The organism is Pseudomonas sp. TE3-3-F2023 (assembly GCF_036784815.1).
GTDB classification, from domain to species: domain Bacteria; phylum Pseudomonadota; class Gammaproteobacteria; order Pseudomonadales; family Pseudomonadaceae; genus Aquipseudomonas; species Aquipseudomonas pudica.
Map to the genome: position 1 here is coordinate 172,437 of NZ_CP145113.1, position 56,572 is coordinate 229,008.

Genomic DNA, 56,572 nt, shown 5'->3' on the forward strand with positions numbered 1-56,572 from the left:
GCCCATGCCCAGCCATTGGGCGCGTTCGACACTTGGCGCCAGGCGCTGCCGATCACATTGCTGGACGTGGTGAAACCCGCCGATGCGTGAAGAGACCCGCGAACAGCCCGCTCCCCTGCGCAGCGGCCTGACCACCGGTAGCTGCGCCACTGCCACCAGCCTGGCGGCAGCACGCTTGCTGCTGGGCGGCGAGAGCAGCGACGCAGTCAGCATTACCCTGCCCAAGGGCAAGGTGGTGCAGATGCGCCTGGAGTTCTGCCGCCTCACCAGCCAAGGTGCCGAAGCGGGCACACTCAAGGACGCCGGCGACGACCCGGACGTGACCCATGGCGCACTGCTCTATAGCCAGGTGCGCCTGCTGGCCGAACCGGGTATCCGTTTTGTCGCCGGCACCGGCGTCGGCACCGTGACCCGCCCGGGGCTGGTGCTGGCGGTGGGTGAGCCGGCCATCAACCCGGTGCCACGGCGCATGATCAGTGAACACCTGCAACGCCTGGCGGACGAATGCAGCTACGCCGGCGGCTTCGAGGTCACGGTCAATGTGCAGGGCGGCGAGCAACTGGCCCTGAAAACCATGAACCCGCGTCTGGGCATCCTCGGAGGGTTGTCGATCCTCGGCACCAGCGGCATCGTGCGGCCGTTTTCCTGCGCGGCCTACATCGCCTCGATCCACCAGGGCATCGACGTCGCCCATACCAACGGCTACACGCATATCGCCGCATGCACCGGCAACGCCAGCGAAGACACCATGCGCCGCGTCTATGGCCTGCCGGAAATAGCCCTGATCGAAATGGGCGACTTCGTCGGTGCCGTGCTCAAGCACCTGCGCAAGGTGCCAGTACCACGCCTGACCCTGTGCGGCGGTTTCGGCAAGATCAGCAAATTGGCTGCCGGGCACATGGACCTGCACAGCCGCCACTCCAGCATCGACCTGCCGCAACTGGCCGGCTGGGCAGCGGACATCGGCGCCGACGAGGCGCTGCAGGCATCGATCATTACTGCCAACACCAGCCAGCAGGCCCTGGCACTGGCCCATGCAGCCGGCATCCCCTTGGGTGACGCGGTGTGCGGCCACGCCCTGGCGTTTGCCCGCAGCGTGGTGCCGGCGCAGGTGCAGGTGGAGGTGTTCGCCATCGATCGCCAGGGTGGCATCGTCGGCCGGGCAGGCGTGCAATGAACGCGCGCATCCTGCTGCTGGGCGGTGTCACTGAAGCCCTGGCCATAGCTCGCCGCCTGGGCCCACAGCACGTCTACAGCCTGGCGGGCATTGGCCGGGTGCCGCAGGACCTGCAATGCCAGGTTCGGGTCGGCGGATTTGGCGGTGCCGAAGGGTTGGCCAACTACCTGCACGAGGCAGGCATCACGTTGCTGATCGATGCCACCCATCCCTACGCCGCGCAGATCAGCCGCAATGCCGCCAACGCCTCACGCCTGGCCGGTATCCCGTGCTGGGCCTTGCGCCGCCCGGCCTGGCAATCACAAGCCGGGGACGACTGGCGCGAGGTCGAGGACTGGGCAGGGTTGATCGAGGCACTCAAGCCGTTTCGCAGGCCATTGTTCACGCTGGGGCGTGAGCCGCTGCAACATCTGGGCGAGATACCGTCGGAGCAGTTCTGGACCTTGCGTGCGCTGGAGGCATGCCCTGGCAATGATCGCTGCGAAGTGATTGGCGCGCGCGGGCCGTTCCATATCGAGGATGAGCGGGCGTTGTTCCAGCGCCGCAAGATCGATGTGCTGATCAGCAAGAACAGCGGCAGCGTGGCGACCGAACCGAAGCTGGAAGTGGCGCGGGAGCTGGGGATACCCGTGCTGATCCTGAAGCGACCGGCGTTGCCGGATGTGGACCGGGCATTCGACTCGCCAGCCGACCTGGCTGCGGCACTCGACCTGCGCGGATAACAGATTCCGTAAACGCACCGCAGATCCCTGTGGGAGCGGGTTTACCCGCGAAGAAATCATCGCGGTGCATGGCACCGGCTTCGCCGGTGTTCGCGGGTGAACCCGCTCCTACAGGTGACGCGGCAACTTTCATGTATTTGCACAAGGCAGTTGCTCCTACAGCCATTTCGGACTTTTCCTTCAAACCATGAAGTGGCCTTGTGCCGCACTGCTGCCGTAAACTCGGCACTCTCCCCCGGAAGGCACTACCCATATGGAAATGCAATGGTGGATCTGGCTGGTCTTCGGCATCGCGCTGATCCTGCTCGAACTGGTCCTGCCGACGTTCTTCATCCTCTGGTTCGGCATCGGCGCCGTGCTGGTGTCGCTCATTTCACTGGCCGCCCCCAGCCTGCAACTGGACATGCAGGTGCTGCTGTGGGTGCTGATGTCGTCAGTCACCACGGCACTGTGGTTCAAGCTGTTCCGGCGCAAGCAACCAGACGTACGCTGGACCGCCGAAAGCGTGATCGGTGAAGTAGGGCTGCTGACTGCTGGCGTGTCGGAGTTCCAGAAAGGCCGTGTGCGCTTCCAGAAGCCCATCCTCGGCAACGAGGAGTGGACCTGCGTCGCCAACAGCGAGATCGCGGCCGGCGAGCGGGTACGCCTGACCGCCATCGAAGGCAACACCGCCCGGGTCACCCGAGCCTGAATCCGCACTAAAAGGAATTTCGCATCATGACCAGCCTCATCGTCGTCGTCGCCATCGCCCTGTTCGTCCTGATAACCGTGTTCAAGGGGGTGCGCATCGTGCCCCAGGGCGAGGAATGGGTCGTCGAGCGCCTGGGCCGCTACCAAAGCACGCTCAAGCCCGGCCTGAACATCGTCATCCCGTACATGGACGTGGTCGCGTACCGCCTGCCGACCAAGGACATCATCCTCGATGTGCAGCAGCAGGAAATCATCACCCGGGATAACGCGGTGATCGTCGCCAACGCCCTGTGCTTTGCCAAGGTGGTCGACCCGCAGAAGGCCTCCTATGGCGTGCAGGACTTCTCGTTCGCCGTCACCAGCCTGACCATGACCTCGCTGCGCGCCATCGTCGGCGCCATGGACCTGGACGAAGCGCTGTCCAGCCGCGAGCAGATCAAGGCGCGTCTGCGCGAGGCGATGTCCGAGCAGACCGAAGACTGGGGCGTGACCGTACGCTCGGTGGAAATCCAGGACATCAAGCCCTCGGAGAACATGCAATTGGCCATGGAGCGCCAGGCGGCAGCAGAGCGTGAGCGCAAGGCCGACGTGACCCGTGCCGAAGGGGCCAAGCAGGCTGCGATCCTGGAAGCAGAAGCACGCTTGCAGGCAGCCAGGCTGGATGCCGAAGCGCAGATCAGCCTGGCCGAGGCCTCGGCGCGGGCGATTTCGCTGGTCAAGGACGCGGTCGGCAACGAGACCGTACCGGCGATGTACCTGCTGGGCGAGCGCTATGTGGGGGCGATGGAAAACCTGGCGGGCAGCAGCAATGCCAAGGTGGTGGTGCTGCCGGCGGACCTGCAGGAGACCGTGCGTGGGCTGATGGGCCGCAACAAGGCTTGAGGGTACCTTTGCCTTCAGCGCCGACAAGCCAGCCCCCACAGGTTTACCACAGGCTTTGAAATCTGTGCGTTCCCTGTGGGAGCTGGCTTGCCGGCGATTGGGCTGCAGAGCAGCCCCTCGAAGGGCCCGGCCTGCGTCACTTCACCGCACCCCGCCATTTTTACCTATACTCCGCCTTACAATACCCACCACGATTCCTGACCGGATCTCTCCATGCCCCCACGTCGGCACATCGCCTGGATAGCCTGCCTTGCAGTGCTGTTCAACCTGCTGGCCATGCCGCTGTCTTCCGCCGCGCCCAAGGGCCCGGCCGAGCAGCTGCTGTGGGGGGCCTTCTGTTCCAGCATGGCCAACAAGGCCAAGGTCGACGTCCAGGCCCTGGCCAAGATCGACCTCGGCCCGCAAAGCGACGAAAGCGCCAGCATTATGAATTGCTGGTGCTGCTTCGGTGCGGCGCCACTGCTGGCCCTGCCCGGCTATCCGCCGCAGCTGCACAACCCGCCGACACTGCTGGCCGGGCCGCTGCCGCCACCTGCCGACTACCACGCCACGCCGCGCCAACTCTGGCCGGCGCTCAACCCCCGTGCCTCTCCGCTGGCCTGAGTTCATCACGCTGTCTGCCTGAACCTGAACAGAAACGGAGATTCACCATGCTCAAGCACGCCCTCGTCATGGCCGCCCTGCTGCTGCCCGGCGCCTATGCCAATGCCCACGAATACAGCGTGGGTGACCTGCACATCGCCCACCCCTGGTCACTGCAGCTGCCACCCAACGCCCCCAACGTCGCGGCGTATTTCGTGGTGCACAACAATGGCCAGGCCGACGACCGCCTGCTCGGTGTCGACAGCCCCATCAGCGATGACGCACAACTGCATGAGCATGCCATGAGCGCCAGCGGTGCCATGAAGATGCAGCAGGTGCCCAGCGTGGTGGTGCCCGCAGGCAAGGACCTGACCTTCGCCCCCAGCGCCTACCATGTGATGCTGATGCAGCCCAAGGACCGCAGCCTGCTCAGCGACGGCAAGCGCTTCCCGTTGACCCTGCACTTCGAAAAGGCCGGCGATATCACCGTCGATGTGGCAGTGCAGAAGCAGGCGCCGACGGACCAGCCGCAAGCCCACGAACACACGCACTGATCACCCGCTGAAAGGCACTCGCCATGAGCCTGCCGCGCAACAGCATCAGCCGTTCCACCCGCCCTGACCGCAGGCGCGCCGGTGGCGGATGGCTGAGCCTGTTCGCCATGTGGATGATCTTCATCGGCCCGCTGATTTCCCAGTCGATGCCGATGGACCACCACGCCGGCATGAGCATGCCGATGGACATGCCGATGGCAACCGCCCATCAGCATGGCGGCAACCCCCATCACGGCCAGGCTGGCGATGGCCAGTTGCATGTGATGTGGGAAAAGTGCGGTTACTGCAGCCTGCTGTTCAACTGCCCGGCCCTGCCCCAGGCCCTCAGCCCGCTCAGTGCAGGCAACGTCGTATCCACCACTCACCTGTTCGCACCCACGCGCCAGGGGCATGCCCGGCAGGCTGTATTCCCCGGCGCGCGCAGCCGCGCCCCACCTTCCTCGATCAACGTCTGAACCCACATTTTTTTGCGCACGGAGCCAGGAGGCTTCGCGCTGACTCATGACTGATCGACTGGAATCATTATGTCCGGCTGCACCCCTGTTTTTGCCTTGTCCCTGCGTGGGACCATCGCCGCCGTGTGCGGCTCACTGCTCGCGCCCGTGGCCCTGGCCGCCGACCCAGGCCATGAAGGCCATGCACACGACGCCTCCGAGCTGAGCCCGACGGTGATCACCGCCGTGGCCCCGAGCTCGCCGCTGACCGTGGTCACCAACCCGAAAGACCCGCGCCAGCCGGTGCCGGCCAGCGATGGCGCCGACTACCTGAAGACCATCCCCGGCTTCTCGGCCATCCGCGCCGGCGGCACCAACGGCGACCCGGTACTGCGCGGCATGTTCGGCTCGCGCCTGAACATCCTCACCAATGGCGGCATGATGCTGGGCGCCTGCCCCAACCGCATGGATGCCCCCACCTCGTACATTTCGCCGGAAACCTACGACCGCCTGACCGTCATCAAAGGCCCGCAAAGCGTGATCTGGGGGCCGGGCGGCTCGGCGGGAACCATCCTCTTCGAGCGCGAGCCGGAGAAGTTCGGCACCCTCGGCAGCCGGGTCAATGCCAGTCTGTTGGCCGGCTCCAACGGCCGCTTCGACAAGGTGCTGGACACTGCCGCCGGCAACAACCAGGCCTACGCCCGCTTCGTCGGCAACCAGTCGCGCTCGGACGACTACCACGATGGCAGTGACAACACCGTGCCGTCACGCTGGGACAAATGGAACGGCGATGTCGCCCTCGGCTGGACCCCCGACCAGGACACCCTGCTGGAACTCACCGCCGGCAAGGGCGACGGTGAGGCTCGCTATGCCGGGCGTGGCATGGACGGCTCGCAGTTCAAGCGCGAAAGCCTGGGTCTGCGTTTCGAAAAATCCAACCTCGGCGAGGTGCTCGACAAGGTCGAGGCGCAGGTCTACTACAACTACGCCGACCACGTGATGGACAACTACAGCCTGCGCACGCCTTCGGGCAGCGGCATGATGGGCATGCCGATGGTCAGCAACGTCGACCGCCGCACCATGGGCGCACGCATCAAGGCCACCTGGCGCTGGGCCGATGTGCAACTGATCGGCGGCATCGACGCGCAGACCAACGAACATCGCAAGCGCGGCGGCATGGGTGTGGACGCGCACAAGGGCCAGGCCTGGACCAAGGACGCCGACTTCCACAACTACGGTGCCTTCGGCGAGCTGACCTGGTACGTCAGTGGTGAGGACCGCATGATTACCGGTGCCCGCCTGGACCGCGCCTCGGCCCGCGACTTCCGTGCGACCAGCGCCACCAACGGCGACACCCGCGCCGACACCCTGCCCAGCGGCTTCGTCCGCTACGAGCACGACCTGGCAGCCATCCCGGCCACCACGTACATCGGCCTTGGTCATGCCCAGCGTTTCCCCGACTACTGGGAGCTGTTCTCGCCCAAGCTGGCCCCACCCGGTGCGGCCAATGCTTTCGACGGTATCAAGCCAGAGAAGACCACCCAGCTCGACTTCGGTATCCAGTACCGCGACGAGCGCATTGAAGCGTGGGTGTCTGGCTACATCGGGCAGATCCGCGACTACATCCTGTTCGACTACCAGGGGATGAGCTCCCAGGCTCGCAACATCGACGCCCGCATCATGGGCGGCGAACTGGGCGCGGCCTACCAGCTGACGGAAAACTGGAAGGCGGACGCCACGCTGGCCTACGCCTGGGGCAAGAACAGCAGTGACGGCACAGCACTACCGCAAATGCCGCCTCTGGAAAGCCGCCTGGGCCTGACTTACAGCCGCGATGCATGGAGCGTCGGTGCACTGTGGCGGTTGGTGGCGGCGCAGAACCGCATCGCCGAGAACCAGGGCAACGTGGTCGGCAAGGACTACGACAACAGCGCCGGCTTCGGCGTGTTCTCGCTCAATGGCGCCTACAAGGTAAGCAACCACCTCAAGCTCAGCGCAGGGGTCGACAACCTGTTCGACAAGACCTACGCCGAGCACTTGAACCTGGCCGGGAACGCCGGGTTCGGCTACCCGGCTACCGATCCACAGCCGGTCAACGAGCCAGGCAGGACCTTCTGGACCAAGGTCGACTTCAGCTTCTGACAACAACAACGGGCGCGGCGCAGGTCGCGCCCCTCTGCTGGTCAAACAGGAGGTTCCCATGAGAGGAACACGCATCAATTTCTACAACCTGGCCTGGCGTTGGCACTTCTATGCGGGGCTGTTCGTGGCCCCGTTCATGATTCTGCTGGCAATCACCGGGATCATCTACCTGTTCAAGCCGCAGCTCGACCCGTTGCTGTACCGCGAGCTGATGGTGGTCGACGCCGGCCACCACCGCCAGGGCGCGGACACGATGCTGGCCGAAGTGCGCAAGGCCTACCCCAAGGGCCACGTTGGCCAGTACCTGCCGCCGCTGGACGCCGAACGCAGCGCGCAATTCGTGGTGCATGATGCCGGGCGCGAACTGAACGTATTCGTCGACCCCTACAGCGGCAAAGTCCTCGGCGAACAGGATGGCAAGCAGAACCTCCAGGCCATCGCCCGCGCTCTGCATGGCGAACTGATGGTCGGCACGGTTGGTGACCGCCTGGTGGAGCTGGCCGCGGGCTGGGGCATCGTGCTGGTGGTATCGGGCCTGTACTTGTGGTGGCCACGCGGGCGCAATGGCGCTGGCGTGCTGTGGCCACGGCTATCGGCACGCGGCCGACTGTTCTGGCGCGACCTGCATGCGGTGACCGGTTTCTGGGGCTCGGCCTTGTTGCTGCTGATGCTGGTCAGCGGCATGACCTGGACCGGCCTGTGGGGCAAGCAGTACGCCGACTTGTGGAACCGCTTTCCGGCGGCCATGTGGAACGACGTGCCCAAGTCGGACCAGCAGGCGGGTGAACTCAACAGCGCACACCGCCAGACCGTGCCCTGGGCGATGGAAAACACGCCGATGCCGCAGTCTGGTGCACACGCCGAACATGCGGGGCATCACATGATGTCAAGCGCGCCGGCAGCGCCACAGATAAGCCTGCAGCAGGTCGAAGACATCGCTACCGCGCGCCAGGTCGAACCGGGTTACAGCATTACCGCGCCGACCACGGCCGATGGCGTGTTCACCATCGCCGTATTCGCCGACGACCCGCGCAACGACGCCACCCTGCATGTCGACCAGTACACCGGCAAGGTGTTGGCCGATGTGCGCTGGCACGACTACAGCCCGGTCGCCCGTGCCACCGAGCTGGGTGTGATGCTGCATGAAGGCAAGATGTTCGGTGCGCTCAACCAGATCATCATCCTGCTGGTGTGCCTGATGATCTTGCTGGGTTCGGTGAGCGGGCTGGTGATGTGGTGGAAGCGCAGGCCGGCCGGCGGGCTGGGTGTGCCGCCGCTGCGCCATGACCTGCCGCGCTGGAAGGTAGCGGTGGGGGTGATGCTGGTGCTGGGGTTGATGTTCCCGCTGGTGGGGGTGTCGATGGTGGTGATGTGGCTGGTGGATAGCCTGGTGGTCAGGCGCGGCCGGGGGCTGGCCAGCGCTTGAGTCTTAGCCTGTACCGGCCTCTTCGCGGGCTTGCCCGCTCCCACAGGGTCACCACAGATTTCGAGGCCTGTGGTGTACCTGTGGGAGCGGGCAAGCCCGCGAAGAGGCCGGCACAGGCACAACACTGCTACCCAAAAGTCGAGTCGATCTGTCGCGCCCCGAACTGGAACGCGCGTGTTAGCCTAACCGGCTACCTCTGACAAGACGACCGACCGTCCAAGGGAATGAGCCTATGACGCAAACCTCACCCACAGCGCCAGATGAACAGCATCTGCAGCGCAACCTGACCAACCGCCACATCCAGCTGATCGCCATCGGCGGCGCGATCGGTACCGGCCTGTTCATGGGCTCGGGCAAGACCATCAGCCTGGCCGGGCCGTCGATCATCTTCGTCTACATGATCATCGGCTTCATGCTGTTCTTCGTCATGCGCGCCATGGGCGAACTGCTGCTGTCGAACCTCAACTACAAGTCGTTCATCGACTTCTCCGCCGACCTGCTCGGCCCCTGGGCAGGCTACTTCACCGGCTGGACCTACTGGTTCTGCTGGGTAGTCACTGGTATCGCCGACGTGGTCGCGATCGCGGCCTATACGCAGTTCTGGTTCCCTGAACTGCCGCAGTGGATACCGGCGCTGACCTGCGTAGGGCTGCTGCTGTCGCTGAACCTGGTGACGGTGAAGATGTTCGGTGAAATGGAGTTCTGGTTTGCCCTGATCAAGATCGTCGCCATCATCGGCCTGGTCGTCACCGGTCTGTACATGGTCATCACCGGCTTCACCTCGCCCAGCGGGCGCACCGCGCAACTGGCCAACCTGTGGAATGACGGCGGCATGTTCCCCAATGGCCTGATGGGCTTCTTCGCCGGTTTCCAGATCGCCGTGTTCGCCTTCGTCGGCATCGAGCTGGTGGGCACAACCGCCGCCGAAGCGAAGAACCCGGAGCGCACCCTGCCACGGGCGATCAACTCGATCCCGGTACGGATCATCGTGTTCTACGTGCTGGCGCTGATCGCGATCATGGCCGTGACGCCATGGCGCGACGTGGTGCCAGGCAAGAGCCCGTTCGTGGAACTGTTCGTGCTGGCCGGCCTACCGGCAGCGGCGAGCATCATCAACTTCGTGGTGCTGACTTCGGCGGCTTCGTCGGCCAACAGCGGCGTGTTCTCCACCAGCCGCATGCTCTACGGCCTGAGCCAGGAGGGTGACGCACCCAAGGCCTTCGAGAAACTGTCGAGCCGCTCGGTACCAGCCAACGGCCTGTACTTCTCCTGCACCTGCCTGCTGCTGGGCGCAGTGCTGATCTACCTGGTGCCGAACGTGGTCGAGGCGTTCACCCTGGTCACCACCGTTTCGGCGGTGCTGTTCATGTTCGTCTGGACATTGATCCTGCTGTCGTACCTGAAGTACCGCAAGCACCGCGCGGCACTGCATCAGGCCTCGAAGTACAAGATGCCGGGCGGGCGCTTCATGTGCTACGTGTGCCTGGTGTTCTTTGCCTTCATTCTGGTTTTGCTGAGCCTGGAGGACGATACCCGTGCGGCATTGCTGGTGACGCCGATCTGGTTCGTGCTGCTGGCGGTGACCTATCAGGGGGTGCGCAGCAAGCGCCATCCACGCACGGCAGTGCGTAACGGCTGATGACCCTGGGGGCTGCTCTGCAGCCCTTTCGCCGGCAAGCCAGGCTCCCACCTCGACCGCATCGACTTCAAGTCATGCGCTATCAACTGTCTTGTGTTGCCTGTACTGGCCTCATCGCCGGCAGGGCAGCTCCCACAGGGACAGCGCATGGCTCGAGGCCGATGCGCTCGGTGTGGGAGCTGGCTTGCCGGCGATGGGCCGCACAGCGGCACCAATCCTGTGCACACAAATCCATCAGGCACCAACCTGGATCCAACCAACGCCCCAACACCTCGCACAACCCCTCTATTGCGCACCTTCCGCCGTTAGGCACACCCCTTGCAACCCCCTCCCCGCTTGCCCAACACATAAAAACTCAGCGGAGAGAGCACATGAAGCGACGCAGTCTGATCAAGGCCTTCACCCTTAGCGCATCGATTGCCGCAATGGGCCTGAGCTGGAGCATCCAGGCCGCCGAAACCATCAAGGTCGGCATCCTGCATTCGCTGTCGGGGACCATGGCCATTTCCGAGACTTCGCTCAAGGACATGGCGCTGATGACCATCGAGCAGATCAACGCCAAGGGCGGCGTGAACGGCAAGCTGCTCGAGCCGGTGGTGGTCGACCCGGCCTCCAACTGGCCGCTGTTCGCAGAAAAGAGTCGCCAGCTGCTGACCCAGGACAAGGTGGCAGTGGTGTTCGGTTGCTGGACCTCGGTATCGCGCAAGTCGGTACTGCCGGTGTTCGAGGAACTGAACGGCCTTCTGTTCTACCCGGTGCAGTACGAGGGTGAAGAGATGTCGCCGAACGTGTTCTACACCGGCGCCGCGCCCAACCAGCAAGCCATCCCGGCCGTGGAGTACCTGATGAGCGAGGACGGCGGCAGCGCCAAGCGCTTCTTCCTGCTGGGCACCGACTACGTCTACCCGCGCACCACCAACAAGATCCTGCGTGCCTTCCTGCACAGCAAGGGCGTGGCCGACAAGGACATCGAAGAGGTGTACACGCCGTTCGGCCACAGCGATTACCAGACCATCGTCGCCAACATCAAGAAGTTCTCCGCCGGTGGCAAGACCGCGGTCATCTCCACGGTCAACGGCGACTCCAACGTGCCGTTCTACAAGGAGCTGGCCAACCAGGGCCTGAAGGCCACCGACGTGCCGGTGGTGGCGTTCTCGGTGGGCGAAGAAGAACTGCGCGGCATCGACACCAAGCCGCTGGTGGGCCATCTGGCGGCGTGGAACTACTTCGAGTCGGTGGATAACCCGGTCAACCAGAAATTCGTCGCCGACTGGAAGGCCTACGCCAAGGCCAAGGGCCTGCCAGGCGCCGACAAGGCGGTGACCAACGACCCGATGGAGGCGACCTATGTGGGCATACACATGTGGGCGCAGGCAGTGGAGAAAGCCAAGTCCACCGATGTCGACAAGGTACGCGAAGCACTGGCCGGGCAAAGCTTCAAGGCGCCATCCGGCTTCACCCTGACCATGGACAAGACCAACCACCACCTGCACAAGCCGGTGATGATCGGCGAGATCCAGGATGACGGGCAGTTCAGTGTGGTGTGGGAAACCGAGCAACCGCTGCGGGCGCAGCCATGGAGCCCGTTCATTCCCGGCAACGACAAGCGCCCTGATTACGCCGTGAAAGGTAACTGAGTGCACTGGGGCTGCTTTGCAGCCCAATCGCCGGCAAGCCAGCTCCCACAAGAAAAAGCACCCTCCTCAAGGCCTGTGGATGACCTGCGGGAGCTGGCTTGCCGGCGATGAATCCAACGCCGATTTCCAGGATTACCCGCATGCTCAGACTGCTGCTCACCCTGCTCCTGCTGATGCCCTTGGCAACCCAGGCCAGCGAGGGCGAATTCTTCCTCACCGCCAAGCCCGCCGAGCAGGCCCAACTGCTCGAAAGCTGGGCGGCGCAACCCGATTCCGCACGCCTGCCGCTGCTGGAGAACCTGCGCCAAGGCCGCATCGCCGCTGAAGACACGCGCAAGGTGCGCCTGAACAACCGCCTGCGCGGCCTGATCGACAATGCCCTGGCCAGCCACCAGTTGCTCAGCCACAACAGCGCCATCCGCCTGGCCGCCGCCCAGCAACTGCAAAAGAGCGCGCAACCTGCGCAAATGGCCTTCCTCGACCGGCGCTTTGCCCTCGAAGTGGACCCCGCCGTGCACGCCGCCCTCGGCTTGGCCCTGGCCAACCTGCAACTGGGCGCCAGCGAACCGGCAGTACGCCTGGCCGCCGTTCGCCTGCTCGGCGAAACCGGTGACCCGCTGGCCCGCACCCGCCTCGAAGCCTTGCTGCAACCCAACGCGGAAACCGACCCGGGCGTGCGCACCGCCGCCGAAACCAGCCTGGCCCAGGTGCAGCGCAAGCTGCTGGCGGGCGAACTGCTCGGCCAGGCCTTCAGCGGCCTGTCGCTGGGCTCGATCCTGCTGCTGGCAGCACTTGGCCTGGCCATCACCTTCGGCCTGCTCGGGGTGATCAACATGGCCCACGGCGAAATGCTGATGCTCGGCGCCTACAGCACCTACATGGTCCAGGTACTGCTGCAGCGCTACGCCCCCGGCGCCATCGAGTTCTACCCGCTGATCGCCCTGCCAGTGGCGTTCGCCATCAGTGCCGGGGTCGGCATGGCATTGGAGCGCACGGTAATCCGCCACCTGTACGGTCGCCCACTGGAAACCCTGCTGGCGACCTGGGGCATCAGCCTGATCCTGATCCAGGCCATCCGCCTGCTGTTCGGCGCGCAGAACGTCGAAGTCAGCAACCCGGCCTGGCTGTCGGGGGGCATCCAGTTGCTGCCCAACCTGGTGCTGCCATACAACCGCCTGGTGATCATCGGCTTCGCCCTGGCCGTGGTACTGCTCACCTGGCTGCTGCTCAACCGCACACGGCTGGGCCTGAACGTGCGTGCGGTCACCCAGAACCGCAACATGGCCGCCTGCTGCGGCGTGTCCACCGGGCGCGTCGACATGCTCGCCTTCGGCCTCGGCTCGGGCATCGCCGGGCTTGGTGGCGTGGCCCTGAGCCAGGTCGGCAACGTCGGCCCGGACCTGGGCCAGAGCTACATCATCGACTCGTTCCTGGTGGTGGTGCTCGGCGGCGTCGGCCAGTTGGCCGGCAGCCTGTGGGCAGCCTTCGGCCTTGGCATCGCCAACAAGCTGCTGGAGCCGCAGATCGGCGCCGTGCTCGGCAAGATCCTCATCCTTGCGTTGATCATTCTGTTCATCCAGAAGCGCCCGCAAGGCCTGTTCGCCCTCAAGGGACGGGTAATCGACTGATGAACCAGCCACTGCTTGTCACCGCTACGCAAAAGGCCGGGCCACGCCTGACCCTGGCCATCGGCGCCGTCGTCGTCCTGCTGCTGGTGGCCCTGCCGCTGCTGTCGCTGCTGCCGGCGGACCATGCCCTGCAAGTGTCGGCCTACACCCTGACCCTGATCGGCAAGATCCTCTGCTACGCCATCGTCGCCCTGGCCCTGGACCTGGTCTGGGGCTACGCCGGGCTGCTGTCGCTGGGCCACGGGCTGTTCTTCGCCCTTGGTGGCTACGCCATGGGCATGTACCTGATGCGCCAGGCCGCCGGTGACGGCCTGCCAGGGTTCATGACCTTTCTGTCGTGGAGCGAGCTGCCGTGGTACTGGGCTGGCACCCAGCATTTTGCCTGGGCCCTGTGCCTGGTGGTGCTGGCGCCCGGGCTGCTGGCGCTGGTGTTCGGCTGGTTCGCCTTCCGCTCGCGGATCAAGGGCGTGTACTTCTCGATCATGACCCAGGCGCTGACCTTCGCCGGCATGTTGCTGTTCTTCCGCAACGAAACCGGCTTTGGCGGCAACAACGGCTTTACCAGCTTCCGCACTATCCTTGGCTTCGACATTGCTGCCCAAGGCACCCGCGCGGTGCTGTTCCTGCTCACCGTCGGCCTGCTGCTGGCCAGCCTGTACCTGTGCAGGTGCCTGACCCGCAGCAAGTTCGGCCGCCTGCTCACCGCCGTGCGCGACGCCGAGAACCGCCTGATGTTCTGTGGGTATGACCCACGCGGTTTCAAGCTGCTGGTGTGGGTGCTGAGCGCCGTACTGTGCGGCCTGGCCGGTGCGCTGTACGTACCGCAGGTGGGCATCATCAACCCCAGCGAGATGTCGCCGACCAACTCCATCGAAGCCGCCGTGTGGGTGGCCCTGGGCGGGCGCGGCACCTTGCTCGGCCCGTTGCTCGGCGCCGGCCTGGTCAATGGCATGAAAAGCTGGTTCACCGTGGCCTTCCCGGAGTTCTGGCTGTTCTTCCTCGGCGCATTGTTCATCCTCGTCACCCTGTACCTGCCCAAGGGCGTGGTCGGCCTGTTGAAGAAAAGGAGCCAGCCATGAGAGGCGTACCCCCGGTACACCCCGAATTCATGCTCGAACCGGTGTTCGACAACCTAGGCGCCGGCCGCGACGCCATCGGCCTGGGCCACAGCCGCAAGGCCGGCCTGGACACCCGCCATGGCACAGTGCTGAGCCTGGAAGACATCAGCGTCAGCTTCGATGGCTTCAAGGCGCTGAACGCGCTGAACCTGTACATCGGCGTGGGCGAGCTGCGTTGCATCATCGGCCCCAACGGGGCCGGCAAGACCACGATGATGGATGTGATCACCGGCAAGACCCGGCCTGACAGCGGTACGGCCTATTTCGGTGACACCCTCGACCTGACCCGCATGAGCGAATACCAGATCGCCCAGGCCGGCATAGGCCGCAAGTTCCAGAAGCCCACGGTGTTCGAGGCGCTGACGGTGTTCGAAAACCTGGAACTGGCGCTGAAGGCCGACAAGTCGGTATGGGCCAGCCTGGCAGCGCGCTTGGGCGGTGAGCAGCGCCAGCGCATCGAGGAAGTGCTGGGCATTTTGCGCCTGCTGCCACTGGCCCAGCGCCAGGCAGGGTTGCTGTCGCATGGGCAGAAGCAGTTCCTGGAGATCGGCATGCTGCTGGTGCAGGAGCCGCAACTGCTGTTGCTGGACGAGCCGGTCGCGGGCATGACCGATGCCGAGACCGAGTTCACGGCCGAACTGTTCAAGGGGCTGGCTGGCAAGCATTCGCTGATGGTGGTGGAGCATGACATGGGGTTCGTTGGCAGCATTGCCGACCATGTGACCGTGCTGCACCAGGGCAGCGTGCTGGCGGAAGGGTCGCTGGAGCAGGTGCAGGCGGATGAGCGGGTGGTCGAGGTGTATCTGGGCCGCTAGACATGGATACCTGTGCCGGCCTCTTCGCGGGTAAACCCGCTCCCACAGGTACGGCACAGGCCTGAAGAGCTGCGCGATCCTTGTGGGGGCGGGTTTACCCGCGAAAGGGCCGGCACAGGCAAAGCAGATTTCCCAGGAACCACACATGCTGAAAATCGACACCCTGCACCAGTACTACGGCGGCAGCCACATCCTCCGGGGCCTGTCCTTCGAAGCCAAGGTCGGCGAAGTCACCTGCCTGCTGGGCCGCAACGGCGTGGGCAAGACCACCCTGCTGCGCTGCCTGATGGGCCTGGTCCCGGCCCGCGACGGCAGCATCGAATGGGAAGGCAAGCCGATCACCAGCCTCAAGCCCCAGCAACGGGTCCACGCCGGCATCGCCTACGTGCCCCAAGGCCGCGAGATCTTCCCGCGCCTCACCGTCGAGGAAAACCTGCTGATGGGCCTTTCGCGCTTCCCCGCCCGTGAAGCTCGCGAGGTACCGCCCTTCATCTACGAACTGTTCCCGGTGCTGGAGCAGATGAAACAACGCCGAGGCGGTGACCTGTCCGGCGGCCAGCAGCAACAGCTGGCCATCGGCCGCGCACTGGCCAGCCGCCCGCGCCTGCTGATCCTCGACGAGCCCACCGAGGGTATCCAGCCTTCGGTGATCAAGGAGATTGGCGCAGTCATCCGCCGCCTGGCCGAGCGCGGCGACATGGCCATCCTGCTGGTGGAACAGTTCTACGACTTCGCCGAGGAACTGGCCGACCAGTACCTGGTGATGGCGCGTGGCGAGATCATCCAGCGGGGCCGCGGCGAAAACATGCAGGCCGAAGGTGTGCGCGGGCTGGTAACCATTTAATCTGCAAGCAACTACCCTGCGAGACACTGTCATGAGTCATGAAATCCGCGACGCCCTGCCTTCCGACGTGCCGGGCATCCTCGACATCTACAACGACGCGGTGCGCAACACCACGGCGATCTGGAATGAAACCCCGGTGGACCTGGCCAACCGCCAGGCCTGGTTCGATGCACGGGCGCAGCAGGGCTACCCGATCCTGGTAGCGGTGGATGAGAGCGGGGTGCTGGGCTATGCGTCGTTTGGCGACTGGCGGCCATTCGAGGGCTTTCGCAACACCGTGGAACATTCGGTTTATGTCCGTGGCGATCAGCGTGGCAAGGGGCTGGGGCCGGTGCTGATGGCGGCGCTGGTCGAGCGTGCACGGGCCTGTGGCAAGCATGTGATGGTGGCGGCTATCGAGAGCGGCAACGCAGCGTCGGTGCGCCTGCACGAGCGCCTGGGCTTCGTGGTGACCGGGCAGATGCCGCAGGTGGGGGTGAAGTTTGGCCGGTGGCTGGATTTGACCTTCATGCAGCTGGTGCTGAACCCCGGGGCAGAACCAAGCTGAGAAACCAGGCCTCACAAGTTCCCTGTAGGAGCGGCCTTGTGTCGCGATGGGCTGCGCAGCAGCCCCAGATCTTTGCTTCATCTCAAGATTGCCGGGGCTGCTGCGCAGCCCATCGCGACACAAGGCCGCTCCTACAGGGGTTAGCCGCAACGGCCTACATCTGGGTAAACCTGCCCAACCGCTGCCTCAGCATGTTGTTCTCGCTGCGCAACTGCTGCACTTCCTGCAGCAGCTCCAGCGCCAGCGCCACCCCTTCCCACTCCAGTTCCAGCTCCTGATGCAGCTTCGCCGCACGTTTGGCCAACAACGGCGCCTGATCGTCGAACAACCAGTCCTCCGGCGTTCGGCCGGAAGGTTCGACAATGCCGTGCTCGACGATTTCGATCACGCAGTCAGCCGTGATATCGGCCTCCTGACACAAGGTACGCATGTCCAGTTGAACGATCAGGGTGCTGCTCATGATCACTTACTCCATTGTGTCCTCGGGTTGAACGCAGCCTTCTCGGAAAGCTTGGCCCACAATTCGCGGGCAGCCTCATCGGATGCTGGCGGCATGACCACCTTCAGTTGCGCGTAAAGGTTGCCGCGCTCGCCACTCTTGTTGGCCAGGCCCTTGCCCGGTACGCGCAGGCGCTGGCCGCTCTGGCTGTCGGGGCGGATGGTGAGGTTGATCTTGCCGTCCAGGGTCGGCACGGCCACCTTGGTGCCCAGTGCTGCCTCCCACGGTGCCAGCGGCACAGTGATGATCAGGTCATGACCTTCGACATCGAACAGCGGGTGCGGTGCCATGCGAATGGTCAGGAACAGGTCGCCATTGGCTCCGCCACCACTGCCCGGCGCGCCCTGGCCCTTGAGGCGGATGCGCTCGCCATCGGTCACCCCGGCCGGGATCTTCACGTTCAGGGTTTTGGTAGTGAAGCCGGTGCGCTGGCCCATGCCGTTGGTCTGCGGCACCTGGAAGCTGATCTGCTTGGACTCCTTGCTCAGGGTCTCTTCAAGGAATACCGCCAGTTCTAGCTCCACGTCCTGCCCCCGCCTACCGGCGCTGCGTTGCTGCTGCCGGGCACCACCGAATGGGTTGCCACCTCGGCCACCAAAGATCGAGCTGAAAAAGTCGGAAAAATCACCGCCTTCGAAACCACCGCCACCACCGCGGCTTTCCCAGCCCGGTGGTGCCTGGAACGGTCGGCCATGCTGGCCGCCGTACTTGCGGATTTCGTCGAATTCGGCACGCTTCTGCGCGTCGCCCAGCACTTCGTAGGCCTCGTTGGCCTCCTTGAATTTTTCCTCGGCGTCGCGCTCCTTGCTGACATCGGGGTGATACTTGCGCGCCAGCTTGCGGTACGCGGCCTTGATCGCCTTGTCGTCCGCCGTGGGCTCTACGCCGAGTATCTTGTAATAGTCTTTGAAGTCCATCTATGGATCACCAATGTGAATGTGCGTGTTGCAAAAGAAGATAGGGGTCAAGCATAGCCTTTCAAGACCGCCTTGGGTTTGCTCCATGGCAGACGACCGGTCTTGATTCTGTAGCCAACTGGCATACACTGCGCGGCCGTTTTGCCTCCGGAAGCTCATTTCCCATGTCTGACGTATCCCCGGCCCGCGCCCTGGGCATCGACTTTGGCACCTCCAACTCCACGGTCGGCTGGCACCGCCCCGGCGCCGAGTCGCTGATTGCCCTGGAAGACGGCAAGATCACCTTGCCCTCGGTGGTGTTCTTCAACATCGAGGAGCGTCGCCCGGTATATGGTCGCCTGGCATTGCAGGAGTACCTGGAAGGCTACGAAGGCCGCCTGATGCGTTCGCTGAAAAGCCTGCTGGGCTCCAAGCTGATCAAGCATGACACCAGCGTGCTGGGCAGCGCCCTGCCGTTCAAGGACCTGCTGGGCATGTTCATCGGCGAGCTTAAAAAACGCGCCGAGGCCGCTGCCGGGCGTGAGTTCGAGCAGGTGGTGCTGGGCCGCCCGGTGTTCTTCGTCGACGAAGACCCGGCCGCCGACCAGGAGGCCGAGGACACTCTGGCCGAAGTGGCGCGCAAGATCGGCTTCAAGGATGTGTCGTTCCAGTACGAGCCGATTGCCGCGGCCTTCGACTACGAGTCGAGCATCAGCCGCGAAGAGCTGGTGCTGATCGTCGACATTGGCGGTGGTACCTCGGACTTCACCCTGATCCGCCTGTCCCCCGAGCGCCACTTGGTCGCCGAGCGCCAGAGCGACATCCTCGCCACCGGCGGTGTGCACATTGGCGGTACCGACTTCGACAAGCAGCTGAGCCTGCAGGGCGTGATGCCGTTGTTCGGCTATGGCAGCCGCATGAAGAGCGGTGCGCTGATGCCGACCAGCTATCACCTCAACCTCGCCACCTGGCACACCATCAACGCCCTGTACTCGCAGAAGTCGCAGCTGGCGCTGGGCAGCATGCGCTATGACATCGAGGACACGCTGGGCATCGACCGCCTGTTCAAGCTGATCGAAGAGCGTGCCGGGCACTGGTTGGCGATGGAAGTTGAGGCCAGCAAGATAGAGCTGACCGAGCAGCAGAGCCGCCACGTCGACCTCGGCCGCATCGAGCGCGAGCTGGGCGTGGACCTGTCACGGGCGCTGTTCGAAGGGGCTATCGAAGGGTTGCTGGAGCGAGTGCGTGGTAGCGTCAGCGAACTGCTGGCCAAGGCTGGCGTCAGCCAGACCCAGGTCGATACGGTGTTCTTCACCGGTGGTTCCAGCGGGATTCCGGCGCTGCGCAACAGCGTGTCGGCGATGCTGCCGAATGCGCGGCATGTGGAAGGCAACATCTTTGGCAGCATTGGTAGCGGGCTGGCCATCGAGGCGCGCAAGCGCTACGGCGTAGCCTGAGCCATCCCTTTCACCTGTGCCGGCCTCTTCGCGGGTAAACCCGCTCCCACAGGGTCCCCGCAAGCCTTGAGAGAAGTGGCGTACCTGTGGGAGCGGGTTTACCCGCGAAGAGGCCGGTACTGGTCAATAAAGAATCAGACCAGTTCGGCCCGCTTCAGCTCACTCTTCAGGTAGGCATAGTAGATCGGCCCCGCCACCACTCCCGGCAGCCCGAACGCCGCTTCGAACACCAGCATCGCCAGCAGCAGTTCCCACGACTTGGCACTGATCTGCCCGCCCACGATCCGCGCGTTGAGGAAATATTCGACCTTGTGGATAACGATCAGGTAACCCAGCGCCGCCGCCGCCACCCAGACCGACAGCGACAGGCCGACGATGGTGATCAGGGTGTTCGACATCAGGTTGCCGATCACCGGCAGCAGGCCCAGCAGGAAGGTCAGCACGATCAGCGTCTTGGTCAGTGGCAAGTGCACGTCGAACATCGGCAGTACCACGGCCAGGAAGATGCCGGTGAAGGTGGTGTTGAGCAGCGAAATCTTGATCTGCGCGAAGACGATGTTGCGAAACGCCTGCACCAGCAGGCTCAGGCGCTCGAACAGCGCCGCCGCCAGCGGCTTGCGCCGGGAGATGTCGGGGATGCGCTGCAAGGCGACGATGGCGCCGAGTATCATGCCGATCAACAGGGTGACGAACATGTGCGCCATGCCCTTGCCCACCAGCTGCAGGTCGCTCAAGTGGCTCTTGATCCAGTCACCGATGGCCACCTTGAACTCCGCCGCACTGGCCGGCAGGTAGCCTTCGATGAACGGCGGCAGCTGGCTACGGGCGCGCTCCACCAGGGCCATGAACTTGTCCAGCGAGGCCCCGGGGTTTTCCGCCTCGTGCAGCAAAAAGCTGAAAGCACCGGCAAACAGCAGGGTCAGGGTGCTGACCACCAGCGTGCCGAGCAGCGCTACAGCCAGCCAACGGGCGCGCTGCCCGGCAATCAACGGCTGCAGCCGCGGCGTGAGCATGTTTACCAGCTCGAACACCAGCAGGCCGGCCAGCAGGCTCGGCAGCAATTTCAGGGGCAACGCCAGCAACAGGCCGGCAAACACGATGATCCAGCTGGCCAGGGTGACCTGGCGGGGGGTGAAGGTCATACAGCCTCAACGGCAGACAACGGGAAAGACCCGCAGTCTGCCAGCCTTACGTCTGCAGGCATAGGCGCAGGTCATTTCTTCTTCAGGCAGTCGCTCATGAACGCTTTGCGCTCGTCACCCTTCAGGGCCTTGGTGGTGGCGTCGGCGTTGCAGGTTTTCATCTTCTCTTGCTGGGTTTGCGGCACATCCTTCTTCAGGCAGGTGCTCATGAAAGCTTTGCGCTCATCGCCCTTGAGGGCCTTGGCGGTGGCGTCGGCGTTGCAGGTTTTCATCTTTTCCTGCTGCGCGGTATTGGCAGCGAAGCCTTGGGCACTGAACAACACCGCCAATACCAGTAAGGGGATTTGCAGCACTTTCATGGAGTAGTCTCCTTGGCTCCGTGCCCGATGCACGGGGGTCGAGCTGAGTGTAGCCAAGAATTCTCAACGCCCTGCCCGTGCCTGGCGGCGGTATTGCTCGGGCGTGCACCGGGCCTGGCGCTGGAACATGGCGATAAACGCCGAGGCGCTGCTGTAACCCAGGTCAAAGGCGATGGCCTGGATCGGCTGGCCGGCCTCCAGCGCTTCGATGGCGCGCAGAAAGCGCAGGCGCAGGCGCCATTCGCCAAAACTGATGCCCAGTTCACGCAGGAACTGGCGGGCCAGGGTACGTTCGCTTACATGCACACGGGCGGCCCAGTCGGCCAGCGGACGGTTGTCGCCTGGCTCGGCACCAAGGCCATCGAGCACCTGTCGCAAGCCTTCGCTGTGGGCAAACGGCAGGTAGCAGGCCTGGGTGGGAGCCAGCAGCAACTGGTCGAGCAGCACTTGCACCAGGCGCTGGTCGCGCTCGCCCTCGGCCACCCGCAGGTCGCGCCGGGCAAAGTCGGCGAGGATGGCCTTGAGGATGTCGCTGATCATCAGGCTGCACGGTTGCTTCGGCAGTGCGGCGCACAGGCTGCGGTCCAGGTAGACCGAACGGTAGACGATGGCCTGCGGGTTGTAGCAGCCATGCTCGGTGTCGGGTGGCACCCACACGGCGTATTGCGGTGGGGACAGGAAGTGCTGGCCGGCGACCTCCAGGTGCATCACGCCGTGGGCGGTGTAATTGAGCTGGCCCCAGGCGTGGCGATGCAAGGCGCTATGGGTGTCGGCACCGAACTCGTCGTGGCGGAAGTACACCGGGGCCGGGAGCCGGGTGAACTGAGGAATGTCGAGGTATTTGCGCGGCATGCTGTCTGCTTTGCGGGGTGGGTTGTCTGGATAGGAGTATAGGCTTGTTGACAGACAGTTGATAATGGCTGCCATCGGGGCCTGCTGCGCAGGCCATCGCGACACAAGGCCGCTCCTACAGGAACCCGCGTTGCCTTCCGGGCCTGTGCGATACCTGTAGGAGCGGCCTTGTGTCGCGATGGGCTGCAAAGCAGCCCCAATCAGTCCAAAACGAGTAAGCCGCTACATGAACTACCTGTTCCCCCTGACCGCCATCCTGATATGGGCCGGCAACACCGTGGTCACCAAGATGTCCGCTGGGGCCATTCACCCCGCCGAGATCGGCCTCTACCGCTGGCTGCTGGCCGCGCTGTTGTTCACGCCGTTCCTGCTGCCCACCGTGTGGCGCAATCGCGCGGCCATTCGCCCGCACCTGGGCAAGGTTTTCGTGCTGGGCGTGCTGGGCATGGCGATGTACCAGAGCCTGGCCTACTTCGCTGCCGGCATCACCAGCGCCACCAACATGGGCATCATTCTTTCGCTGATGCCACTGATGTCACTGGCACTGTCCATCGCCTGGCTGGGCCAGCGCCTGAGCTACGGCGCCTTGCTGGGCGCGCTGGTGTCATTTTTCGGCGTGCTTGAAGTGGTCAGTGCCGGCCACCCCGCCAACCTTCTGCAACAAGGCCTGAACAGCGGCGACTTGCTGATGCTGGTGGCCACGCTGGCCTACGCGCTGTACAGCTTCCTGCTGAAGAAATGGCAGCTGCGCCTGCCGCCGATGCAGCTGCTGTACCTGCAGGTGCTGGTAGCCATCGTCGTGCTGTTGCCGCTGTTCCTGCTGTCGGACAAGACTGGCCTGAACAGCCGCAACATCGGCCTGGTGCTGTACGCCTGTGTACTGGCCTCGATGATCGCGCCCCTGGTGTGGATGCAAGCCGTCCACCGCCTGGGGCCCAGCCGCACCACGCTGTTCTTCAACCTGCTGCCGCTTGTCACGGCACTGATCGCCGCCGTGGTGCTCGACGAGCAGCTGGCCCGCTATCACCTGGTCGGCGGCCTGCTGACCCTGGCGGGCGTGGTGCTGGCCGAGCGCTGGACCACACCGATTCGTCGCTAGAGCCCTGCCGCCTTGAGCCGGGCGGCATGTTCGGTGAACAGCCGCACCGGTTCGGCACCCTTGCCCACCGCACCAAGCGACTGGTTGACGATATCCAGGTGGTCGAGCGGGTAATCGTCGCCAATCACCTGCCCCAGGTGCGAACTGAAGCGCCCGACCATGCCGTCGCAATGGCCCTTTTCCTTGACGAAGCTGCGTGCGAACAGGCGGCAGAAGTGGCTACTGCCGTCGAAACGGTTGCGCCGCTGGTCGGTCAGGCCGGGCTGCAAGGTGCCGGACCAGGAGTAATAGCGCACGCCATCGACCTCATAGGCCCCTTCCCCGCCCCAGGAATCTGGCAACCCCTGTGGATAAGCCTGGTTGAACAGCGCCACCCCGGCGCTGGTCAAAGATTGGTGCGAGGCGTGTACATCCACCGGCAGCGGGTCGCGGCGCCAGCCGGTTTCCAGCCACACCAGCAGCACGGCCAAGCCATGCAGCACAGCCTTCAGGATGCGCCCCTGTGGGGAATCGCCCGGTGCCGTACGCTCCAGGTAGTCGGCCAGCTCCGAGCCATGGTTGGGCCCCGCCACCGAAGTGACCGAAGCCACCCGCCCGGGCCGCCTGGCAGCCGCATAGCGCGCGCTCAGGGCGCCCTGGCTGTGGCCGATGAGGTTGACCTTTTCCGCTCCGGTACGCAGGCAGATGTCTTCGATGATCGCCAGCAACTGCTCGCCGCGCACCTCGCTGGAATGCAGCGGCGAAACCTGCACCGGGAACACCTGCGCCCCGCCCTTGCGCAGGGCCGGTACGATGCCGAACCAGTAGGGGTAGAGCACTACCCGGACAAAACCGAGCATGCCCGGCACCAGCACCAACGGGTATCGCGTGGCCAATTCCTGCTGCATTGCCCCAGCCCCTTTCCGTGGACGACCGGCCAACACTACAGCGGCATTGATGACCATCGCAATCGAACTCCCGGCGCGCGCTGCGGTTCCAAACCACACAGACCCTTTGCAAGGAGCGGGACCATGTACAAGCAGACCCTGGCAATCCTTCTGGCAAGCGCCACCCTCGCCGCCTGCGGCAGCCGCCCGGAAAACCCGGTGGACTACGTCACCTACCGCGACGAGCCGCTGGTCAAGCAGGTGGAAAAAGGCATGACCATGCAGAAAGTCATCGCCATCGGCGGCAGCCCGTCCAACGTGATCGACCTTCCCCATGGCGGCACCTGCAACGACTACATCCTCAACCACGATGGCCACCAGCAGCCCTACTACGTGCGTTTCGATGCCACCGGCCATGTCGACGCCAAGGGCTTCAAGACTTGCAAACAACGCGAAGAAGACAGCGACGCCGTCCACGGCGCCTAAGCCTTCCAGGCCATACCCATGACCACCCTGATGTTCCAGGAGATGAACATGAATGCGACTGAATTGACCGATGTGCAAACCCTGCGCGAACGTGCCCGCCAGCATGTCGAGCAAGGTGCGGTGACCGAGGGCTACGATGCTGATCGCCAACAGATCCTGCGCCTGCTCAATGATTCACTGGCCACCGAGCTGGTCTGCGTGCTGCGCTACAAGCGTCATTACTTCATGGCCAGCGGCATCAAGGCCAGCGTGGCTGCCGACGAATTCCTCGAGCATGCCAACCAGGAAGCCGAGCACGCCGACAAGCTTGCCGAACGGATCGTGCAGTTAGGTGGAGAGCCGGATTTCAACCCGGACAACCTGAGCCAGCGGTCTCATGCCCAATATGTGGCGGGCACTTCATTGAAGGAGATGGTGCTGGAAGACCTGGTGGCGGAGCGGATCGCCATCGATAGCTATCGCGAGATCATTCAGTACATTGGAGATAAAGATCCGACTACGCGGCGGATTTTTGAAGACATCCTCGCGCAGGAAGAAGAGCACGCGGACGATATGTCCGACCTGTTGCAAGGCTTGTAATTGCTGGGGGCGCTTTGCGCCCCATTCGCCGGCAAGCCGGCTCCCACAGGTATTGCACGAGCCTTGAGGTCTGTGGAGTCCCTGTGGGAGCTGGCTTGCCGGCGATTGGGCTGCGAAGCGGCCCTCTGCTATTTCCGCTCCTTCACCACCGCCGGCGCCTTGCCCGCCTTCATCTGCTGCAGCAGCGGCGTGCACTGGTTGGGATCATCCCCACTGCTAGGCGCAATCAGCGCCAGCAACCCCGCCGCCGGCCCGGCCACCACGCCCAACGCCACCATCCCCGCCCCGCGCAACGCCAGCGGCACCGCCTGCACCCCGGCACTGGGCTTGGCGAACGCCCCGCGTACATACAGCGGCGAGCGCAGCGAGAACAGCCGCAACCCTTTCGATTCAGGGGTAATTTTAAGGTCCAGCTGCTCCGTGGCGAAATTGGCCGTGCCGTTGATGTAGATGATCGCGTTCTCGGTATCGAAGATGAACAGGCGCGTGGTCGCCAGGCCATCCTTGATACCCACGTCAGCCGCTGCACAGTTGATTTTCACATCCTCATCGCCAAACAGCTTGCCGACCACATAGTTGCCCACGTTCAGCCCGGCAATCTCCATCAGGCTGCGGCTGATGGCACCATCGTTGATCAGCATGCGCAGGTCGCCATTGGCCGTGCCCAGCAAGGCGGCCACCGAGTTACCCCGGCCGGTGATATCGGCATCACCGTTCAACTCACCGAAGCTTGTCTGCATCGGCGCGAAGGAGGGGAACAACTGCTTGAGCTTGAAGCCCCGCGCCGTCAGCCGGGCACGCCCCTGCAACGGAACATTGCGGCCATCCAGACGGATCCTGGAAGCCAGGTTGCCACCAGCCACGCCAAAACGCAGAGGCTCCAGGCGCAGCAGGCCGTCTTCCAGGATCACATGGGCCGACAGGTCGTTGAACGGAAGTTGCGCGCTGTGCACGATGCGCTTGCCAGCGAAGGTGACGTCGGCGTCCATCGCGCGCCAGCGCTCGGTGCGGAACTCTTCCACCGGCAGCACCTTGCCCGCCGGCTGCTTGCTGGCACCCCCGCGGGCCTTCTGCTCGGCATTGGAGTCGGCGCCGATCAGCGGCGCCAGGTCCTTGAACAGCAACTGGTTGGACACCAGGTTGCCGGACAGCTTGGGGCGGGGCTGGCTGGCAACGAAGGCCAGGTCGCCATGGATATCGCTGTCACCGATCGTGCCGTTGAAGCCCTGGTAGTTGAAAGTCGCCCCCTGCGCCGCGTGCAGGTTGGCGCTGAGGTGGCCGTCGGTGGAATAGGCCGGGGTGTCGGGCAAGGTCACGCCGGTCAACGGGTAGAGGTTGCCCAGGCTGGCCCCGGACAGGCGCAGGCGCAGGTCGAGGGCGCCGAGGTTGCGCGGGTCGGTCAGGGTACCGGCGAGCACCACGTGGGTGTCTGCGATACGCACGTCAGCCTGCAGCGGGAACGGCTGGCTGGCGTCCTGCAGGGCCAGCAGGCCACCGATCTTGCCGGTACCGGACACCGGCTGGCCTTTGTAGCGGCCCTGGGCCTTGAGCCCGAAGGCGTAGTCCTGCGCGGCACCGGTCCTCTCGGCGCTGGCCTTGCCGACGATATCGCTGAACGGGACAGGCTTGCCCAGCGGGTCGATCTGCACCTTCATGCTGGTTTTCAGGGTTTGGTCATCGAAGCTGACATTGCCCTGGTCGAAGCCGATGGCGCCAATGTCCAGCTGCCATTTGGAAGGTTCTGCGTTTTCATCCTTGGGGCCGAAGTCGAAGACCCAGTTGGCGCGGCCATCGGCCAGGCGGGTAAGGCTGGCGGTAGGCTTGGTCAGGTCGATGCGCGGGATGCTGATCTGCTGGAACAGCAGCGGCAGCGGCGCCAGGCGGAACGCCACGCGCTCCAGGCCGACCATCTTCGGTTCCTTGAGCCACTCGGGGTTGCCCAGAGTCAGGTCTTCGGCGATGAAGTGCGGCCAGGGCACCCAGGCACGCCAGCCCCCCTCCTCTGGTTCGGTGCGCCAGTCCACGGCAAGGTTGCCATTGATCGCGAAAGGCCGCTGCAGGGCCTCGGAGACTTTCTCGTTGAGCAGGGGCTTGACGCGGTTCCAGTCGAAGGTAGCGATCACCACCACCAGGATCGCCAGCAGGGTCAGCAGGCTGGTGAAGGTCCAGACGAGGATTCTGGCGGGACGCGTCATTGCGTGATTCTCCTTGCGGTATGGCACAGAACAGGTGCAGCGGTGGCACTCAATATCTCGGACTGATGAAAACCCGTGGGGTTTTATCGATGGCGCCATGATAGCGAGTTTTTCCTGGCCTTTTGCTCAGCAATTCGTTGCGCCAGGACATACGTGTTACCCGCAAGCATCGCTATCAAATTGCCACTTTACGGCCTGAAAGGTGCTTTCTAGAGCAGCTTTACACCTCTATCAATACGGTCGATTGTTACCATTACCCGTATGAACTTCTCTCTGGCGTTACCCGGCGTAGCATTGGCTCCGTACCCACTTTCCAGCCCCCGAGAGGAGCACCGAAATCATGAAACGCCATCTGCTGACCCTGACCCTGTCCATCCTGGCCGCCAACGCTTTTGCCCTGCCAGCCGACGAGCAACACCTGACCGCCGAATCGCGCTCCAGCGCTGCCGAAATCGCCCAGCCGCTGAAAACCGTTGCCGAAGGTGGTGCTGATCGCCTGATCGAACGCAGTGGCCGTGTCGCCGAAGGTGGATCTGACCGCCTGATCGAACGTAGTGGCCGTGTCGCCGAAGGTGGCTCCGACCGCCTGATCGAACGCAGTGGCCGTGTCGCCGAAGGTGGCTCCGACCGCCTGATCGAACGCAGTGGCCGTGTTGCCGAAGGTGGCTCCGACCGCCTGATCGAACGTAGTGGCCGTGTTGCCGAAGGTGGCTCCGACCGCCTGATCGAACGTAGTGGCCGTGTTGCCGAAGGTGGCTCCGACCGCCTGATCGAACGCAGTGGCCGTGTTGCCGAAGGTGGCTCCGACCGCCTGATCGAACGCAGTGGCCGCGTTGCCGAAGGTGGCTCCGACCGCCTGATCGAACGCAGTGGCCGCGTTGCCGAAGGTGGTTCTGATCGCTTGGTTGAACTCAGCCGTGTGAGCTGATCACCATGGCCGAAAAGAACAACCTCTGTCACAACGCCTGCTCCCCTCCATGCCCGGTCCATTGACCGGGCTTTGTTTTTTTAACTAGAGTGCCCAGCCTTACCGCCACAGAAGCCCGCACCATGCTGCCGCGCGCCGAACAGAAGCAACAGACCCGCCAGGCCCTGCTCGATGCCGCCTGCCAGCTCATGGAGAGTGGCCGTGGTTTCGGCAGTATCAGCCTGCGCGAAGTGGCGAAGACGGCCGGCATCGTACCCACCGGCTTCTACCGGCATTTTTCCGACATGGACGCCTTGGGCCTGGCCCTGGTTGCCGAGGTCGACACTACCTTCCGCCAGACCATCCGCCTGGTGCGCCAGAATGAATTCGAACTGGGCGGCATCACCGACGCCTCGGTGCGCATCTTCCTCGACGTGGTCGCCGCCCACCGCGCACAGTTCCTGTTCCTCGCCCGTGAGCAGTACGGCGGTTCGCAGGCCGTACGCCAGGCCATTGCCCGCCTGCGCCAGGACATCAGCGACGACCTGGCCACCGACCTGGCGCGGATGAAGCGCTGGCAGCATCTGGACAGCGCCGCGCTGGCGGTGATGGCCGACCTGGTAGTAAAGACCGTGTTCGCCACCCTGCCAGAGCTTATCGACAGCCCCGAAGCGGGTTATCCACAGGCGTTGACGCCGCAGGAAAAGATCACCCAGCAGTTGCGCTTCATCTTCGTGGGGGCGCGACATTGGCAGGGGCTCGGCAACCCGAGCTGATTGATAGCCTGTACTGGCCTCTTCGCGGCGGTTCGACGCATCGATGAACCCGCTCCCACAGGTACGGCACCGAACCTGAGGGCAGGCCGGCACAGGCTACCCACAACCCAGTTCTGCTACCATGGCGCCCTGCCCGACAGCGACGAGCGCCGAAATGTCCGACCCCCGCCCCACCCTGCCCGAACTGGCCCGCTTCAACCAGCACTTCGCCGAACGCATCGTGCCGTTGTGGCAAGGCCCGGGCTGGAACGCCGACATGGCCCTGCCCTACGAGGCCCTGGACGCCCAGCACCAACCATTGCCGGTGCAGCGCTACCGGGCCATGGCCTGCGCACGTCAGCTTTACCTGTTCAGCAGCCGCATCGGGCAACCGGGCGCAGCCGAGCGAGCGGCCGCCTTGTTCCGCTCGCTGCAGAAGCACTTCCACGACGCCGAACACGGCGGCTGGTTCTACAGCATCGACGCCCACGGCAAACCGCTGGACCGGCGAAAGGATCTCTACACTCACGCCTTCATCGTGTTTGCCTGTGCGCATTACTGGGGCAAGGTGCGTGAAAACCTGGTGGAGTCCACGCTGAACGCCGCGCTGGACATCATCGACCAGCAGTTCGCCCGCGACGATGGCCTGTACGAAGCCAGCCTCGCTGAAGACTGGGCAGACCTTGCCAGCGGCCCGCTGCAAAACCCGCAGATGCACCTGGCCGAAGCCTTCCTGCAGGTGCTGGCGGTGCGTGACGACGAGCATACCCGGCAGTCGCTGCTACAACTGTGCGAGGCGCTGCAGGCACACTTCATCGAACCGGCCCACGGCCTGATGCTGGAAAAGCCACTCGGTACTGTGGATAACTGGTTCGAGCCGGGGCACCAGTTCGAGTGGTTCTACCTGCTGCATACCTCTCCGCTGCTGCGTGATACGCCGCTGCATGCGTCCATCGACCGGGCCTTCGGCTACGCCGAGCAGCATGGTGTGAAGGATGCCGCTGTGCTGGCGATGCTGGATGTGAATGGTCAGGTACTCGACGCCACCCAGCGGATCTGGGCGCAGGCGGAATACCTGCGGGCGCTGGTGTTGCGGACTGGGGGCGAAGCGAAGCTGGCCGGGCAGTTGCAGGCGCTGGAAGCGCAGTTCCTGCGTGAGGCGGGCTGGTATGAGTGCCGGGATGGCGAGGGGGCGGTGAGTCGGCATGATATGCCTTCTACTACGCCCTATCATTTGGCGACTTGCCTGGAAGGATTGCAGCGCCTGGGCTGACGTATTCGCGGGCACGCCCGCTCCCACAGGTACTGCACACCACTTGAGATGTGCACTTATCCTGTAGGAGCGGCCTTGTGTCGCGAAAGGGCTGCAAAGCAGCCCCGGCAATTTGTTTATCTGCCCTGAAACCTAGCCCTTGGTGGAGCGGTCGATCGAGAACCCTGCCCAGTCCTGGCTCACCGGCATCAGCTCGAGGCTGTTGATGTTGATATGCGCCGGCTGGTTGAGGATCCAGAAGATGGTCTCGGCAATGTCCTGCGGCTGGATCGGCTCGGCACCAGCGTAGGTCGCGTCGTATTTGGCCTGGTCACCGCCGAAACGCACCAGCGAAAACTCGCTCTCGCAAAGGCCCGGCTCGATGTTGCTCACCCGCACCCCCGTACCCCGCAGGTCGCAGCGCAGGCTCAACGAGAACTGGCCGACGAAGGCCTTGGTGCCGCCGTACACGTTGCTGCCCGGGTACGGGTAGTTGCCCGCCACCGAACCTACGTTGAGGATCGACGCCCCACGGCCATGGGCGATAAGCCGTGGCAGCAGCAGGCGGGTGGTGTACATCAGGCCCTTGATGTTGGTGTCGACCATGGTTTCCCAGTCGTCCAGGCTGCAGTTCTGTGCCGCGTCCACACCCAGCGCCAAGCCTGCGTTGTTGACCAGGCCGCGCAGCTTGTCGAAGCCGGCCGGCAGGTTGGCGATGGCCTGCTCCATGGCCTTGCGGTCACGTACATCGAGCACCAGACCATGTACTTCGGTCTTGGCCGATAGTTCGGCGCACAGGGCATCCAGGCGCTCCTTGCGGCGGCCAGTGAGCACCAGCTTCCAGCCGGCTTCGGCGAAGCGGCGGGCTGTGGCCTCGCCGAAGCCGGAAGTCGCGCCAGTGATGAATACGGTGGACGTCATGCTCTGTTCCTCACGGTAGGTTGTCATCGGCAGGCTTGCAGCATGCCCGCGCCGGGCGCTTGCAGCAACCCGCCTACAGCACTGTTCATTTTTTGATCATATTCGCCAAAGCCCCGCAGCAGAGGGCTCGGCAGCAGCTATGCGCATGTTATCCACAAGACTTTCCCCACGGATTGGGGGCAACTTGTCGACGGTGCGGAACCCTTTCAGCGACTCATGGTCGGTGGATATCTTTTCGATGCTGGCGCAAGGCTTCCAAGCATGCAGCCTGCAGCGGTCTGTCCAAGGTTTCTTCACAGGTTTATCCACAGGCTTTGCACGGGCCTTGGAATGAATGCAGAGCTTTGAAAAACCTGGAAAAACAATCCACAAGGCGCCTGTGATCAAAAAATGATCATGAAGCTGCAGGGCTTGGCATCAAAGGGCTTGAGCGAGATGCCACCATGTTTTCCACAGGCGGTTCCACATTATCCGTGGAAAAGATCGGGCCTGTGGAAACAAGGGCTTGAGATGGGGTGGTGATGCGTGAACGGAGAGGCGTGGTAGAAGTTGTCCACATCGAGAATGGGGCTGCTTTGCAGCCCATCGCCGGCAAGCCAGCTCCCACAGGGACCACACAGGCCCTGAGGGCAGCGCAGTACCTGTGGGAGCTGGCTTGCCGGCGAAAAGGGCCGCAAAGCGGCCCCCGAATGCAACTCAATGCCCGCCGAGATAGGCGTTACGCACTTCCTCGTTGACCAACAGCTCCTGCCCCGTGCCGCTCATGCGAATTTGTCCGTTGACCATCACATAAGCCCGGTCCGACAGTTTCAGCGCATGGTTGGCGTTCTGCTCTACCAGAAAGATGGTCATCCCGGTCTTGGCCAGCTCACGCAAGGTCGAGAAGATCTGCTTGACCACGATCGGCGCCAGCCCCAGTGATGGCTCATCCAGCAGCAGCAGCTTTGGCCGGCTCATCAGCGCGCGGGCAATCGCCAGCATCTGCTGCTCGCCACCAGACATGGTCATGGCCCTCTGGTTACGCCGTTCTTTCAGGCGCGGAAACAGCTCGTACATGCGCTGCATGTCTTCGTCGGCATGCTTGTCGCCGATGGGGATGGTGCCCATCATCAGGTTTTCCTCGACGGTCATGTCGGGGAACACCCGGCGCCCTTCCGGCGACTGAGCGATGCCGTTGGAAGCGATGTAGTGCGACGACTTGCGAGTGATGTCGGTGCCACGGTACACGATATGCCCCGAGGCCGCCCGCGGCTGGCCGAAGATCGACATCAGCAGGGTCGACTTGCCGGCACCGTTGGCACCGATCAGGCTGACCGTCTCGCCCTCGTTGATGTGCATCGAGACCTTTTTCAGCGCCTGGATCGGGCCGTAGAACACGTCCAGGTCCTTCAGTTCGAGAATGGGTGCACTCATACCAGTTCCTCTTCATCGGCACCCAGGTAGGCGGCGATCACCGTCGGGTTGTGGCGGATATCCTGCGGCGCGCCTTCGGCAATAACGTTGCCGTGGTCGAGCACCACGATATGGTCGGAAATGCTCATGACCATGCCCATGTCGTGTTCGATCAGCACCACGGTGATGTCATGCTCGTCGCGCAGCACACGGATCATGCGGCTGAGTGCCTCGGTTTCCTGCGGGTTCAGGCCAGCCGCTGGTTCGTCCAGGCAGATGATCTTCGGCCGCGTGCACATGGCCCGGGCGATTTCCAGGCGGCGCTGCTGGCCGTACGAAAGCTCGCCAGCAAGTCGGTTGGCGCAATCGACCAGATCGACCACTTCCAGCCAGTAGAATGCGTGGTCCAGCGCGTCGCTCTCGGCCTTGCGGTAGGCCTTGGTATTGAGCACCCCGGCCAGCAGGTTGCGGTTGACCCACATATGCTGGGCCACCAGCAGGTTCTCCACCACCGACATTTCCTTGAACAGGCGAATGTTCTGGAAGGTGCGTGCCAGGCCGGCGCGGTTGACCAGGTGGGTACCGCCGAACATCTTGTAGTACATGCGGTTGGCAAAGCGCGCCGGGGAGACGAAGTCTGCCGCCTGGAAGCGCTCGCCGAGCAGCTGGATGACATTGGTGTGGCTGCCGCGCACGTTCAGCTCGATGCGCCCGCCACTGGCCTTGTAGAACCCGGTCAGGCAGTTGAACACAGTGGTCTTGCCCGCACCGTTAGGGCCGATAAGTGCAAAGATCTGGTTGCGCCGGACCTTCAGGCTGACATCGCTGAGCGCCTTGATGCCACCGAACTGCATCATCAGGTTGTCGACCGAGAGAATGATATCGTCGCTCATGGCGCCACTCCTTTACGCGGGGTCACACCGGTACGGCTGATGCGGATCAGCCCACGCGGTCGCCAGATCATCATCAGCACCATCAGCACACCGAACAGCAGCACGCGGTATTCGGAGAAGCTGCGCAGCAACTCGGGCGCCACGGTCAGCACGAAGGCCGCGATCACCACGCCCACGGTCGAGCCCATGCCACCGAGCACGACGATGGCGAGGATCAGCGCTGACTCGAAGAAGGTGAACGACGACGGGTTGACGAAGCCTTGGTAGGTGGCAAAGAACACCCCGGCCAGGCCGGCGGTGGAAGCACCCAGAGTAAACGCCGAAAGCTTGACCAGCACGTGGTTCAGGCCCATCGAGCGGCAGGCGATCTCGTCTTCGCGTAGCGCTTCCCAGGCACGGCCGACCGGCATGCGGGTCAGGCGGTGCTTGATGTACAGCACTGCCAGCACGACGATGAACAGCACCGCGTAGATGAACACGAACTTGAGGTTGGCGTTGTAATCGAAGCCGAAGAACTCGTGGATCGGTACCCCGCCGTCCTTGGCCCGGCGGCCGAACTCCAGGCCGAAGAAGGTGGGCGCCGGTGCCGGCATGCCGTTCGGGCCGCCGGTGAACGACAACCAGTTGTTCAGCACCAGGCGGATGATCTCGCCAAAGCCCAAGGTCACGATCGCCAGGTAGTCGCCGTGCATTCGCAGCACCGGGAAGCCGAGTATGCACCCCGCCAGCGCCGCTGCGATGGCGGCCAGTGGCAGCACGCTCCAGAAGCCCAGGCCAAGGTATTGGTAACCCAGCGCCAGGCCGTACGCGCCGATGGCATAGAACGCCACGTAGCCCAGGTCGAGCAGGCCGGCCAGGCCGACCACGATGTTCAGCCCCAGGCCCAGCAGCACGTAGATCAGGCCGAGGATGACCACGGTCAGCAGGTACTTGTTGGCGAAGATCGGGAAGACGATGGCAATCACCACCAGCGCAGGGATGATATAGCGCAGCCGCGATACGTAGTTCGGCGCGCGCACATGCACGCCCGAGCCGCCGCTTTCGAAGCCTTGGAGCATGCGCGAGCCGGCGGCAGTCTGCAGATACAGGCTGAGCAGGAAGCGCCCCAGCATCACCCCGCCGACCAGCCAGGCCACACGCCGCGGCTCGGCATTGAAGGTGTAGCCGTCGAGCACCACGCCGACGACAGGGCCAAACACGATGAGTGCCAGCAGGCCGGCGACGATGGTCTCCAGCAGGCTGCGTTTGATATCGAAACCTTTGGTTTCAGGAACAGAGGCAGTTTTGGCAATGGACATGTTCACACCTTAGCCACGAGCGGGCGGCCCAGCAGGCCTTGCGGGCGGAAGATAAGGATCATCACCAGCAGCGAGAAGCTGAACACGTCCTTGTAGTCGGAGTTGATCAGGCCAGAGAACAGCGACTCGGAAATGCCCAGGATGATCCCGCCGAGCATGGCGCCAGGCAGCGAGCCGATACCACCGAGCACCGCGGCGGTGAACGCCTTGATGCCGATGATGAAGCCGGCGTAGAAGTCGAAGGTGCCGTAGTTCATGGTGATCAGCACGCCGGCCAGGGCGGCCATCACCGCACCGATGACGAATACGTAGGAGATCACCCGGTCGGTGTTGATGCCCAGGATCGAGGCCATCTTGCGGTCTTGCTGGGTGGCACGGCACATGCGGCCGAGCTTGGTGTACTTGATCACGTAGGTGAGCAGGCCCATGCCAACGAAGGCTGCCACCAGAATGAAAATCTTGGTGTAGGTAAGTTGCACGAAGCCGGTACCCACTTCGACACGCCAGGCGCCTTCCAGCAGGGTTGGCACGCCTTGCTGGCGGGCGCCCTGGCTGATCTGCGCGTAGTTCTGCAGGATCAGCGAGATGCCGATGGCACTGATCAGCGGTGCCAGACGGGTGGAGTTGCGCAGGGGTTTGTAGGCGATGCGTTCGATGGTGAAGCCGTACACACCGGTGACGACGATGGTGAACAACAGGGTGCCCAGCATCAACAGGGGAAACGACTCGATACCGAAGTAAGCCAGCAATGCCAGGCTGATCGCCGCGAGGTACGCGGAAATCATATACACCTCGCCGTGCGCGAAGTTGATCATGCCGATAATGCCATAGACCATTGTGTAGCCGATGGCGATCAGGCCATAGACCGACCCGAGGGTCAGACCGTTGACCAGTTGCTGCAGGAAAATACCATCCATAACGCAATCTCACCTGATTGAGATTGCACGAGCGCCGACCACGGCGGGCCTGGGACAGGCGGCCCTCGCAGCGCAGTACTGTGCAGATCTACGGATAAAGACAGGTACCGCTGGGCTTTGGCCCGGGGGCTGACGCGCCCGGGCCGTGGGCCGTTGTTATTTTTGTTTTTCCAGCTGGTGGTACTTGCCTTGGGCATCCCACTGGTAGACCACGTAGTCGGACACGGTCAGGTCACCCTTCGAGTCCCACTTTTTCTCGCCCATGACGGTCTGCACCGGGTTGGCCTTGAGCCACTTGGCAGCGTCCTCGCCCTTGTTCGACTTGGCGCCGTTGAACGCTGCAGCCAGGGCCTGCAGCGAGGCATAGGCGTACAGGGTGTAGCCTTCAGGTTCGGTACCGGCCTTGCGGAACTCCTCCACCACCGCCTTGCTGTCCGGCAGCAGGCGCGGGTCGGCACCGAAGGTCATGTACACGCCATCGACGTACTGTGCGCCGCCGGCGGTGGACACCAGTTCATCGGTGACGATGCCGTCATCGGACATGAACTTGACGTCCTTCAGGCCCTGTTCGCGCAGCTGGCGCACCAGCGGGCCGGCTTCCGGGTGCAGGCCACCGAAGTAGACCACGTCGGCACCGGTGGAGCGGATCTTGGTGACCACGGCGCTGAAGTCCTTCTCGCCGCGGGTCAGGCCTTCGTACAGCACCGGCTTGACGCCGCGTTTCTCCAGCTGTGCCTTGGTCGCGTCGGCCAGGCCCTGGCCGTAGGTGTCCTTGTCGTGCAGTACCGCGACTTTCTTGCCCTTGAGCACGTCGACGATGTAGTCGCCGGCGACGATGCCCTGTTGGTCGTCACGGCCGCACATGCGGAACATGGCGCCCAGGCCGCGCTCGGTGACCTGTGGGTTGGTGGAACCTGGGGTGATGGCGATGACGCCAGCCTCGTCATATACCTCGGAGGCCGGGATGGTGTTGGAGGAACAGAAGTGGCCGACCACGCCGATCACCTTGTCCTGGTCGACCAGGCGGTTGGCCACGGCCACGGCCTGCTTCGGCTCGCAGGCGTCATCGCCCTTGACCAGGACGATTTTCTCGCCGTTCACGCCACCGGCGGCGTTGATCTTGTCGGCCGCTGCCTGCGCACCTTTCATGTACTGCTCGCCAAACGCTGCGTTAGCCCCGGTCATCGGGCCCGCTACACCGATCTTGACGTCGGCCTGAACATACGAAGAAACACCCAGTGCCGTAGCTACGGCCAGAGCCAGGAAACCTTTCTTGTAAAACGTCTGCGACATGAGGTGGTGCTCCTAGAGTTTTTTTTTGGTTGGCACTACAACTTCTCAGCCCAGTGCTCCGAGCAAGGGCCGTGCCATAGGTTTTGTCTTACGGGAAAACACACTGTGCAGGTTGCTGGCAGGCGACCGACGGCCTTTTCTTTATTGAGCGTGCAACCGTCTGCCACGCGGCGGGCGCCACCACACGTACAGACAAGGAGCAACCATCGAGTGCCATCATTGCAACCCTGGCAAGTGTTAACGTGCAACCGCGCTGTAACAGCGGACGTCACCGAACTGCACACAGCTGGTGCGCGACTGCTACAGGCGGCACCGTTTCAAGGCTAGCTGGTGCACGAAAAAACACCTCTGTTTTGGCAGTTCCGGCCCTATCGCCGGCAAAGCCGGCTCCACAGGAACACTGCGAATTCCGGCCCTGTGGGTTACTTGTGGGAGCTGGCTTGCCGGCGATAGGGCCGCAACAGGCACAACAAGGCCGAAAAGGCTGGCACAATGTCCGCCATTCGCCGCTTCCGGAGCCCCATTGATGAGCGAGAGCGCATTCGCCGAGCGCATCGTGCACAACCTGCTCGACACCGACTTCTACAAACTCACCATGATGCAGGGCGTACTGCACAACTACCCGGACGCCGACGTCGAATGGGAATTCCGCTGCCGCAACGGCGAGGATCTGCGCCCCTACCTCGGCGAGATCCGCAACCAGCTCGAACTGCTCAGCGACCTCACCCTGGATGACGGCCAGTTGGCCTTCCTGGAACGCATCAGCTTCCTCAAGCCTGACTTCCTGCGCTTTCTGCGCCTGTTCCGCTTCAACCTGCGCTACGTACGCCTGGGGATAGAAAACGGCCAGCTGTTCCTGCGCCTGAAAGGCCCGTGGCTGCATGTGATCCTGTTCGAAGTGCCGCTGCTGGCGATCATCAGTGAAGTGCGCAACCGCCACCTGCACCCGCGCATGCGCCTGGCCGAGGCCCGCGACCAGCTGTACCGCAAGTTCGACTGGCTGCGCGCGCATGCCAGCGACGATGAACTGGCCGAACTGCAGGTGGCCGACTTCGGCACCCGCCGACGCTTTTCCAGCCGCGTGCAGGAAGAAGTGGTGCGCGTGCTGCGCGACGATTTCCCGGGGCGCTTCGTCGGCACCAGCAACGTCGACCTGGCATGGAAACTGGATATCAAGCCTCTGGGCACCATGGCCCATGAATGGATCATGGCCCACCAGCAACTCGGCCCGCGACTGATCGATAGCCAGATCGCCGCGCTGGACTGCTGGGTGCGCGAGTATCGCGGCCTGCTTGGCATCGCCCTGACCGATTGCATCACCATGGATGCCTTCCTCGGCGATTTCGATCTGTACTTCGCCAAGCTGTTCGACGGCCTGCGCCACGACTCGGGCGAACCGGTGGCCTGGGCGGAAAAGGCCATTGCCCATTACCAGAAACTGGGTATCGACCCGATGACCAAGACCCTGGTTTTTTCCGACGGTCTCAACCTGACCCGCTCGCTGGAAATCTTCCGAGCCCTGCGCGGTCGCATCAACGTCAGCTTCGGCATCGGCACCAACCTGACCTGTGATATCCCAGGTGTGGCCCCGATGAGCATCGTGCTTAAAATGACCGACTGCAACGGCGCGCCGGTAGCGAAGATCTCGGACGAAGCCGCCAAGACCCAATGCCGCGACGAGAACTTCGTCGCCTACATGCGCCATGTATTCAAAGTCCCCAGCAAGGAGTAACCCATGCAAGCGGTTCAGCAAGAGATTGCCCAGGCGCTGAAGGTACAGCCGCCGTTCGCCGACGCCGCCGCGCTCGAGGCCGAAGTAGCCCGGCGCGTGGCGTTCATAAAGGATTGCCTGGCCAACGCCCGGCTCAAGACCCTGGTGCTGGGCATCAGCGGCGGCGTCGACTCGCTGACCGCCGCACTGCTCGCCCAACGTGCCATCAACGAGCTGCGCGCCGAAACCGGCGACAAGGCCTACACCTTCATCGCTGTACGCCTGCCTTACCAGGTCCAGCATGACGAGCATGACGCCCAGGCGTGCCTGGAAGTGATCAAGGCCGACGAAGTGCACACTGTGGATATCGCCCCGGCAGTACGGGCGCTGGCGGCTGAAGTGGTGGAGTTGAAGAACGGCTCGCCGACGCTGGTGGACTTCGTGGTCGGCAACGTCAAGGCACGTACCCGCATGGTCGCCCAATACACCATCGCTGGTGCCCGCGCGGGCCTGGTGATCGGTACCGACCACGCCGCCGAGGCGGTGATGGGCTTCTTTACCAAGTTCGGTGATGGTGCCTGCGACCTGGCACCGCTGAGCGGGCTGGTGAAGAACCAGGTGCGGGCGATTGCGCGCAGCTTCGGTGCGCCGGAGTCACTGGTGGAAAAGGTGCCGACTGCAGACCTGGAAGACCTGGCGCCGGGCAAGCCGGACGAAGCCTCCCATGGCGTGACCTACCAGCAGATCGATGCCTTCCTGCATGGGCAGCCGGTTGATCAGGAAGCGTTCGATATCATCGTCGCTACCTACCGCAAGACCCAGCACAAGCGCGAGCTGCCGTTCGCCCCTTGATCAGGCTGTAGAAAGACCTGTGGGAGCGGGGTCATCGGGGCGCCGAACCCACTCCCACAGGATTCACCGTCAGCCTTTGATTACTTGACGACGACCTTGCCCTTCATCATCGAGATGTGGCCCGGGAAGGTGCAGAAGAAGCTGTAGTCGCCACCGGCTTCCAGCTTGGAAGCGTCGAACTTCACCTCGGTCTCCTTCTCAGGAGCGCCAATCATCTTGGTGTGGGCGATGATCGCGGCGTTGTCAGCCTTGATGTAGTCCTTTTCCAGACCCTGGCTCATGCCTTCGGTAGCAATGCCCTGCATATCGGCAGTCTTGCTGATCACCAGGTTGTGGCCCATGACGTTCTTCGGCAGGTTGCCGGAGTGGGTCAGTTTGACGGTGAATTCTTTGCAGCTCTTGTCGACGGTGATTTCCTTGGTGTTGTAGGACATCTGGTCGGTGGAGTCGACAGTCACCGAGCACTCGGCTGCGAAGACAGAGGCGCTGGCGAGGGTCAGCAGGGATACCGCTACAGCTTTCGCAAACATCATGAATCTCCTTGGCAGGGTTTTATCAATTGCGAGACTGCCTGAAACCGTTCAGCCCCTTGCTGATATGGGTCAAGGGGCTGTCAAGAGGCCAGCCAGTAGAATTGTTCAATGGATTGTATACAACCAATTCAAGGGCACATCATGCCCTTTTATTGGACGATGGGACAACCTCTCATTTAGGAGCAATACGAAATGACCCTTGGAAGCCTGATGAACAGCCTGCTGGCGGCCTACGCCCATGGAGCCACCGGCGCCATCTGCGAATTCTCCCGGCCGGAGTGAAACCGGCCTTGGAACTGTAGGACATGGGCCTTACCCTGTCAGCCTGAGTGACTGGAGATGAGCAATGCCCGTACGTTCCGTTTGTGTGTTCTGCGGCGCCAGCATTGGTGCCAACCCCGCCTACCGTGAAGCGGCCATATCACTGGGCCAAGCGATTGCCCGTCGCGGCCTGACACTGGTCTATGGCGGCGGTGCAGTCGGCCTGATGGGCACCGTCGCCGACGCGGCCATGGCGGCCGGTGGCGAAGTGATCGGGATCATCCCAGAGAGCCTGATGAATGCCGAAATCGGCCACAAGGGCCTCAGCCGCCTGGAAGTGGTCGACGGCATGCACGCGCGCAAGGCACGCATGGCCGAGCTGAGCGATGCATTCATCGCCCTGCCCGGAGGGCTGGGTACGCTGGAGGAGTTGTTCGAGGTATGGACCTGGGGGCAATTGGGCTATCACGCCAAGCCGCTGGGGTTGCTGGATGTTAACGGCTTCTACGAGAAGCTGGGCGGGTTCCTCGACCATATCGTCGAAGAAGGTTTCGTGCGGCCGCAGCATCGGGCGATGTTGCTGCTCGGGCAGCAGCCGGATGAGCTGCTGGACGGCATGGACAAATTTGTCGCGCCGGTGGCGCCGAAGTGGGTCGACAGGAAGCCTGACTAAACCTGCAACAGGGGCTGCTTTGCAGCCCAATCGCCGGCAAGCCAGCTCCCACAAGTACAGTGCAAGCCTCGGGGTTTGTACAATTCCTGTGGGAGCTGGCTTGCCGGCGATTGGGCCGCAAAGCGGCCCCCGAAATCAGCGCGGGATCACTGGCTGACGCGGCTTCTTGTTGCCTTTGCCACCCTTGGCCGCTTCCTTGCGCTCCTTGGCCGCCTGCTGGTTACGCGCGAACGCTTCAGCCTTGGCTTTTTCACGCTTGTCCCAAGGCTTGCTGCCATCACTGCCACGCGGCGGCAGGCCGGTGTGCTGGGTAAGGACCTTCTGCTCCTTGCCCACCTTGTGGCTACCTGCCGGGGTCGAGTTCTTGCGGCGTGCACTCTGGTAGGTATCGGTCTGCGGCTGGTGCAGCGGGATCAGCTGGTGCTTGCCCGGCCCGATCAGGTCGGCGCGGCCCATGCGCTGCAGTGCCTCACGCAGCATCGGCCAGCCCTTCGGGTCGTGGTAACGCAAGAACGCCTTGTGCAGACGGCGCTGCTCCTCGCTCTTGACGATCTCCACGCCTTCGCTCTTGTAGGTCACCTTGCGCAGCGGGTTCTTGCCCGAGTGGTACATGGCCGTGGCCGAGGCCATCGGCGACGGGTAGAACGCCTGCACCTGGTCGGCACGGAAGCCGTTGCCCTTCAGCCACAGGGCCAGGTTCATCATGTCTTCATCGGTGGTGCCCGGGTGCGCGGCAATGAAGTACGGGATCAGGTACTGTTCCTTGCCCGCCTCTTTCGAGAACTTCTCGAACATGCGCTTGAAGCGGTCATAGGTGCCGATACCCGGCTTCATCATCTTGTCCAGCGGGCCACGCTCGGTATGCTCCGGGGCAATCTTCAGGTAACCGCCGACGTGGTGGGTGACCAGCTCCTTGACGTACTCCGGCGACTCCACCGCCAGGTCGTAACGCAGGCCCGAGGCAATCAGGATCTTCTTCACACCCGGCAGGGCGCGAGCCTTGCGGTACAGTTCGATCAGCGAGCTGTGGTCGGTGTTGAGGTTTTCGCAGATGCCCGGGAACACGCAAGACGGTTTGCGGCAGTGCTTCTCGATGTCATGGCTCTTGCAGGCGATGCGGTACATGTTGGCAGTCGGGCCGCCAAGGTCGGAAACCACGCCGGTGAAGCCCGGCACCTTGTCACGCATCTCTTCGATTTCATGCAGGATCGACTCGTGCGAGCGGTTCTGGATGATGCGGCCTTCGTGCTCGGTGATCGAGCAGAAGGTGCAGCCACCGAAGCAGCCACGCATGATGTTCACCGAGAAGCGGATCATCTCGTAGGCCGGGATGCGTTCCTTGCCGTAGGCCGGGTGCGGCACACGGGCATAGGGCATGCCGAACACGTAGTCCATTTCCTCGGTGCTCATGGGGATGGGTGGCGGGTTGAACCACACATCCACTTCGCCATGCTTCTGCACCAGGGCGCGGGCGTTGCCCGGGTTGGTCTCCAGATGCAACACCCGGTTGGCATGGGCATAGAGTACCGGGTCGTTACGCACCTTCTCGAACGACGGCAGGCGGATCACCGACTTTTCCCGGGTCATGCTCGGGCTGTCGAGGATCTGCACGACCTTGGCTTCGTTCGGGTCCTCTTGGTCGCCCTTGGCCTGCTCGATGGCACAGGCCTGGGTGTCCTGAGTGTTCACGTACGGGTTGATGATCTTGTCGACGCGGCCCGGGCGGTCGATGCGGGTCGAATCGATCTCGTACCAGCCCTGAGGCGTGTCGCGACGCACGAAAGCAGTGCCGCGCACATCGGTGATGGTCTCGATCTTCTCGCCGTTGGACAGGCGCTGGGCCACCTCGACCACCGCGCGTTCGGCGTTGCCGAATAGCAGGATGTCGGCGCTGGCGTCGATCAGGATCGAGTGGCGGACCTTGTCCTGCCAGTAGTCGTAATGGGCGATGCGGCGCAGCGAAGCCTCGATGCCGCCGAGCACGATCGGCACGTGCTTGTAGGCTTCCTTGCAACGCTGGCTGTACACCAGGCTGGCGCGGTCCGGGCGCCTGCCGGCAAGGCCACCAGGGGTGTAGGCGTCGTCGGAACGGATTTTCTTGTCCGCGGTATAGCGGTTGATCATCGAGTCCATGTTGCCCGCAGCCACGCCGAAGAACAGGTTCGGCTCGCCGAGTTTCATGAAGTCGTCTTTCGACTGCCAGTTCGGCTGGGCAATGATGCCCACGCGGAAGCCCTGGGCCTCCAGCAGGCGGCCGATGATGGCCATGCCGAACGACGGGTGGTCGACGTAGGCATCACCGGTCACGATGATGATGTCGCAGGAATCCCAGCCGAGCAGATCCATCTCCTCCCTGCTCATCGGCAGGAAAGGTGCTGGCCCGAAGCATTCGGCCCAGTACTTGGGATAGTCGTAGAGTGGTTTGGCTGCTTGCATGTCAGTGACCGGTTCTGGTGTGCAGGGAAATCGCGGGCGCGGAATATAGCACAAATTTTGACCAAATCCGACGATGGTTGTCGGATTCATGGGTTGCCCGTACCGGTCTCATCGCCGGCAAGCAAACGCCTCCAGGAGCTCCACCGGCCTCAAGGCAGTGGTCTCCTGTGGGAACTGGCTTGCCGGCGATGAGGCCGGTGGCTTATTCGTCGTCGTCGAAGTTGTACATGCCCGGCGCAAGGTTCTCGAAGCGGGTGTACTTGCCGATGAACGCCAGGCGCACGAAGCCGATGGGGCCGTTACGCTGTTTACCGATGATGATTTCCGCCACGCCCTTGTGCTCGGTCTCGGGGTGGTACACCTCGTCTCGGTACACGAACATGATCACGTCGGCGTCCTGCTCGATCGCACCAGATTCACGCAAGTCGGAGTTCACAGGGCGTTTGTTCGGGCGCTGTTCCAGGGAGCGGTTCAGCTGCGACAGGGCGATGACCGGGCAGTTGAACTCCTTGGCCAGGGCCTTGAGCGAGCGGGAGATCTCGGAAATCTCGTTGGTCCGGTTGTCACCGGCCGAACCCGGAATCTGCATCAGCTGCAGGTAGTCGACCATGATCATGGCGATTTCGCCGTGCTCACGGGCCAGGCGGCGGGTACGCGCACGCATTTCCGAGGGGCTGATGCCGGCGGTATCGTCGATGAACAGCTTGCGGTCGTTGAGCAGGTTCACCGCCGAGGTCAGGCGCGGCCAGTCGTCGTCGTCCAGCTGGCCGGAACGCACCTTGGTCTGGTCGATACGGCCCAGGGACGAGAGCATACGCATGATCAGCGATTCACCTGGCATCTCGAGGGAGAACACCAGCACCGCCTTGTCGGTACGCAGTACGGCGTTTTCCACCAGGTTCATGGCGAAGGTGGTCTTGCCCATCGACGGTCGGCCGGCAACGATGATCAGGTCTGCCGGCTGCAGGCCGCTGGTCTTCTCGTCGAGGTCGGTAAAGCCTGTGGATACGCCGGTGATGTCGCTGTCGGAGTTGAACAGCGTGTCGATGCGGTCGATGGCCATGGTCAACAGTTCGTTGACCCCCACCGGGCCGCCGGTCTTCGGCCGCGCCTCGGCGATCTGGAAGATCTGCCGCTCGGCGTCGTCGAGAATCTCTTCGGCGTTGCGCCCTTGGGGGTTGAACGCGTTGTCGGCGATATCGGTACTGATGCTGATCAGCTGACGCAGGGTGGCGCGCTCGCGAATGATCGCGGCGTAGGCCTTGATGTTGGCTACCGACGGGGTGTTCTTGGCCAACTCTGCCAAGTACGCCAAGCCACCGACTTGCGAAGAAAGGCCTTCCTTGTCCAACTGCTCGTGAAGGGTCACCACGTCGAATGGCTGGTTGGCGTCGGCCAACTTGTGCACGGCACGGAAAATCAGGCGGTGGTCATGCCGGTAGAAGTCGCCATCCGACACCTGGTCCAGTACCCGCTCCCAGGCGTTGTTGTCCAGCATCAGGCCACCGAGCACGGCCTGTTCGGCCTCGATGGAATGCGGCGGCACCTTCAGGGCTGCAGTTTGCAGGTCAAGCTGTTCGGAGGTGGTGATCTCGTTCATGGCCACGAAAGAATTCTGGAGGATGAAAAAGACAAAGGGCACGGCCTGTCGAAAACAGGACCGTGCCCGATGTTAACCGCCTGACCCACAAGGAGCCAGCCAGTCAGCGCAGCTTAGGCAGCTACGACGACCACGCGTACGGTGGCTTCAACGTCGCTGTGCAGGTGCACGGCTACGTCGTATTCGCCAACCTGACGGATGGTGCCGTTCGGCAGACGAACTTCAGCCTTGGCCACTTCAACGCCGGAGGCGGTCAGGGCGTCAGCGATGTCGTGGGTGCCGATCGAACCGAACAGCTTGCCTTCGTCGCCAGCGGTGGCAGTGATGGTCACTTCCAGCTCGGCCAGTTGGGCAGCGCGGCTTTCAGCCGAAGCTTTCTTGTCAGCAGCTGCTTTTTCCAGCTCGGCGCGACGCTCTTCGAACGCAGCCAGGTTGGCGGCGTTGGCAACGGTGGCCTTGCCGAATGGCAGCAGGAAGTTACGGCCGTAACCAGCCTTAACCTTTACTTTGTCGCCCAGGTTGCCCAGGTTAGCGACTTTTTCCAGCAGGATCAGTTCCATTTGGTAAAACCTCTTAACTTTTAACCTTCACCGTTCGCGGAGTCATTCCCCTTGGGGGACTTGCGACCGCGAAAATCAATCAGGCTGTCGACAATGGCCAAAACCACCAGCAACGGATAAATCAGCTGCATGATCAGCGGCAACGTCACGTACATGCCCACCAGCCAGAAACCGGCCAGTCGCCCCTGTGCCACCAGCCCGTGCATCAAGGCGATGCCGGCCAGCACCAGTACCAGGCTCGAGGCCGATGCCAGGACGATGAACTGCGGCCCGATGAACGGGGCCACCACCATCACTGCCACCAAGACCGCCATGGTCTGTTTCGGCAACTTCAGGGCGCGAAACTCGCGACCGAAGCCTCCAGGGTTGTACAACGCTGCCTGCCAGTAGCGCGCCAGCACCAGGGCCAGCACACTGAACAATTGCACCGTCACTGCTGTGGAAGCGACCAGCACAGGGCGGATCAGCTCACCGGAGAGCACCGGCTGCCCCTCGATTTTCGGCATGGCTTCGGCAAACGCCTTGGCCAGCACATCGAAGGTTTGCGCCAACGCCAGATCGAGCACGAGGCTGAAAGCCACGGCGAACACGGCACTGACCAGCAACACCCGGCTCCAGGGATGCTCGGCGCGCAACAGCGCAGCCAAGCCCAGGGCACCAGCGATCACCAGAAAGGTGATGGGATCGCCCATGACCCACACGGCCAGCCCGGCCAGCAGGCCGCCGGCGATGACCGTTGTAGCATCCTTGAACCCACGCCGCAGCAGCACAAGGCTGCCGGCAGCGGCACTCAACCAGAACAGCAGCGGCAGTACCGCGCTGATGACCACCACCAGGGTGGCCTGCACACGACCGCGCATGATGAAACTTGCTAACGCTCGCATGCTAATCCCTTACTGCTTGTCGACGACCCGGTCTCAGCGGCCGTGGCTGTCGGTGTAGGGCAGCAGGGCCAGGAAGCGGGCGCGCTTGATAGCGGTAGCCAGCTGACGCTGATAACGAGCTTTGGTACCGGTGATACGGCTTGGAACGATCTTGCCGGTTTCGGATACGTAAGCTTTCAGGGTGTTGAGATCTTTGAAGTCGATCTCTTTCACGTCTTCAGCAGTGAAGCGGCAGAATTTACGACGACGGAAGAAACGTGCCATTTAATAGGCTCCTCTAAAGGTCCGTGGATTACTCGTCAGCGTTATCGCTGGAGTCGCTGTCATTGCTGTCGTCGCCGTCGGCGGATTCAGCATGCTCAGGACGCTCACGACGCTCACGGCGCTCGCTGCGGTTTTCTTCAGCCTTCAGCATCTCGGACTGGCCGGTAACGGCTTCGTCGCGACGGATGACCAGGTTACGGATAACGGCATCGTTGTAGCGGAAGTTGTCTTCCAGCTCGGCCAGGGCCTTGCCGGTGCACTCAACGTTCAGCATCACGTAGTGAGCCTTGTGAACATTGTTGATTGCGTAGGCCAGTTGACGACGGCCCCAGTCTTCCAGGCGGTGGATCTTGCCACCATCTTCTTCGATCAGCTTGGTGTAACGCTCAACCATGCCGCCGACTTGCTCGCTCTGGTCCGGGTGAACCAGGAAGATGATTTCGTAATGACGCATGAATGCTCCTTACGGGTTAGTAGTCTGCCAGCGAATCTGGTCAGACAAGGAGTGAATGACACTGTATGTCTTGCACGGAGGGGAGGCACATGAGCGCCTGCCAGCTCGGCAAGGGGCGCAATTGTAGAGAAGGCGAGGCGTACAAGCAAGGTGATTGGTGAATATTTGAACAGCCGGAAGCACTTTATTCCTGCACTGGCCCTATCGCCGGCAAGCCAGCGCCCACAGGTGCTGAACCCTGTGGCGCACCTGTGGGAGCTGGCTTGCCGGCGATAGGGCCGGTACAGGCCGAAGATCAGCGCTTGGCCTGACGCTGACGCACAGCCTCGAACAGGCACACGCCCGTCGCCACCGACACGTTCAGGCTGCTGACACTACCGCCCATCGGCAACTTCACCAGGAAATCGCAATGTTCGCGTGTCAGCCGGCGCATGCCCTTGCCTTCCGCGCCCATGATCATCACCAGCGGCCCGGTCAGGTCCTGCTGGTAGATTTCCTGCTCGGCCTCGCCGGCGGTACCTACCACCCACAGGCCACGCTGCTGCAGTTTTTCCAGGGTGCGCGCCAGGTTGGTCACAGCCACCAGCGGGATCACCTCCGCAGCGCCACAGGCCACCTTGCGCACGACCGGCGTCAGGGTTGCGGACTTGTCCTTTGGCACCACCACTGCCGTGGCACCGGCGGCATCGGCGGTACGCAGGCAGGCGCCAAGGTTGTGCGGGTCGGTGACACCGTCCAGCACCAGGATCAGCGGTGGTGTTTCGGTGCGCTCGAGCAACTCCTCGAGCATCAACTCGCCCCAGACCTGGCTCGGGCTCACCTCGGCGACCACACCCTGATGCACGCCCTCTACCCAGGCGTCCATCTCACGGCGTTCGGCCTGGCCGACCGCCACGCGATGTTCCGCGGCCAGCGCCAGCAGCGCCTGCAAGCGAGGCTCGCTGCGCCCTTCCGACAGCCAGATCTGCTTGACCCGCTTCGGATGGTGCTGCAGCAATGCCTGCACGGCGTGCACGCCGTAGATCTTTTCCAGCTGACTCATGACTTGCTCTTGCTCTTGCGTAGCGCGCCGGACTTCGACGGGCCTTTACGGTGCTTGGTCGGCTTGCCGGAAGCCTTGCCACCCTTGTCCGACTTGCTGCTGGCATGGCCGCCACTGCGCGCCTCGCTCATCAGCGCCTTCTTCATTTCGCGGCTCTTGCGCACTTCGGCGTTACGCTGCACGGCGTCTTTCGGGAAGTACGCCTCGGCGGTCTCGCTCTTGCGGCTGCGCGGCTTCGGCGTGGCCTTGGCCTCGACCGGGGCTTGCTCGGCGTGGCTGGCAGCCGGTGCGGCGCCACGCTGCTTGCGGCCGATCGGGGCGGCGAGGGTCTTTTCCGACACCTCGAAGTCGATCTTGCGCTCGTCCAGATCGACGCGCATGACCTTGACCTCGATCGTGTCGCCCAGGCGGAAGCTGCGACCGGTACGCTCGCCAGACAGGCGGTGGTGCACCGGATCGAAGTGGTAGTAGTCGCCCGGCAGCGCACTGACGTGCACCAGACCTTCTACGTAGATGTCGGTCAGCTCGACGAACAGGCCGAAGCCGGTCACAGCGGTGATCACACCCGGGAAGGTCTCGCCCACGCGATCCTTCATGAATTCGCACTTGAGCCAGTTGACCACGTCACGGGTGGCTTCATCGGCCCGACGCTCGGTCATCGAGCACTGCTCGCCGAGCTGCTCGAGGGTGTTTTCGTCGTACGGGTAGATACGCGCCTTGGGGATGCTCATGGCGCCAGCACGCTTGACGTGCGGGGTATCTACCTTGGAGCGGATGATGCTGCGGATGGCGCGGTGCACCAGCAGGTCCGGGTAACGACGGATCGGCGAGGTGAAGTGGGTATAAGCCTCGTAGTTCAGGCCGAAGTGGCCGTTGTTCTCGGTGCTGTACACCGCCTGGCTCAGCGAACGCAGCATAACGGTCTGGATCAGGTGGAAGTCCGGGCGCCCGGCGATGCTCGCAAGCAGTGCCTGGTAGTCTTTCGGCGACGGGTCCTTGCCCTTGTGCAGGCTCAGGCCCAGTTCGCCCAGGAACGCGCGCAGCTTTTCCAGGCGCTCCGGCGGCGGGCCGTCGTGCACGCGGTACAGGGCCGGCACACCATGCTTCTGCAGGAATTCGGCGGTGGCCACGTTGGCCGCCAGCATGCATTCCTCGATCAGCTTGTGGGCGTCGTTGCGCACGGTCGGGCGAATTTCCGCGATCTTGCGCTCGTCACCGAAGATGATGCGGGTTTCCTGGGTCTCGAAGTCGATCGCGCCGCGTGTGTGACGGGCCTCCAGCAGCACCTTGTACAGGTTGTACAGGTTCTTCAGGTCCGGGACGACTGCCTTGTACTCCTCGCGCAGCGCCTTGCCCTCACGGGTACGGGAATGCTCGAGCATGCTGCTGACCTTGTTATAGGTCAGGCGGGCGTGGGAGTGGATGACGCCTTCGTAGAACTGGTAGTCGACCATCTGGCCGGCTTTGTTCATGGTCATTTCGCAGACCATGGCCAGGCGATCGACATGCGGGTTCAGCGAGCACAGGCCGTTGGACAGCTCTTCGGGGAGCATAGGCACCACACGCTCGGGGAAGTACACCGAGTTGCCGCGCTGCTGGGCCTCGACGTCCAGGGCCGAACCCAGGCGCACGTAGCTGGACACGTCGGCAATGGCCACATACAGGCGCCAGCCACCGGAGAACAGGCGCAGCTTGCCCAACGGCTCGCAATAGACAGCATCGTCGAAGTCGCGGGCGTCCTCGCCGTCAATGGTGACGAACGGCAGGTGGCGCAAGTCGACGCGCTTCTCCTTGTCCTTCTCTTCGACTTCAGAGCGGAACTTGCGCGCTTCCTTGATCACGTCTTTGGGCCAGACGTGCGGGATATCGTAGCTGCGCAGGGCAACGTCGATTTCCATGCCCGGCGCCATATAGTTGCCGATGACCTCTACCACATCGCCTTGCGGCTGGAAGCGCGGGGTGGGCCAGTGGGTGATCTTGATCTCGACGAACTGGCCGATCTTGGCACCGCCGTTGCGCCCGGCGGTGACCAGCACTTCCTGCTGGATCTTCGGGTTGTCCGGGGTCACGTAGCCGATGCCGCCTTCTTCGAAGTAACGGCCGACCACACTTTCGTGGGCACGGGAGATGATTTCGACCAGCACGCCTTCGCGGCGACCACGGCGGTCGACGCCAGAGACCCGGGCCAGGCCGCGGTCGCCGTCGAACACCAGGCGCATCTGCGACGGGCTGAGGAACAGGTCTTCGCTGCCATCGTCCGGAATAAGGAAGCCGAAGCCATCGCGGTGACCGGAAACGCGGCCGCAGATCAGGTCCAGCTTGTCTACCGGGGCATAGGTGCCGCGCCGGGTATAGATAAGCTGGCCATCGCGCTCCATGGCGCGCAGGCGGCGGCGCAGTGCTTCGATCTGGTCTTCGTCGTAAAGACCGAACTCGGCCGCCAGCTCCTCGCGTGCGGCCGGTTCGCCACGGTCGGCGAGGCGCTGCAGGATCAGCTCACGGCTGGGAATGGGGTTGTCGTATTTTTCCGCTTCGCGAGCGGCCTCGGGATCGAGGGATTGCCAATCGGCCATCAGAAGGGGTTCACCTTGGGGTATATAGATATGAATTCTGGCATAGGCGTATTGAAACCGGAAATGTCAGCCTTGGACAGCCCTACCGGCGTCTCCGGCGAGAAGGAATAGGCCTGCGGAATCAACAAGTTGAATTTTTTGAAATTTTTTTTGCTCGGGGGGTTTACAGCCCCCCGGACCGTCCGTATAGTGCGCACCACAACGACGGACAACCCCGAAGTTGTAGTAGAGATGAGCGGCGCTGTAAAGCATCAAGTAATCTCGAATGTGTGCCCAGGTGGCGGAATTGGTAGACGCGCTGGTTTCAGGTATCAGTGGCTTAACGGCCGTGGAAGTTCGAGTCTTCTCCTGGGCACCAAATATTTTCAAGTAACAGATGACCAAGGATCTGTTACTACTGTGTGAAAGCGAACGATAGTCGCCTTCTCCAGACGATGTAAAGCTTTGCCCAGGTGGCGGAATTGGTAGACGCGCTGGTTTCAGGTATCAGTGACTTAACGGTCGTGGAAGTTCGAGTCTTCTCCTGGGCACCATACAAAAACCCACTAGCTTGCTAGTGGGTTTTTTCTTGCCTGCGATTTTTGTATCCCTCCTCTTTCGGTCATAGGTACAGACCTGTGCCGGCCTCTTCGCGGCTAAAGCCGCTCCCACAGGTATTTCACTCCCCTCAAGACCTGTGATGCACCTGTGGGAGCGGGTCTACCCGCGAAGAGGCCGGCACAGCCAACACACCTTGAGACTCTTGCACCATGGTCTGACCATGAATTTCTCGTCACCCAGCCACTTGAGAAACGATTTCGTTTACCATTGTTTCCAAATATGTAGCCGTAAGCGAGGAAGTACCCGCATGACGATCCGCCCGCAACCGCTGATGCGTACTTTGGCCGCCGCCGTGCTGAGCCTGGCCATCGGCGCTCCGGCCGCCATGGCAGACGCACCGGTCACCCTGACCATGTACAACGGTCAGCACAAGGAAATCGGCGAGGCCATCGCCAAGGCCTACGAGGCCAAGACCGGCATCCACATAAATATTCGCAAGGGCAGCAGCAACCAGCTGGCCAGCCAGATCATCGAGGAAGGCGAACGCTCGCCGGCCGACATCATCTATACCGAAGAGTCCCCGCCCCTGAACAACCTCGGCGAACTGGGCCTGCTGGCAAAGATCGACGACGCCACCGCGAACATGATGCCCAAGGAGTACGTTGGCACCAACGGCACCTGGATGGGCATTACCGCCCGTACGCGTATCGTCGTGTTCAACCCGAAGAAGGTCGACGAGAAAGACCTGCCGACCACAGTGATGGACTTCGCCAACCCCGAGTGGGAAGGTCGCGTCGGCTATGTACCCACCAGCGGCGCCTTCCAGGAGCAGGCCGTGGCTATCCTGAAGATGCACGGGCGAGAAGCCACCGAAGAATGGCTGACCGGCCTGAAGGCATTCGGCAAGACCTACACCAACAACATGGTCGCCCTCAAAGCCGTGGAAAAGGGCGAAGTCGCTGCGGTACTGGTGAACAACTATTACTGGTATGCGCTTGAGCGCGAGCGCGGCAAGCTGGACACCAAGCTCTACTACCTGGCCGATGGCGATGCCGGCAACCTGGTCACCATTTCCGGCGCAGCCGTGGTCAAGGCCAGCAAGCACCCGAAGGAAGCCCAGGCCCTGCTCAACTGGATGGCCAGCGAAGAAGGCCAGCGCGTGATCACCCAGACCACCGCCGAGTACCCGCTGCACAAAGGCATGGTCTCGGACCGTGGCCTGAAGCCGTTCGAAGACCTGCGCCCGCCGAAGATCTCACCAGCCGACCTGGGCAATGCAGAGGAAGCGATCGAGCTTGAGCGCGAGGTCGGCCTGCTCTGATGACTGCCGCCCTGTCCGAGCCGGTGCCAGTACGCTTCGTACCGCGCCGCAAGCGCCCCTCCGTCTGGGTGGTGCTGCCTGTGCTGTTCCTGGTAGCGATGAGCTTGCTGCCTTTGCTGTACGTTGCCATGAAAGCCTGGGAGGCCGGCTGGCGAGAAGCCATGCACCTGCTGTGGCGGCCGTTTGTCTGGGGACTGATGCGCAACACCCTGATGCTGATGGTCGGGGTGACGCTGACCTGCATGGTGGTCGGCCTGGCCCTGGCTTGGCTGCTGGAGCGCAGCAACCTGGCCGGCCGTCGGCTATGGGGAGTGGTGCTATGCCTGCCGTTTGCCGTGCCGTCGTTCGTCAGCAGCTTCACCTGGGTGTCGCTGAGTTCTGACTTCGAAGGGCTGGGCGGAGCGATCATGGTCATGGCCCTGTCCAAGTACCCGCTGGTGTTCCTGCCGGTGGCCGCAACCCTGCGCAACCTCGATACCTCGCTGGAGGAATCGGCACGTACGCTGGGTTGCAGCCGCTGGGAAGTATTCATCAAGGTCACCCTGCCGCTGCTGTGGCCATCGATGCTGGGCGGCGCGCTGCTGATCGCCCTGCACATGCTGGTGGAATTCGGCGCCCTGTCGATCCTCGGCCTGCAAACCTTCACCACGGCTATCTACCAGCAGTTCGAACTGGAGTTCAGCAATGCCAACGCGGCCATGCTGTCCGCCGTACTGTTGGCGATGTGCCTTTTGATGCTGTGGCTTGAACTGCGGGTACGTGGCAAGGCCCGCCATGTGCGCATCGGCCAGGGCGTGGCGCGTCGGGCGCAACCAGTGCGGCTACGTGGCTGGGCTGTGCTGGCGCAACTGTTCTGCGTGGGCCTGGCGGTGCTGGGCAGCGGTATTCCGCTGGCCATGCTCGGCTACTGGCTGAGCGTGGGTTCATCGGCGGCATTCCCGGTGGCAGCCATTTCCAAGGCGTTGTTCACCTCGCTGTCGGTGTCGCTGGGTGGTGCCGGTTTCTGCGTGCTGATGGCCCTGCCTATCAGCTTCCTGGTGGTGCGCTACAAGGGCCGCCTGGCAATCTGGGCCGAGCGCCTGCCATACCTTTTGCATGCCCTGCCCGGCCTGGTGATTGCCCTGACCCTGGTGTTCTTCGCCCTGCATTACGTGCCGGCGCTATACCAGACCACAGCACTGTTGCTGCTGGCCTATGCGCTGCTGTTCCTGCCGCTGGCGCAGTCGCCGGTGCGCACCGCGCTGAACAAGGCTTCACCTACACTGGAGGAAGCGGCGCGGACCTTGGGCGCGGGCAGCTTTGCCGCGTTCTGCCGGGTGACCCTGCCGATCATCTTCCCAGCCATGGCTGCAGCATTTGCCCTGGTGTTCCTGGATGCCATGAAGGAACTGACAGCTACCTTGCTGCTCAGCCCGACCGGAATGACCACCCTGGCCACCGAGGTGTGGGCGCACACGGCCAACGTCGAGTTCGCGGCGGCAGCGCCTTATGCGGCGTTGCTGATCGTGGTGTCGGGGCTGCCCGTATACCTGCTGACTACGCGGATGTATCTGAACAAGGCATAACCTTCTTCGCCGGCTTGCCGGCGATGAAGCCATCAGATGTTTCGCAGCATGCGCCGCACAATCGGCCCATGCGCCTTGCCGACAGGCAGCATGTAGAGGCGGCCGAAGCGGTTGAAGCACTGTACCGAGGTGGTCACGCTCAAACGCTGCTGGCCATCCCTCGGCTCATCCAGATCCATGCTCACCATCACCGCCAGGTGCGTGTCACGCGAGGTCAGGACCAATTGATGGTCGCTGATTGCCTCGACCAGGAAAAAGTCCAGATGCTCACCCACTACCGGCAAACGTTCGGGGCTGCGCGATGAGAAACCGTGGATAGCAGTGACATTGAAGCGGCGCGAGATGAAATCGCGCAGGCGAAAGGCCTTGGCCAGCCAGCCTGGGACGTCCGAAGTCATGGTGCAGTAGGCCTGGAGAGCGGTCATGGGCGCGTTGACATGCACGCTGTCGCAATGGAGAAAATCCAGGGCGGCCGGGGCGGCGACCAGTTGAGCTGACATGAACAACTCCGTTTGCCATGTGTCGTTGCCATCTTAGCAACACTGCACCGCCAAAACTCGATGGCCTTGCACAATTGCAGAAGCTTGCACTTGCCCTGTGGGAGCGGGTTAACCCGCGAACACCGGCGGAGCCGGTGCCATGCCGCGTCGTCTTCTTCACGGGTGAACCCGCTCCCACAGGGATTGCGATTCGCTTGCGAATTTCTATGCCCTGAATTGGCCCAGGCTGGCACGCAGCTGTGCGGCCAGGTCATCCAGCACCTTGCTGCTTGCGGTGGTCTGCATCACCACCTCGGCCGAGCGTTCGGCCTGGGCGTGTATGGTTTCCACCCGCCCACGCACCGCCTGCGCCCCGCTCGCCTGCTGCTCGGCCGCCCGGGTGGCCAGGCCGATGGCTGCGTGCACCTGCTCCACCGCTGCCTGCACCGACTGTTGGCGGCGCTCGTTGTCACGCAACACCAGCAGCCCTTCGCTGGCCTTGAGACCGGCCTGGCTGATGGTGGCCACGGCCTCCTTGGCCCCCTTCTGCAGCGCGGCGATGTGCGCCTGGATATCTCCCGTAGAACTTTGCGTCTTGCTCGCCAGCGCCCGCACCTCATCGGCCACCACGGCAAACCCGCGCCCGGTTTCGCCAGCACGGGCGGCTTCGATGGCCGCGTTTAGGGCCAGCAGGTTGGTCTGTTCGGCGATGCCGTGGATAACGGTCAGCACCACTTCGATCTGCTCGCTCTGCTTGGCCAGGCGCTCGATCACCTGGGAGCCGGCCTCCACCTGCCCGGCCAGGTTCTCGATCAAACCGGCGAGCTGAGTCGAGGTACGGCTGTTCTCGTCAGTAGCCTGGCGGATATCCACCACCTGCTGCAGGGCCGCCTGCATGGCATGGCTTTCAGCCTGGGCCTCATCGGCCATGCTCGACAGATCGCGCAGGCTGGCCGCCACTTCATCGCGTTGCAGTGCAGCGGCAGCATCGGCGCCGGCATTGCGCTGGGCCATCGCGCCAATCTCCACGCCGGTGCGCTGCGCCACCTCGCCCGCCTCGCGCACGATGGGTTGCAGCTTGTCGACAAAGCGGTTAACCGCCGAAGCCATGTCGCCAATTTCGTCGCGGCTGTCGAGGGGCACGCGCTTGGTCAGGTCGCCTTCGCCAGCCGCCAGGTCGTCGAGCGCGGCAATCAGCAGGCGCAGCTTGCTCAGCACCCGGCGACCAAGCACCACGGCCACCACCACCAGCACACCCAGGCCGACCAGCATCAGGCCCAGCCCGATGCGCCAGCGCAGTTCGGCAGCAGCATCACGCACAGTCTGTGCGGTATTGGCCTGCATCGCGGCTGCGCTGCCCTGCGCCTTTTCCAGGCGCTCGCGCAAGGTCTTGCCACTGTCGGCAGCAGCACCGACCAGACTGTCGCCGACCAGTTGCTCGCCGCTGGCGATCAGTGCGGCGAAGCGCTGGTCCAGGGCCTTTAGCTCCTGATCGATACCGGCGGTGGAAACGCCCATCACCACCTTGCCGATTTCTGCACCATTGGGGTTGATCGAGGCCTCGACGAAGTACACCGCCGGGTCGCGCCGGGCCGCGTCGATCACCTTGTCCAGCGCACGCTCGCCCTGGCCCTTGTCCATCAATGCCTGGTTGATCGGGTTTTGCCGGTTCAGGTAGCGGGTCAGGTGCTGGCCCTGGGCGTCGTCGTAGACCACGAACAGCACGTTGGGGTTGCGCTGGGCACGCCGGGCGAAGTCAGAGAGCACCGGCACATCGTTGTCCCAGATCGCCCGCGGTGCGACCGACGCCAGCAGCTCGGCCATATCGTTGGCGGAGTCCTTGAGGTTCTTTTCCAGCGTGCTGCGCAGTTGCTGTTGCTCGCTTTGCAGGCGCGCCGACAAACCTGCGCTCAGCCGCTGGCGGGTGCT

53 protein-coding genes and 2 tRNA genes (2 of these 55 only partly in view) are annotated in these 56,572 nt (G+C 63.2%); 31 read left to right on the top strand and 24 right to left on the bottom strand.

Annotation, left to right across the window (positions count from 1 at the left end; translation table 11 throughout):
- From cbiE to V3314_RS00875, 17 genes are all read left to right on the top strand, one after another.
- Positions 1–90: the 3' end of a precorrin-6y C5,15-methyltransferase (decarboxylating) subunit CbiE gene (gene cbiE, locus V3314_RS00795; protein WP_322492382.1), read on the top strand. 1,122 nt of this gene lie to the left of the window's left edge; 90 of the gene's 1,212 nt are visible here — the last part of the coding sequence; its start codon lies beyond the left edge, outside the window; the stop codon is at positions 88–90.
- The gene (locus V3314_RS00800; protein ID WP_135002752.1) at positions 83–1,177 is read left to right on the top strand and encodes a cobalt-precorrin-5B (C(1))-methyltransferase; all 1,095 of its coding nucleotides are present in this window, start codon (positions 83–85) and stop codon (positions 1,175–1,177) included. The genes cbiE and V3314_RS00800 overlap by 8 nt, the downstream gene beginning before the upstream one ends.
- Complete coding sequence (locus V3314_RS00805) at positions 1,174–1,899, top strand: cobalt-precorrin-6A reductase (RefSeq protein WP_046613259.1); 726 nt, start codon at positions 1,174–1,176, stop codon at positions 1,897–1,899. Before V3314_RS00800 ends, V3314_RS00805 begins: the two co-directional genes overlap by 4 nt.
- Before the next feature lie 253 nt (positions 1,900–2,152).
- The gene (locus tag V3314_RS00810) at positions 2,153–2,590 is read left to right on the top strand and encodes an NfeD family protein (protein WP_135002751.1); all 438 of its coding nucleotides are present in this window, start codon (positions 2,153–2,155) and stop codon (positions 2,588–2,590) included.
- A gap of 26 nt (positions 2,591–2,616) precedes the next feature.
- Entirely contained in the window at positions 2,617–3,471 is an 855-nt protein-coding gene (locus V3314_RS00815; RefSeq protein ID WP_013974384.1) for an SPFH domain-containing protein, read from the top strand.
- 213 nt (positions 3,472–3,684) lie between these two features.
- Positions 3,685–4,074 (top strand): DUF2946 domain-containing protein, encoded by a 390-nt coding sequence (locus V3314_RS00820; protein WP_196183310.1) that lies wholly within the window; start codon positions 3,685–3,687, stop codon positions 4,072–4,074.
- A gap of 47 nt (positions 4,075–4,121) precedes the next feature.
- The gene (locus tag V3314_RS00825) at positions 4,122–4,607 is read left to right on the top strand and encodes a copper chaperone PCu(A)C (protein ID WP_046613261.1); all 486 of its coding nucleotides are present in this window, start codon (positions 4,122–4,124) and stop codon (positions 4,605–4,607) included.
- A 23-nt stretch (positions 4,608–4,630) separates the two neighbouring features.
- The gene (locus V3314_RS00830; RefSeq protein WP_085599687.1) at positions 4,631–5,062 is read left to right on the top strand and encodes a DUF2946 domain-containing protein; all 432 of its coding nucleotides are present in this window, start codon (positions 4,631–4,633) and stop codon (positions 5,060–5,062) included.
- A gap of 69 nt (positions 5,063–5,131) precedes the next feature.
- The gene (locus V3314_RS00835; RefSeq protein WP_338459835.1) at positions 5,132–7,183 is read left to right on the top strand and encodes a TonB-dependent copper receptor; all 2,052 of its coding nucleotides are present in this window, start codon (positions 5,132–5,134) and stop codon (positions 7,181–7,183) included.
- A gap of 58 nt (positions 7,184–7,241) precedes the next feature.
- Positions 7,242–8,609 (top strand): PepSY domain-containing protein, encoded by a 1,368-nt coding sequence (locus tag V3314_RS00840; RefSeq protein ID WP_338459836.1) that lies wholly within the window; start codon positions 7,242–7,244, stop codon positions 8,607–8,609.
- Positions 8,610–8,841: 232 nt separating this feature from the next.
- Positions 8,842–10,248, top strand: coding sequence for a D-serine/D-alanine/glycine transporter (gene cycA, locus V3314_RS00845; RefSeq protein ID WP_025340798.1), 1,407 nt, complete (start codon positions 8,842–8,844; stop codon positions 10,246–10,248).
- 371 nt (positions 10,249–10,619) lie between these two features.
- Positions 10,620–11,885: an urea ABC transporter substrate-binding protein gene (gene urtA / locus V3314_RS00850; protein WP_046613270.1), complete on the top strand. Its 1,266-nt coding sequence runs from the start codon at positions 10,620–10,622 to the stop codon at positions 11,883–11,885.
- A gap of 173 nt (positions 11,886–12,058) precedes the next feature.
- A complete protein-coding gene (urtB, locus tag V3314_RS00855; protein ID WP_230385007.1) occupies positions 12,059–13,513 on the top strand; it encodes an urea ABC transporter permease subunit UrtB in 1,455 nt (484 codons plus the stop codon).
- Positions 13,513–14,592, top strand: coding sequence for an urea ABC transporter permease subunit UrtC (gene urtC, locus V3314_RS00860; protein WP_085599694.1), 1,080 nt, complete (start codon positions 13,513–13,515; stop codon positions 14,590–14,592). Before urtB ends, urtC begins: the two co-directional genes overlap by 1 nt.
- Positions 14,589–15,446, top strand: coding sequence for an urea ABC transporter ATP-binding protein UrtD (gene urtD, locus V3314_RS00865; RefSeq protein WP_046613274.1), 858 nt, complete (start codon positions 14,589–14,591; stop codon positions 15,444–15,446). The genes urtC and urtD overlap by 4 nt, the downstream gene beginning before the upstream one ends.
- A gap of 145 nt (positions 15,447–15,591) precedes the next feature.
- A complete protein-coding gene (gene urtE / locus V3314_RS00870) occupies positions 15,592–16,290 on the top strand; it encodes an urea ABC transporter ATP-binding subunit UrtE (RefSeq protein WP_013974394.1) in 699 nt (232 codons plus the stop codon).
- Between the two features lie 31 nt (positions 16,291–16,321).
- Complete coding sequence (locus V3314_RS00875; protein ID WP_338459837.1) at positions 16,322–16,837, top strand: N-acetyltransferase family protein; 516 nt, start codon at positions 16,322–16,324, stop codon at positions 16,835–16,837.
- Positions 16,838–16,991: 154 nt separating this feature from the next.
- Here the strand turns inward: V3314_RS00875 and V3314_RS00880 are convergent, their stop codons facing one another.
- Positions 16,992–17,297 carry a chaperone modulator CbpM gene (locus V3314_RS00880; RefSeq protein ID WP_025340803.1) on the bottom strand — a complete coding sequence of 102 codons (306 nt, stop codon included), beginning with the start codon at positions 17,295–17,297 and terminating at the stop codon, positions 16,992–16,994.
- A gap of 2 nt (positions 17,298–17,299) precedes the next feature.
- On the bottom strand, positions 17,300–18,253 hold the full coding sequence (cbpA, locus tag V3314_RS00885) for a curved DNA-binding protein (RefSeq protein ID WP_046613278.1): 954 nt from the start codon (positions 18,251–18,253) through the stop codon (positions 17,300–17,302).
- A 164-nt stretch (positions 18,254–18,417) separates the two neighbouring features.
- On the opposite strand from cbpA, the gene V3314_RS00890 reads away from it, so the two are divergent.
- A complete protein-coding gene (locus tag V3314_RS00890; protein WP_046613279.1) occupies positions 18,418–19,689 on the top strand; it encodes an Hsp70 family protein in 1,272 nt (423 codons plus the stop codon).
- 134 nt (positions 19,690–19,823) lie between these two features.
- Here the strand turns inward: V3314_RS00890 and V3314_RS00895 are convergent, their stop codons facing one another.
- From V3314_RS00895 to V3314_RS00905, 3 genes are all read right to left on the bottom strand, one after another.
- Entirely contained in the window at positions 19,824–20,831 is a 1,008-nt protein-coding gene (locus V3314_RS00895) for a membrane protein (RefSeq protein WP_046613280.1), read from the bottom strand.
- A 71-nt stretch (positions 20,832–20,902) separates the two neighbouring features.
- Positions 20,903–21,190, bottom strand: coding sequence for a PsiF family protein (locus V3314_RS00900; RefSeq protein WP_003258250.1), 288 nt, complete (start codon positions 21,188–21,190; stop codon positions 20,903–20,905).
- A 63-nt stretch (positions 21,191–21,253) separates the two neighbouring features.
- Entirely contained in the window at positions 21,254–22,042 is a 789-nt protein-coding gene (locus tag V3314_RS00905) for a helix-turn-helix transcriptional regulator (RefSeq protein ID WP_046613281.1), read from the bottom strand.
- 226 nt (positions 22,043–22,268) lie between these two features.
- Here V3314_RS00905 and V3314_RS00910 point away from each other — a divergent pair, with 226 nt between their 5' ends.
- Positions 22,269–23,141: a DMT family transporter gene (locus V3314_RS00910; protein ID WP_196183307.1), complete on the top strand. Its 873-nt coding sequence runs from the start codon at positions 22,269–22,271 to the stop codon at positions 23,139–23,141.
- Here the strand turns inward: V3314_RS00910 and V3314_RS00915 are convergent.
- Positions 23,138–24,028, bottom strand: coding sequence for a triacylglycerol lipase (locus tag V3314_RS00915; RefSeq protein ID WP_046613284.1), 891 nt, complete (start codon positions 24,026–24,028; stop codon positions 23,138–23,140). The genes V3314_RS00910 and V3314_RS00915 overlap by 4 nt on opposite strands.
- A 123-nt stretch (positions 24,029–24,151) precedes the next feature.
- Between V3314_RS00915 and osmE the strand changes: the two genes are divergently transcribed.
- Together osmE and V3314_RS00925 are read left to right on the top strand one after the other, a co-directional pair.
- Positions 24,152–24,493: an osmotically-inducible lipoprotein OsmE gene (gene osmE / locus V3314_RS00920; RefSeq protein WP_015271980.1), complete on the top strand. Its 342-nt coding sequence runs from the start codon at positions 24,152–24,154 to the stop codon at positions 24,491–24,493.
- Positions 24,494–24,541: 48 nt separating this feature from the next.
- Positions 24,542–25,072, top strand: coding sequence for a ferritin-like domain-containing protein (locus tag V3314_RS00925; RefSeq protein WP_046613724.1), 531 nt, complete (start codon positions 24,542–24,544; stop codon positions 25,070–25,072).
- Between the two features lie 128 nt (positions 25,073–25,200).
- On the opposite strand, the gene V3314_RS00930 is transcribed toward V3314_RS00925, so the two are convergent.
- Positions 25,201–27,267 (bottom strand): AsmA family protein, encoded by a 2,067-nt coding sequence (locus V3314_RS00930; RefSeq protein WP_046613286.1) that lies wholly within the window; start codon positions 27,265–27,267, stop codon positions 25,201–25,203.
- 340 nt (positions 27,268–27,607) lie between these two features.
- Between V3314_RS00930 and V3314_RS00935 the strand changes: the two genes are divergently transcribed.
- From V3314_RS00935 to V3314_RS00945, 3 genes are all read left to right on the top strand, one after another.
- Positions 27,608–28,195, top strand: coding sequence for a hypothetical protein (locus V3314_RS00935; protein ID WP_046613288.1), 588 nt, complete (start codon positions 27,608–27,610; stop codon positions 28,193–28,195).
- 122 nt (positions 28,196–28,317) lie between these two features.
- The gene (fabR, locus tag V3314_RS00940; protein ID WP_046613290.1) at positions 28,318–28,950 is read left to right on the top strand and encodes an HTH-type transcriptional repressor FabR; all 633 of its coding nucleotides are present in this window, start codon (positions 28,318–28,320) and stop codon (positions 28,948–28,950) included.
- Positions 28,951–29,104: 154 nt separating this feature from the next.
- Positions 29,105–30,202 carry an AGE family epimerase/isomerase gene (locus V3314_RS00945; protein ID WP_196183305.1) on the top strand — a complete coding sequence of 366 codons (1,098 nt, stop codon included), beginning with the start codon at positions 29,105–29,107 and terminating at the stop codon, positions 30,200–30,202.
- A 132-nt stretch (positions 30,203–30,334) separates the two neighbouring features.
- On the opposite strand, the gene V3314_RS00950 is transcribed toward V3314_RS00945, so the two are convergent.
- The 6 genes from V3314_RS00950 to V3314_RS00975 form a co-directional block, all read right to left on the bottom strand.
- Positions 30,335–31,102: an SDR family oxidoreductase gene (locus tag V3314_RS00950; protein ID WP_085599706.1), complete on the bottom strand. Its 768-nt coding sequence runs from the start codon at positions 31,100–31,102 to the stop codon at positions 30,335–30,337.
- A 696-nt stretch (positions 31,103–31,798) separates the two neighbouring features.
- Positions 31,799–32,515 (bottom strand): ABC transporter ATP-binding protein, encoded by a 717-nt coding sequence (locus V3314_RS00955; protein ID WP_015271986.1) that lies wholly within the window; start codon positions 32,513–32,515, stop codon positions 31,799–31,801.
- A complete protein-coding gene (locus V3314_RS00960; RefSeq protein ID WP_010955466.1) occupies positions 32,512–33,387 on the bottom strand; it encodes an ATP-binding cassette domain-containing protein in 876 nt (291 codons plus the stop codon). The genes V3314_RS00955 and V3314_RS00960 overlap by 4 nt, the downstream gene beginning before the upstream one ends.
- On the bottom strand, positions 33,384–34,685 hold the full coding sequence (livM, locus tag V3314_RS00965; RefSeq protein ID WP_046613297.1) for a high-affinity branched-chain amino acid ABC transporter permease LivM: 1,302 nt from the start codon (positions 34,683–34,685) through the stop codon (positions 33,384–33,386). The genes V3314_RS00960 and livM overlap by 4 nt, the downstream gene beginning before the upstream one ends.
- A gap of 2 nt (positions 34,686–34,687) precedes the next feature.
- Positions 34,688–35,602, bottom strand: a complete 915-nt coding sequence (locus tag V3314_RS00970; protein ID WP_013974411.1) for a branched-chain amino acid ABC transporter permease — start codon at positions 35,600–35,602, stop codon at positions 34,688–34,690.
- 156 nt (positions 35,603–35,758) lie between these two features.
- Positions 35,759–36,895 (bottom strand): branched-chain amino acid ABC transporter substrate-binding protein, encoded by a 1,137-nt coding sequence (locus tag V3314_RS00975; RefSeq protein WP_015271988.1) that lies wholly within the window; start codon positions 36,893–36,895, stop codon positions 35,759–35,761.
- Between the two features lie 526 nt (positions 36,896–37,421).
- Between V3314_RS00975 and pncB the strand changes: the two genes are divergently transcribed.
- Together pncB and nadE are read left to right on the top strand one after the other, a co-directional pair.
- Positions 37,422–38,627, top strand: a complete 1,206-nt coding sequence (gene pncB / locus V3314_RS00980; RefSeq protein WP_046613299.1) for a nicotinate phosphoribosyltransferase — start codon at positions 37,422–37,424, stop codon at positions 38,625–38,627.
- A gap of 3 nt (positions 38,628–38,630) precedes the next feature.
- Complete coding sequence (nadE, locus tag V3314_RS00985; protein ID WP_013974414.1) at positions 38,631–39,458, top strand: ammonia-dependent NAD(+) synthetase; 828 nt, start codon at positions 38,631–38,633, stop codon at positions 39,456–39,458.
- Between the two features lie 80 nt (positions 39,459–39,538).
- Here the strand turns inward: nadE and azu are convergent, their stop codons facing one another.
- Complete coding sequence (gene azu / locus V3314_RS00990) at positions 39,539–39,988, bottom strand: azurin (protein ID WP_108480749.1); 450 nt, start codon at positions 39,986–39,988, stop codon at positions 39,539–39,541.
- 349 nt (positions 39,989–40,337) lie between these two features.
- Here azu and V3314_RS00995 point away from each other — a divergent pair, with 349 nt between their 5' ends.
- Complete coding sequence (locus V3314_RS00995; protein WP_085599708.1) at positions 40,338–40,925, top strand: TIGR00730 family Rossman fold protein; 588 nt, start codon at positions 40,338–40,340, stop codon at positions 40,923–40,925.
- A gap of 135 nt (positions 40,926–41,060) precedes the next feature.
- Here the strand turns inward: V3314_RS00995 and V3314_RS01000 are convergent, their stop codons facing one another.
- The 8 genes from V3314_RS01000 to rnr all read right to left on the bottom strand — a co-directional run bounded on the left by V3314_RS01000 (position 41,061) and on the right by rnr (position 50,738).
- A complete protein-coding gene (locus tag V3314_RS01000) occupies positions 41,061–43,361 on the bottom strand; it encodes a YgiQ family radical SAM protein (RefSeq protein WP_046613306.1) in 2,301 nt (766 codons plus the stop codon).
- Positions 43,362–43,563: 202 nt separating this feature from the next.
- Positions 43,564–44,961, bottom strand: coding sequence for a replicative DNA helicase (gene dnaB / locus V3314_RS01005; RefSeq protein ID WP_015271992.1), 1,398 nt, complete (start codon positions 44,959–44,961; stop codon positions 43,564–43,566).
- Between the two features lie 113 nt (positions 44,962–45,074).
- The gene (gene rplI / locus V3314_RS01010; RefSeq protein WP_003249568.1) at positions 45,075–45,521 is read right to left on the bottom strand and encodes a 50S ribosomal protein L9; all 447 of its coding nucleotides are present in this window, start codon (positions 45,519–45,521) and stop codon (positions 45,075–45,077) included.
- 20 nt (positions 45,522–45,541) lie between these two features.
- Positions 45,542–46,405 (bottom strand): hypothetical protein, encoded by an 864-nt coding sequence (locus V3314_RS01015; protein WP_003259010.1) that lies wholly within the window; start codon positions 46,403–46,405, stop codon positions 45,542–45,544.
- Between the two features lie 33 nt (positions 46,406–46,438).
- Positions 46,439–46,669 carry a 30S ribosomal protein S18 gene (rpsR, locus tag V3314_RS01020; RefSeq protein WP_003249563.1) on the bottom strand — a complete coding sequence of 77 codons (231 nt, stop codon included), beginning with the start codon at positions 46,667–46,669 and terminating at the stop codon, positions 46,439–46,441.
- A 28-nt stretch (positions 46,670–46,697) separates the two neighbouring features.
- The gene (gene rpsF / locus V3314_RS01025; RefSeq protein ID WP_013974420.1) at positions 46,698–47,123 is read right to left on the bottom strand and encodes a 30S ribosomal protein S6; all 426 of its coding nucleotides are present in this window, start codon (positions 47,121–47,123) and stop codon (positions 46,698–46,700) included.
- A 295-nt stretch (positions 47,124–47,418) separates the two neighbouring features.
- The gene (rlmB, locus tag V3314_RS01030; RefSeq protein WP_046613310.1) at positions 47,419–48,165 is read right to left on the bottom strand and encodes a 23S rRNA (guanosine(2251)-2'-O)-methyltransferase RlmB; all 747 of its coding nucleotides are present in this window, start codon (positions 48,163–48,165) and stop codon (positions 47,419–47,421) included.
- Positions 48,162–50,738, bottom strand: coding sequence for a ribonuclease R (gene rnr / locus V3314_RS01035; protein WP_338459838.1), 2,577 nt, complete (start codon positions 50,736–50,738; stop codon positions 48,162–48,164). The genes rlmB and rnr overlap by 4 nt, the downstream gene beginning before the upstream one ends.
- Before the next feature lie 271 nt (positions 50,739–51,009).
- Between rnr and V3314_RS01040 the strand changes: the two genes are divergently transcribed.
- From V3314_RS01040 to V3314_RS01055, 4 genes are all read left to right on the top strand, one after another.
- Positions 51,010–51,096 (top strand) — tRNA-Leu (locus V3314_RS01040).
- Between the two features lie 88 nt (positions 51,097–51,184).
- Positions 51,185–51,271 (top strand) — tRNA-Leu (locus V3314_RS01045).
- 314 nt (positions 51,272–51,585) lie between these two features.
- Positions 51,586–52,599, top strand: a complete 1,014-nt coding sequence (locus tag V3314_RS01050; RefSeq protein WP_046613312.1) for an extracellular solute-binding protein — start codon at positions 51,586–51,588, stop codon at positions 52,597–52,599.
- Entirely contained in the window at positions 52,599–54,164 is a 1,566-nt protein-coding gene (locus tag V3314_RS01055; protein ID WP_085599714.1) for an iron ABC transporter permease, read from the top strand. Before V3314_RS01050 ends, V3314_RS01055 begins: the two co-directional genes overlap by 1 nt.
- A 32-nt stretch (positions 54,165–54,196) precedes the next feature.
- Here the strand turns inward: V3314_RS01055 and V3314_RS01060 are convergent, their stop codons facing one another.
- The gene (locus tag V3314_RS01060; RefSeq protein ID WP_046613316.1) at positions 54,197–54,664 is read right to left on the bottom strand and encodes a DUF2867 domain-containing protein; all 468 of its coding nucleotides are present in this window, start codon (positions 54,662–54,664) and stop codon (positions 54,197–54,199) included.
- Between the two features lie 204 nt (positions 54,665–54,868).
- On the bottom strand, positions 54,869–56,572 hold the 3' portion of the coding sequence (locus V3314_RS01065) for a methyl-accepting chemotaxis protein (RefSeq protein ID WP_085587928.1). The gene runs 231 nt beyond the window's last position; the window shows 1,704 of its 1,935 coding nt (coding positions 232–1,935); its start codon lies off the right edge, out of view; it ends in the stop codon at positions 54,869–54,871.

Coding starts and splice junctions, on each gene's coding strand:
- V3314_RS01015 (WP_003259010.1), bottom strand. CDS start 46,405: ATGCGAGCGTTAGCAAGTTTCATCATGCGCGGTCGTGTGCAGGCCACC.
- V3314_RS00835 (WP_338459835.1), top strand. CDS start 5,132: ATGTCCGGCTGCACCCCTGTTTTTGCCTTGTCCCTGCGTGGGACCATC.
- V3314_RS00825 (WP_046613261.1), top strand. CDS start 4,122: ATGCTCAAGCACGCCCTCGTCATGGCCGCCCTGCTGCTGCCCGGCGCC.
- V3314_RS00995 (WP_085599708.1), top strand. CDS start 40,338: ATGCCCGTACGTTCCGTTTGTGTGTTCTGCGGCGCCAGCATTGGTGCC.
- V3314_RS01055 (WP_085599714.1), top strand. CDS start 52,599: ATGACTGCCGCCCTGTCCGAGCCGGTGCCAGTACGCTTCGTACCGCGC.
- urtE (WP_013974394.1), top strand. CDS start 15,592: ATGCTGAAAATCGACACCCTGCACCAGTACTACGGCGGCAGCCACATC.
- V3314_RS00970 (WP_013974411.1), bottom strand. CDS start 35,602: ATGGATGGTATTTTCCTGCAGCAACTGGTCAACGGTCTGACCCTCGGG.
- rplI (WP_003249568.1), bottom strand. CDS start 45,521: ATGGAACTGATCCTGCTGGAAAAAGTCGCTAACCTGGGCAACCTGGGC.
- V3314_RS00880 (WP_025340803.1), bottom strand. CDS start 17,297: ATGAGCAGCACCCTGATCGTTCAACTGGACATGCGTACCTTGTGTCAG.
- V3314_RS00935 (WP_046613288.1), top strand. CDS start 27,608: ATGAAACGCCATCTGCTGACCCTGACCCTGTCCATCCTGGCCGCCAAC.
- osmE (WP_015271980.1), top strand. CDS start 24,152: ATGTACAAGCAGACCCTGGCAATCCTTCTGGCAAGCGCCACCCTCGCC.
- urtD (WP_046613274.1), top strand. CDS start 14,589: ATGAGAGGCGTACCCCCGGTACACCCCGAATTCATGCTCGAACCGGTG.
- nadE (WP_013974414.1), top strand. CDS start 38,631: ATGCAAGCGGTTCAGCAAGAGATTGCCCAGGCGCTGAAGGTACAGCCG.
- V3314_RS00910 (WP_196183307.1), top strand. CDS start 22,269: ATGAACTACCTGTTCCCCCTGACCGCCATCCTGATATGGGCCGGCAAC.
- V3314_RS00955 (WP_015271986.1), bottom strand. CDS start 32,515: ATGAGTGCACCCATTCTCGAACTGAAGGACCTGGACGTGTTCTACGGC.
- V3314_RS00960 (WP_010955466.1), bottom strand. CDS start 33,387: ATGAGCGACGATATCATTCTCTCGGTCGACAACCTGATGATGCAGTTC.
- V3314_RS00830 (WP_085599687.1), top strand. CDS start 4,631: ATGAGCCTGCCGCGCAACAGCATCAGCCGTTCCACCCGCCCTGACCGC.
- V3314_RS00900 (WP_003258250.1), bottom strand. CDS start 21,190: ATGAAAGTGCTGCAAATCCCCTTACTGGTATTGGCGGTGTTGTTCAGT.
- V3314_RS01060 (WP_046613316.1), bottom strand. CDS start 54,664: ATGTCAGCTCAACTGGTCGCCGCCCCGGCCGCCCTGGATTTTCTCCAT.
- V3314_RS01050 (WP_046613312.1), top strand. CDS start 51,586: ATGACGATCCGCCCGCAACCGCTGATGCGTACTTTGGCCGCCGCCGTG.
- V3314_RS00840 (WP_338459836.1), top strand. CDS start 7,242: ATGAGAGGAACACGCATCAATTTCTACAACCTGGCCTGGCGTTGGCAC.
- rnr (WP_338459838.1), bottom strand. CDS start 50,738: ATGGCCGATTGGCAATCCCTCGATCCCGAGGCCGCTCGCGAAGCGGAA.
- V3314_RS00895 (WP_046613280.1), bottom strand. CDS start 20,831: ATGACCTTCACCCCCCGCCAGGTCACCCTGGCCAGCTGGATCATCGTG.
- cbpA (WP_046613278.1), bottom strand. CDS start 18,253: ATGGACTTCAAAGACTATTACAAGATACTCGGCGTAGAGCCCACGGCG.
- urtA (WP_046613270.1), top strand. CDS start 10,620: ATGAAGCGACGCAGTCTGATCAAGGCCTTCACCCTTAGCGCATCGATT.
- rlmB (WP_046613310.1), bottom strand. CDS start 48,165: ATGAGTCAGCTGGAAAAGATCTACGGCGTGCACGCCGTGCAGGCATTG.
- V3314_RS00925 (WP_046613724.1), top strand. CDS start 24,542: ATGAATGCGACTGAATTGACCGATGTGCAAACCCTGCGCGAACGTGCC.
- dnaB (WP_015271992.1), bottom strand. CDS start 44,961: ATGAACGAGATCACCACCTCCGAACAGCTTGACCTGCAAACTGCAGCC.
- V3314_RS00930 (WP_046613286.1), bottom strand. CDS start 27,267: ATGACGCGTCCCGCCAGAATCCTCGTCTGGACCTTCACCAGCCTGCTG.
- V3314_RS00810 (WP_135002751.1), top strand. CDS start 2,153: ATGGAAATGCAATGGTGGATCTGGCTGGTCTTCGGCATCGCGCTGATC.
- V3314_RS00945 (WP_196183305.1), top strand. CDS start 29,105: ATGTCCGACCCCCGCCCCACCCTGCCCGAACTGGCCCGCTTCAACCAG.
- V3314_RS00815 (WP_013974384.1), top strand. CDS start 2,617: ATGACCAGCCTCATCGTCGTCGTCGCCATCGCCCTGTTCGTCCTGATA.
- V3314_RS01000 (WP_046613306.1), bottom strand. CDS start 43,361: ATGCAAGCAGCCAAACCACTCTACGACTATCCCAAGTACTGGGCCGAA.
- rpsR (WP_003249563.1), bottom strand. CDS start 46,669: ATGGCACGTTTCTTCCGTCGTCGTAAATTCTGCCGCTTCACTGCTGAA.
- V3314_RS00915 (WP_046613284.1), bottom strand. CDS start 24,028: ATGCAGCAGGAATTGGCCACGCGATACCCGTTGGTGCTGGTGCCGGGC.
- V3314_RS00975 (WP_015271988.1), bottom strand. CDS start 36,895: ATGTCGCAGACGTTTTACAAGAAAGGTTTCCTGGCTCTGGCCGTAGCT.
- fabR (WP_046613290.1), top strand. CDS start 28,318: ATGCTGCCGCGCGCCGAACAGAAGCAACAGACCCGCCAGGCCCTGCTC.
- rpsF (WP_013974420.1), bottom strand. CDS start 47,123: ATGCGTCATTACGAAATCATCTTCCTGGTTCACCCGGACCAGAGCGAG.
- urtC (WP_085599694.1), top strand. CDS start 13,513: ATGAACCAGCCACTGCTTGTCACCGCTACGCAAAAGGCCGGGCCACGC.
- V3314_RS00800 (WP_135002752.1), top strand. CDS start 83: ATGCGTGAAGAGACCCGCGAACAGCCCGCTCCCCTGCGCAGCGGCCTG.
- urtB (WP_230385007.1), top strand. CDS start 12,059: ATGCCCTTGGCAACCCAGGCCAGCGAGGGCGAATTCTTCCTCACCGCC.
- V3314_RS00805 (WP_046613259.1), top strand. CDS start 1,174: ATGAACGCGCGCATCCTGCTGCTGGGCGGTGTCACTGAAGCCCTGGCC.
- V3314_RS00890 (WP_046613279.1), top strand. CDS start 18,418: ATGTCTGACGTATCCCCGGCCCGCGCCCTGGGCATCGACTTTGGCACC.
- cycA (WP_025340798.1), top strand. CDS start 8,842: ATGACGCAAACCTCACCCACAGCGCCAGATGAACAGCATCTGCAGCGC.
- azu (WP_108480749.1), bottom strand. CDS start 39,988: ATGTTTGCGAAAGCTGTAGCGGTATCCCTGCTGACCCTCGCCAGCGCC.
- V3314_RS00905 (WP_046613281.1), bottom strand. CDS start 22,042: ATGCCGCGCAAATACCTCGACATTCCTCAGTTCACCCGGCTCCCGGCC.
- V3314_RS00875 (WP_338459837.1), top strand. CDS start 16,322: ATGAGTCATGAAATCCGCGACGCCCTGCCTTCCGACGTGCCGGGCATC.
- livM (WP_046613297.1), bottom strand. CDS start 34,685: ATGTCCATTGCCAAAACTGCCTCTGTTCCTGAAACCAAAGGTTTCGAT.
- V3314_RS00950 (WP_085599706.1), bottom strand. CDS start 31,102: ATGACGTCCACCGTATTCATCACTGGCGCGACTTCCGGCTTCGGCGAG.
- pncB (WP_046613299.1), top strand. CDS start 37,422: ATGAGCGAGAGCGCATTCGCCGAGCGCATCGTGCACAACCTGCTCGAC.
- V3314_RS00820 (WP_196183310.1), top strand. CDS start 3,685: ATGCCCCCACGTCGGCACATCGCCTGGATAGCCTGCCTTGCAGTGCTG.